Origin of the sequence: uncultured Chloroflexus sp., from assembly GCF_938091255.1 — a bacterium.
Lineage (GTDB): Bacteria > Chloroflexota > Chloroflexia > Chloroflexales > Chloroflexaceae > Chloroflexus.
The window spans coordinates 57,672-114,477 of the sequence record NZ_CALLJH010000035.1; the positions used below are offsets into that span (position 1 = coordinate 57,672).

At 58.5% G+C, this 56,806-nt stretch carries 43 protein-coding genes (1 of these 43 running past the window's edge); 26 read left to right on the forward strand and 17 right to left on the reverse strand.

Translation table 11 applies throughout. The annotated features are described in order from the left end of the window. On the reverse strand, nt 1–1,411 hold the 5' portion of the coding sequence (gene clpB, locus Q1A00_RS12590; RefSeq protein ID WP_298403071.1) for an ATP-dependent chaperone ClpB. Its footprint begins 1,175 nt before the window's first position; the window shows 1,411 of its 2,586 coding nt (coding positions 1–1,411); its start codon is at nt 1,409–1,411; its stop codon lies off the left edge, out of view. Nucleotides 1,412–1,580: 169 nt separating this feature from the next. Between clpB and Q1A00_RS12595 the strand changes: the two genes are divergently transcribed. The 12 genes from Q1A00_RS12595 to solA all read left to right on the forward strand — a co-directional run bounded on the left by Q1A00_RS12595 (nt 1,581) and on the right by solA (nt 14,871). Continuing rightward, the gene (locus Q1A00_RS12595) at nt 1,581–2,180 is read left to right on the forward strand and encodes a ComEA family DNA-binding protein (protein ID WP_299757137.1); all 600 of its coding nucleotides are present in this window, start codon (nt 1,581–1,583) and stop codon (nt 2,178–2,180) included. Nucleotides 2,181–2,485: 305 nt separating this feature from the next. Beyond that, complete coding sequence (pyk, locus tag Q1A00_RS12600; protein ID WP_298403073.1) at nt 2,486–3,910, forward strand: pyruvate kinase; 1,425 nt, start codon at nt 2,486–2,488, stop codon at nt 3,908–3,910. Nucleotides 3,911–3,979: 69 nt separating this feature from the next. Next, nucleotides 3,980–4,891 (forward strand): cobalamin-binding protein, encoded by a 912-nt coding sequence (locus Q1A00_RS12605; RefSeq protein WP_299757141.1) that lies wholly within the window; start codon nt 3,980–3,982, stop codon nt 4,889–4,891. 48 nt (nt 4,892–4,939) lie between these two features. Continuing rightward, nucleotides 4,940–6,721 (forward strand): hypothetical protein, encoded by a 1,782-nt coding sequence (locus Q1A00_RS12610; protein ID WP_298403077.1) that lies wholly within the window; start codon nt 4,940–4,942, stop codon nt 6,719–6,721. Between the two features lie 105 nt (nt 6,722–6,826). Continuing rightward, entirely contained in the window at nt 6,827–7,225 is a 399-nt protein-coding gene (locus Q1A00_RS12615) for a hypothetical protein (RefSeq protein WP_299757144.1), read from the forward strand. A 144-nt stretch (nt 7,226–7,369) separates the two neighbouring features. Further along, complete coding sequence (locus Q1A00_RS12620; protein ID WP_299757147.1) at nt 7,370–9,127, forward strand: M61 family metallopeptidase; 1,758 nt, start codon at nt 7,370–7,372, stop codon at nt 9,125–9,127. Between the two features lie 266 nt (nt 9,128–9,393). Next, nucleotides 9,394–9,684 (forward strand): hypothetical protein, encoded by a 291-nt coding sequence (locus Q1A00_RS12625; protein WP_298403083.1) that lies wholly within the window; start codon nt 9,394–9,396, stop codon nt 9,682–9,684. A gap of 500 nt (nt 9,685–10,184) precedes the next feature. Beyond that, nucleotides 10,185–10,874, forward strand: coding sequence for a ribose-5-phosphate isomerase RpiA (gene rpiA / locus Q1A00_RS12630; RefSeq protein ID WP_366144851.1), 690 nt, complete (start codon nt 10,185–10,187; stop codon nt 10,872–10,874). Between the two features lie 264 nt (nt 10,875–11,138). Next, nucleotides 11,139–11,807, forward strand: a complete 669-nt coding sequence (gene rpe / locus Q1A00_RS12635) for a ribulose-phosphate 3-epimerase (RefSeq protein WP_298403085.1) — start codon at nt 11,139–11,141, stop codon at nt 11,805–11,807. A gap of 62 nt (nt 11,808–11,869) precedes the next feature. After that, nucleotides 11,870–12,850, forward strand: coding sequence for a glucokinase (gene glk / locus Q1A00_RS12640; RefSeq protein ID WP_298403087.1), 981 nt, complete (start codon nt 11,870–11,872; stop codon nt 12,848–12,850). 60 nt (nt 12,851–12,910) lie between these two features. Continuing rightward, a complete protein-coding gene (locus tag Q1A00_RS12645; protein WP_298403088.1) occupies nt 12,911–13,630 on the forward strand; it encodes an NUDIX domain-containing protein in 720 nt (239 codons plus the stop codon). A gap of 83 nt (nt 13,631–13,713) precedes the next feature. Then, nucleotides 13,714–14,871 (forward strand): N-methyl-L-tryptophan oxidase, encoded by a 1,158-nt coding sequence (gene solA, locus Q1A00_RS12650; RefSeq protein ID WP_298403090.1) that lies wholly within the window; start codon nt 13,714–13,716, stop codon nt 14,869–14,871. Nucleotides 14,872–15,512: 641 nt separating this feature from the next. On the opposite strand, the gene Q1A00_RS12655 is transcribed toward solA, so the two are convergent. The 6 genes from Q1A00_RS12655 to Q1A00_RS12680 all read right to left on the reverse strand — a co-directional run bounded on the left by Q1A00_RS12655 (nt 15,513) and on the right by Q1A00_RS12680 (nt 23,797). After that, a complete protein-coding gene (locus Q1A00_RS12655) occupies nt 15,513–15,893 on the reverse strand; it encodes a thiol-disulfide oxidoreductase DCC family protein (protein WP_298403091.1) in 381 nt (126 codons plus the stop codon). 267 nt (nt 15,894–16,160) lie between these two features. Further along, a complete protein-coding gene (locus Q1A00_RS12660; RefSeq protein WP_298403092.1) occupies nt 16,161–17,213 on the reverse strand; it encodes a serine hydrolase in 1,053 nt (350 codons plus the stop codon). A 15-nt stretch (nt 17,214–17,228) separates the two neighbouring features. After that, entirely contained in the window at nt 17,229–19,757 is a 2,529-nt protein-coding gene (locus tag Q1A00_RS12665; RefSeq protein ID WP_298403094.1) for a VWA domain-containing protein, read from the reverse strand. After that, on the reverse strand, nt 19,754–21,601 hold the full coding sequence (locus tag Q1A00_RS12670) for a VWA domain-containing protein (RefSeq protein WP_298403095.1): 1,848 nt from the start codon (nt 21,599–21,601) through the stop codon (nt 19,754–19,756). Before Q1A00_RS12670 ends, Q1A00_RS12665 begins: the two co-directional genes overlap by 4 nt. Nucleotides 21,602–21,693: 92 nt before the next feature. Then, nucleotides 21,694–22,614: a DUF58 domain-containing protein gene (locus Q1A00_RS12675; RefSeq protein WP_298403096.1), complete on the reverse strand. Its 921-nt coding sequence runs from the start codon at nt 22,612–22,614 to the stop codon at nt 21,694–21,696. After that, a complete protein-coding gene (locus Q1A00_RS12680) occupies nt 22,586–23,797 on the reverse strand; it encodes a hypothetical protein (RefSeq protein WP_299757156.1) in 1,212 nt (403 codons plus the stop codon). Before Q1A00_RS12680 ends, Q1A00_RS12675 begins: the two co-directional genes overlap by 29 nt. Before the next feature lie 148 nt (nt 23,798–23,945). Between Q1A00_RS12680 and Q1A00_RS12685 the strand changes: the two genes are divergently transcribed. Beyond that, entirely contained in the window at nt 23,946–25,301 is a 1,356-nt protein-coding gene (locus Q1A00_RS12685) for an SAF domain-containing protein (protein WP_298403098.1), read from the forward strand. Beyond that, nucleotides 25,298–26,149, forward strand: coding sequence for an NAD(P)-dependent oxidoreductase (locus Q1A00_RS12690; RefSeq protein WP_298403099.1), 852 nt, complete (start codon nt 25,298–25,300; stop codon nt 26,147–26,149). Before Q1A00_RS12685 ends, Q1A00_RS12690 begins: the two co-directional genes overlap by 4 nt. Nucleotides 26,150–26,293: 144 nt before the next feature. Here Q1A00_RS12690 and Q1A00_RS12695 read toward each other — a convergent pair whose 3' ends face one another. From Q1A00_RS12695 to Q1A00_RS12710, 4 genes are all read right to left on the reverse strand, one after another. Beyond that, nucleotides 26,294–26,650: a hypothetical protein gene (locus Q1A00_RS12695; RefSeq protein ID WP_298490308.1), complete on the reverse strand. Its 357-nt coding sequence runs from the start codon at nt 26,648–26,650 to the stop codon at nt 26,294–26,296. A 185-nt stretch (nt 26,651–26,835) separates the two neighbouring features. Continuing rightward, a complete protein-coding gene (locus Q1A00_RS12700; protein WP_298403101.1) occupies nt 26,836–27,015 on the reverse strand; it encodes a hypothetical protein in 180 nt (59 codons plus the stop codon). Nucleotides 27,016–27,355: 340 nt separating this feature from the next. Further along, nucleotides 27,356–28,060 carry a response regulator transcription factor gene (locus Q1A00_RS12705; protein ID WP_298403102.1) on the reverse strand — a complete coding sequence of 235 codons (705 nt, stop codon included), beginning with the start codon at nt 28,058–28,060 and terminating at the stop codon, nt 27,356–27,358. Next, on the reverse strand, nt 28,057–30,477 hold the full coding sequence (locus Q1A00_RS12710) for an ATP-binding protein (RefSeq protein WP_298403104.1): 2,421 nt from the start codon (nt 30,475–30,477) through the stop codon (nt 28,057–28,059). The genes Q1A00_RS12705 and Q1A00_RS12710 overlap by 4 nt, the downstream gene beginning before the upstream one ends. 214 nt (nt 30,478–30,691) lie before the next feature. On the opposite strand from Q1A00_RS12710, the gene Q1A00_RS12715 reads away from it, so the two are divergent. From Q1A00_RS12715 to Q1A00_RS12725, 3 genes are read left to right on the forward strand one after another with little or no spacing between them, the layout of a single operon-like run. Next, a complete protein-coding gene (locus tag Q1A00_RS12715; RefSeq protein WP_298403106.1) occupies nt 30,692–31,738 on the forward strand; it encodes an amidohydrolase family protein in 1,047 nt (348 codons plus the stop codon). Between the two features lie 12 nt (nt 31,739–31,750). After that, complete coding sequence (locus Q1A00_RS12720; RefSeq protein WP_298403107.1) at nt 31,751–32,524, forward strand: iron-sulfur cluster assembly protein; 774 nt, start codon at nt 31,751–31,753, stop codon at nt 32,522–32,524. A gap of 13 nt (nt 32,525–32,537) precedes the next feature. After that, on the forward strand, nt 32,538–33,581 hold the full coding sequence (locus tag Q1A00_RS12725) for an NAD(P)-dependent alcohol dehydrogenase (protein ID WP_298403108.1): 1,044 nt from the start codon (nt 32,538–32,540) through the stop codon (nt 33,579–33,581). A gap of 103 nt (nt 33,582–33,684) precedes the next feature. Here the strand turns inward: Q1A00_RS12725 and Q1A00_RS12730 are convergent, their stop codons facing one another. The 6 genes from Q1A00_RS12730 to rlmN all read right to left on the reverse strand — a co-directional run bounded on the left by Q1A00_RS12730 (nt 33,685) and on the right by rlmN (nt 46,518). Further along, nucleotides 33,685–34,515, reverse strand: a complete 831-nt coding sequence (locus Q1A00_RS12730) for a hypothetical protein (protein WP_298403110.1) — start codon at nt 34,513–34,515, stop codon at nt 33,685–33,687. 344 nt (nt 34,516–34,859) lie between these two features. Further along, nucleotides 34,860–41,198: an SdrD B-like domain-containing protein gene (locus tag Q1A00_RS12735; protein WP_299757165.1), complete on the reverse strand. Its 6,339-nt coding sequence runs from the start codon at nt 41,196–41,198 to the stop codon at nt 34,860–34,862. 138 nt (nt 41,199–41,336) lie between these two features. After that, nucleotides 41,337–42,395 (reverse strand): cobalamin-dependent protein, encoded by a 1,059-nt coding sequence (locus Q1A00_RS12740; RefSeq protein WP_298482459.1) that lies wholly within the window; start codon nt 42,393–42,395, stop codon nt 41,337–41,339. Between the two features lie 308 nt (nt 42,396–42,703). Beyond that, nucleotides 42,704–43,990 (reverse strand): DUF58 domain-containing protein, encoded by a 1,287-nt coding sequence (locus Q1A00_RS12745; protein ID WP_298408103.1) that lies wholly within the window; start codon nt 43,988–43,990, stop codon nt 42,704–42,706. 37 nt (nt 43,991–44,027) lie between these two features. After that, complete coding sequence (hisS, locus tag Q1A00_RS12750) at nt 44,028–45,344, reverse strand: histidine--tRNA ligase (protein ID WP_298408105.1); 1,317 nt, start codon at nt 45,342–45,344, stop codon at nt 44,028–44,030. Nucleotides 45,345–45,420: 76 nt separating this feature from the next. Then, entirely contained in the window at nt 45,421–46,518 is a 1,098-nt protein-coding gene (gene rlmN, locus Q1A00_RS12755; RefSeq protein ID WP_298408108.1) for a 23S rRNA (adenine(2503)-C(2))-methyltransferase RlmN, read from the reverse strand. A gap of 248 nt (nt 46,519–46,766) precedes the next feature. Here rlmN and Q1A00_RS12760 point away from each other — a divergent pair, with 248 nt between their 5' ends. The 9 genes from Q1A00_RS12760 (at nt 46,767) to cas4 (ending at nt 56,116) form a co-directional block, all read left to right on the forward strand. Further along, complete coding sequence (locus tag Q1A00_RS12760) at nt 46,767–46,940, forward strand: HTH domain-containing protein (protein ID WP_299757170.1); 174 nt, start codon at nt 46,767–46,769, stop codon at nt 46,938–46,940. Between the two features lie 116 nt (nt 46,941–47,056). After that, nucleotides 47,057–48,553, forward strand: coding sequence for a type I-B CRISPR-associated protein Cas8b1/Cst1 (cas8a1, locus tag Q1A00_RS12765; RefSeq protein WP_298408121.1), 1,497 nt, complete (start codon nt 47,057–47,059; stop codon nt 48,551–48,553). Between the two features lie 163 nt (nt 48,554–48,716). Further along, nucleotides 48,717–49,808, forward strand: coding sequence for a type I-B CRISPR-associated protein Cas7/Cst2/DevR (gene cas7i / locus Q1A00_RS12770; RefSeq protein ID WP_298483308.1), 1,092 nt, complete (start codon nt 48,717–48,719; stop codon nt 49,806–49,808). A gap of 193 nt (nt 49,809–50,001) precedes the next feature. Next, on the forward strand, nt 50,002–50,739 hold the full coding sequence (cas5, locus tag Q1A00_RS12775) for a CRISPR-associated protein Cas5 (RefSeq protein WP_299757175.1): 738 nt from the start codon (nt 50,002–50,004) through the stop codon (nt 50,737–50,739). Then, nucleotides 50,717–53,065: a CRISPR-associated helicase Cas3' gene (cas3, locus tag Q1A00_RS12780; protein WP_298483307.1), complete on the forward strand. Its 2,349-nt coding sequence runs from the start codon at nt 50,717–50,719 to the stop codon at nt 53,063–53,065. The genes cas5 and cas3 overlap by 23 nt, the downstream gene beginning before the upstream one ends. 2 nt (nt 53,066–53,067) lie before the next feature. Further along, entirely contained in the window at nt 53,068–54,045 is a 978-nt protein-coding gene (gene cas6, locus Q1A00_RS12785) for a CRISPR system precrRNA processing endoribonuclease RAMP protein Cas6 (protein WP_298402769.1), read from the forward strand. A 192-nt stretch (nt 54,046–54,237) separates the two neighbouring features. Then, complete coding sequence (gene cas1, locus Q1A00_RS12790) at nt 54,238–55,251, forward strand: CRISPR-associated endonuclease Cas1 (protein WP_298402771.1); 1,014 nt, start codon at nt 54,238–54,240, stop codon at nt 55,249–55,251. A 12-nt stretch (nt 55,252–55,263) separates the two neighbouring features. Continuing rightward, on the forward strand, nt 55,264–55,521 hold the full coding sequence (gene cas2, locus Q1A00_RS12795) for a CRISPR-associated endonuclease Cas2 (RefSeq protein WP_298402772.1): 258 nt from the start codon (nt 55,264–55,266) through the stop codon (nt 55,519–55,521). Then, entirely contained in the window at nt 55,508–56,116 is a 609-nt protein-coding gene (gene cas4, locus Q1A00_RS12800; RefSeq protein WP_298402773.1) for a CRISPR-associated protein Cas4, read from the forward strand. Before cas2 ends, cas4 begins: the two co-directional genes overlap by 14 nt. The last annotated feature ends 690 nt before the right edge of the window (nt 56,117–56,806 follow it).

Below are 56,806 nucleotides of genomic sequence, written 5' to 3' on the forward strand. Positions count from 1 at the left end.
GCTCTTGCCGTTCGCGTTGGATTTGCGCTTCCAGCGCTGCCCGCTGCTCGCGCAGGTTGGCCAACTCTTGCTCGAGCTTCTCAAGCCGCTCTTTGCTGGCTTGATCCTTCTCTTTGCGCAACGCCTCGCGCTCGATCTCCAACTGCATCATCCGCCGCTTCAGATCGTCAAGCTCTTGCGGGTCGGAGGTAATCTCCATGCGCAAGCGCGCCGCCGCCTCGTCGATCAGGTCGATCGCCTTGTCGGGCAGGAAGCGGTCAGAGATGTAGCGATCCGAGAGCATTGCCGCCGCGATAATCGCGCCGTCAGTGATGCGCACACCGTGGTGAGTCTCGTAGCGCTCTTTGAGACCGCGCAAGATCGAGATCGTATCTTCAACCGACGGCGGATCAACCATCACCGGTTGGAAGCGCCGCTCAAGCGCGGCGTCCTTCTCGATATGCTTGCGGTATTCATCGAGCGTAGTCGCGCCGACCATGTGCAATTCGCCGCGAGCTAGCATCGGCTTGAGCATATTGCCGGCATCCATCGCACCTTCAGCCGCGCCAGCGCCGACGACGGTGTGCAGCTCGTCAACGAACAAGATCACGTCGTCGCGCTCTTGGATCTCTTTCAGCACCGCTTTCAGCCGCTCTTCAAACTCGCCGCGATACTTGGCGCCGGCAATCAGCGCGCCAAGGTCAAGCGCAATCACCCGCTTGTTCTTTAGCGCTTCGGGCACATCGCCGCGCACAATGCGCTGGGCCAAGCCTTCGACAATCGCCGTCTTACCGACACCCGGCTCACCGATCAGCACCGGGTTATTCTTGGTGCGGCGCGACAAAATCTGGATCACGCGCCGGATCTCTTCATCACGCCCGATCACCGGGTCGAGCTTATTACGCGCGGCTAGCTCGGTCAAATCACGGCCATACTGCTCAAGCGCGGCATAGGTGCCTTCGGGATTGGGGCTCGTCACCCGCTGCGCGCCGCGCACTTCGCGCAACGCCATCAGCAGCTTATCACGGGTCAAGCCGGCTTGCTTGAGCACGCGCTCGGCCCCACCGCCGGCATGGTCAAGGATCGCCAGCAGCAGGTGTTCGGTGCTGACGTACTCGTCGCCAAACTGGGCCAATTCATCGTGGGCCTTGACCAGCACCGTGCGCAAGCGCGCACCGAGCTGCACCTGCGCGCCGCCGCCGCTCATACGCGGGAAGCGGGCTATTTCGTTATTGATCTGTTGCTTAATCGCGCCGACCGGTAGATTCAGCTTGGCCAGCACCTGTGGCACCACGCCGTCGCTCTGATCGAGCAAAGCGTAAAGCAGGTGCTCCGGCTGCACCTCAGCGTTGCCTAGCCGTTCAGCCGCTGCCTGCGCCGCCGCGATCGCTTCGTATGATTTCTGCGTAAACCGATTGGTGTTGAAGGACATACGTCCACCTCCTTGTATCTGATGCTGCTTTTACTGTAGCAGAGCGGTATCTGTGACGCGATAGCGCAGTATTAACGTTGCGTTGGAAAATTGCGCGTTACTTTTGGCCGGTTGCTGCGGTTTCTTATATAGAGAGCGGAAATGAGGCGCAGCAGCACGGAGGCAAGCGATGGATATGGAAGGACAGCCGTGGTATCGGCGACCACAGCGAGTAGCGGCGGTGATCTGTGCGCTGATTGGTGGATTGCTGATCGCGTTTGGGCCGGAGGCACGGGCAATGTGGTGGCCGGAAGAGGCAGTGAAGGCGACGGAAGGGTTTGAGGTTGAGGCATTGCCAACACCTACGGTTGCGCCGCTGGTGGTGTATGTATCGGGTGCGGTGGTTGCGCCGGATGTCTACCGGTTAACGCCGGGGGCGCGGGTGGTTGACGCATTGCAAGCGGCTGGCGGCTTGGCCGAACTGGCTGATGTGAGTGGGATCAATCTGGCGGCGCAGGTGCGAGATGGCGAGCACATTCGTGTGCCATACGCAGGGGAAGTAATGGCGCAGGCGGCAACGAGCGATCAAGCTAGGTTAATCAACCTCAACCGCGCTAGCGCGGCTGAACTGGAAGAGTTGCCGGGGATTGGAGTAGCGCTGGCAGCGCGGATTGTCGAGCGGCGTGAAACAAAGGGGCCGTACCAAAGGGTCGAAGAGCTGCGTGAAGTGACAGGGATCGGCGAGAAATTGTTTAACCAGATTGCGCCGCTTGTCACGATTGGCCCATAAGCAACCATTGCGTCAACAACCTTGCACGAATCGTTGCTCTCGCATATACTCGCGGTAGCACTCCAGTGATAAGTGGCGAGCGCCACTGTCATAGCGAGGGTGCGGCGTGCCTGAAGCAATCTCCTACTGCAGCGAATGCGATCATGGAGCGGGTTGCTCCCGTGTTCGCGGGAGATTGCTTCGCCGCTTGCGGCGGCTCGCAATGACAATAGGGGGAGCGGGGATTGCTCTGCTGCGCGGGGACAGAGTGCCGCTTTGTCCCTCCTCGCAATGGAGGATCTCGATGTAGCGCCAGAGTGGAGTTTATGCGACGCACAAAAATTGTTGCAACCCTTGGGCCGGCGACGAGTACACCTGAACGGATCGCCGGATTGATCCGGGCCGGTATGAACGTAGCTCGGCTCAACTTCTCGCATGGGACCCATGCCGATCATGCGGCGCGGATTGCGATGGTACGACGGGCAGCGGCAGAAGCAGGCCGGCACGTCGCCATCTTGCAAGATTTACAGGGGCCGAAGATTCGCACCGGGCCGCTGGCCAACGGTCAGCCGGTTGAGTTGGTGGCGGGGCAGCGGTTTATTATCACCACCGAGCCAATAATCGGTGATGCTCATCGGGTGAGCACAACCTATCGCGCCTTGCCACTCGATGTGCGGCCACGTGATCGCATCTTGTTGTCAGATGGGCTTATCGAGCTGGTGGTCACCAGCCATACTGACACCGAAGTTGAAACCGAAGTCGTGCATGGCGGTCGTTTGCGCGAACACCAAGGCATCAACCTGCCGGGAGTGCGGGTGAGTGCGCCGGCGGCGACTGAGAAAGACCTCGTTGATCTTGCCTTTGGGCTTGAACAAGGCGTCGATTACGTTGCGCTCTCGTTTGTGCGCCGGGCAAGCGATGTGCGCGAAGTGAAGGAGTTTATTCGGCGGGCAGGTAAACAGACGCCGGTGATCGCCAAAATCGAACGGCCTGAAGCGCTCGATGTATTGCCGGAAATTCTGGCTGAGGCGGACGGGATCATGGTTGCGCGCGGCGATCTAGGGGTCGAGATGCCGCCAGAGCGGGTGCCGATCGTACAGAAGCAGATTATTGCGGCGGCCAATCAGGCATTGTTGCCGGTGATTACAGCCACGCAGATGCTTGAGTCGATGATCCATAACCCTCGACCAACCCGCGCCGAAGCGAGCGATGTCGCAAACGCCATCATTGACGGCACCGATGCCGTGATGCTCAGTGGCGAGACAGCCGCCGGCGCTTACCCCATTGAGGCTGTGCAGATGATGGCGCTGATTGCCGATGCGGTTGAGACATCGTTGAGCAGCAGCCAGCACCTAGCTACGCCGCGGTGGACGATTTCGCCGGCGCAATCGACGCCGCGTGCGATTGCGGCAGCGGCTTGCACGATTGCGAATACCTTGCCGGTGCGCTTTATTGCCGTCTTGACCCAGAGCGGGTCAAGCGCACGGCTTGTCTCACATTATCGGCCAGAAATCCCGGTGATTGCCTTCTGCCCAAGCGACGAGACCGCCCGTCGCACGAGCCTGTATTGGGGAGTGACGCCGATCGTGATCGAAGCTCGCGACCGGCTTGATGAACTTGAAGAGCAGATCGTTCGTCTGATGCGCGATGTGGGCTATGTCCGGCGTGGTGATCTGATCGTGTTAAGCGGCGGCCATCCGGTCTACCGCTATGGGCCGACGAACTTCTTGAAAGTTATCACAATCGAATAGGATTCTTGACACTAGCCCCATCGGATGCTACGCTGTAGTTAAGGGTAGGCCGTGGAGAGCAGGATAACCATGCGTATTGTCTCGCTGCTGCCGGGAACAACCGAAATCGTCTGTGCGCTTGGGCTTGGCGACCATTTGGTGGCAGTGACCCACGAGTGCGACTATCCGCCGGAAGTGCGCGGGTTGCCGGTAGTGACGCGCAGTATGCTGGAGCAGGAAGAAAGCTCGTCAGCTGAGATCGATGCGGTGATTCGCGCGCGCGCGCGCAACGATCTCTCGATCTACCAGCTTGATATGGCATTGATCGAGGCGCTCCAGCCCGATGTGATCTTGACGCAGGCGCTGTGCGATGTGTGCGCCGTGCCGTTACGGCAGGTGGAAGCGGCAGTCGCTAATGGGCCGGCGCAGGTGTTGTCGTTTGAACCGACGAGCTTGGCCGGCATCTTTGGCTCGATCAAGGCGATTGGGCGAGCGCTAGGGGTTCCGGAACGGGCTGATGCGTTAGTTGACGAGTTAGCAGCGCGGGTCGAGCGGGTGCGCGCGCGGGCTGCGCAAGCGACCTATCGGCCCCGCGTTGCCTGCCTCGAATGGCTCGATCCGGTGTTTGGGCCGGGCCACTGGACGCCGGAACTTGTATCAATTGCCGGTGGCCAGCCAGTATTAGGTGTGGCAGGTGAGCGATCGCAACGCGTATCGTGGACGGATGTGATCGCCTGTGCGCCAGAGGTGATCATTGCGATGCCTTGCGGGTTTACGCTCGAACGGGCCGTGGCTGAAGCAACTGCTCTTTTGCCGCAGCGGGCCGGTTGGTATGCCTTGCCGGCGGTACGGGCGGGTAATGTCTTTGCGGTTGATGGCAATGCCTATTTCAGCCGTCCCGGCCCGCGCGTGGTTGATAGCCTAGAGTTATTAGCCGAACTGATCCATCCCGATCTGTTTGCCGGATGGGGACCACAGCAGGCAGCTATTGTGCTGCGTTGATCGCGGACGCTTTTGTTGTTCAGCTCCAATTCGAGGGAGAATGTGCAGATGTCAAAGCCAGAGCTGACGATCCCCAAAGTATTGCAGGCGCTAGCTGCCGAGCTTGATCAGCCGGTAAGCATTGCTCAACTTTGCGATCTGATGAAAGCGCGCTGGTCGGTACACTACGCGGCGTCTTCAGTACGTAGCAGCCTGCGCTGGGAAAGTATCACGCTCGGTTGGGTGAAAATTAATCGCTCGCAATATCTCCCTCTGCGGTTAGTGCTTGATGGGTTGCGGTTTCGGTGCTGGCCCCGCCCGCAAGACATTGCTGAGGGTCGGTTGCCGATTGCTCATCTGCGTCCCTTTGCTGGCCTGCGCCGGCAGCCCTTGCCAGTCATCTATGACGAACAGGGTGCGATATTGGCCGTGAAAGAACCGAGGGGAAAAGAAATCGGCTTTGCTTCTCATACTGCGGTTGACATGCGAAAGTGGTTTCAACGCCATCACTTCGCCGCTGGTGACAGCATTCTGGTCGAAATGCGCTATCGGACGAGGCCAGAGTTGTATTTCACCTATGAGCCGGCAACCGCATTTCAGGCGAGCTGGGTCGATGAACAAGATCGCGCTCTGTTGCAGGCGATTGTTAAGCAGGTAGATGTGGGTTCAAAGCCGTGTGAAGAGGTGATCCTGCCGATTTTTGCCAGTGCGCCGTGGCGGACTGCATACCCCGGACGGCCATGGCAATATCTCGTTTTGAGTGATCCGCGCTTGCATCTGATTGAAGATTCGTTGATACAGGCATCCGATCCGTATTTTGATTTAGAACGATTGTTGTTGCAGAGAACACCGCGCGATGATGTAGTGTTCCATCCGTCATTGGTAGAGCAAGCGCAAAGGGCGCGGCTTCCGGTCAAGCAGTCGGTTATTGATGAGATTACGGCATTGCAGCAAGAGATGCAACGTTCGCGTACCCAAGATCGACAGGCCGGTCTCTGGAACGGCGATCTGTCGCGTGAATCGCGAGTCGCTGATGAAGAAGTGGATCATTTCTGGGAGACGATGGATGAAATGGTGGGTGTGGCCATCGATGTGTCTGATCAGATGACGCGGGCTGTGTTGCGAATGCAAGAAGTTTTGCCGCCGGAAGTTCAGCAGCAATTGTCTGAAGCAACCCCGGAAGAAGCTGAGGTTATTCTTAGCCGCTATCTGAACTATCTGTTAGTCAAAGCGCCCGACTTGTTCCCGCGGATTGATGTGCCGCCTACGTCATCGTCGAACGATTCGTGGATCGTTAAACGCAGCGTTGATAGCGATATTGAGCCGCTTGATGAGCTTGATGCGAGCGGATGGAACAATGACGACGACTGGGATGATGATGATGAATTTGGTGATGGAGACTGGGATGATGATGAGGAATCCGCCGCACTTGCCCAGAGTATCAATCTGATTAATCAGTATAGTGATTATTTATCTGAGATGGGGAAGAAGCGTTCGACTGCGCTCGTGCAGACCCGCCTTTTGAAGCCATACGCTCAGTTTTTGGCTTCGTTTTATCAACGATCGCTTCATAACGGTGACTATGCGACGCTTGACGAGTTTCTGTTTTATTATTACCCCAATCACAACGATGTCTCAGAAAGATATATCCGTGATATGTGCAGTGCGCTCAAGCAGTTTTACGCCTTCTTGCGCGAGCGAGGCGTGATCGAAGACGATCGATTTGCACAGGCGATCTGGAAACGGCGCGATCAGGCAGCACGTTTGATGACGCTGTGCCAGAAGATAGAGCGCGATTATCCCGATCAGCCAGATTTGCTCGCAATGCTGTTTAAGCCATACATGTCGTAGCGCCAATGATGTTGCTAGCCGCTAAATGCGCCTCTCTGGGCGCATTTTTCTTTACGGTGCATGCATCACTCTCATCCTCACCAACATTATCGCCGGAGTATTGGTTTGCGCGGATTTGGTAACACGCCGGAGGGTGCGCATTTGGTAACGATCATACCTCTCCATGGCGAACATTTGTTTGGAACGGTCGTCAATGGCGTGGTTCAGGTAAGTGAAATAAGAGCCATTGCTCATCAGGATTGGCTAGATATTCCAAAGCATTTCTCCCGTGCTGTGTGCGCATGGGTGATGATGCCCAATCATGTCCTCGGTATTCTTTTTCTGACCATTGATCCATCTGTAACAAGGCCGGCGAATGCGGGCGAACGGTTGGCGTCCCTGCCGCAGTCGGCGCTACGTGGCCCCCAACTCCATGACATCGGAGCCATTGTTGGTTCGTTCAAATTGGCCGTTACCCGCCGGATCAATGCGTTGAACCCTACCCCCGGCATCACGGTTTGGTAACAGAATGATGACAGGCGTATGATCCGCTCGGAACAGTTGCTCCCCAGCATCCGTAACGAACTCCATTGTGGCAAATCCGCGCTCTTGGCCATGCGATCGCCATCGATAACGACGCAGGAATGGTTCTGTTTTTGAGGAATGACCATGATTATTTACACCATCTCTATGCCGGCTCCTCATTCCCATCTCTTTCATGTACGTATCGAGATTATGCGTAATGAAACCGGCGATGTGCTGTTGTCCTTGCCGGCGTGGACGCCCGGTTCGTATATGATTCGTGAATTTGCTCGTCACGTGCAAGAATTTCAAGCCGCCGACAATGAGGGGCGACCGTTGCCGTGGCGTAAAGTTCGTAAAGATGGTTGGCTAGTGGCAGCAGGCACGGCGACGTGCGTGGTGGTGTGGTATAAGGTGTATGCGTTCGATCTGACGGTGCGCACCAGCCATCTTGATGGCACACATGGCTATTTCAACGGTGCGAACGTCTTTATGTACGTTCACGGCCATACCCGTGAATCGCTGACGTTGCACGTCGATCCGCCGTCCGGTTGGCGCGTGACGACCGGCTTGGCGCCGCTGCCAGCTGATCCGGCATACCCGCACCGCGCTTCGTTTCAGGCCGCCGATTACGATGAACTGGTGGATTGTCCGGTTGAATGCGGTACCCATCGAGTGCTAACCTTTTCGGTTGATGGCGTACCGCACCGGATTGCAATCTGGGGCTATGGTAACGAAGATGAGGCACGCCTGCTCGCCGATACCCAGCGCATCGTCGAAGTGCAGCGCAGGCTGTTTGGCGAGTTGCCGTACCGCGATTACACCTTCATTCTCCATCTGACCGATGGGCGCGGTGGTGGGCTTGAGCATCGCAATAGTGCCACCAATATGGTTGATCGTTGGACATTTACCGACCAATACGAACGCTACCTGAGCCTCACGTCACACGAGTTGTTCCATGCGTGGAATGTGAAGCGGCTCCGTCCGGCGGCACTTGGCCCGTTTGACTACCAAGCCGAGAATTATACCCGTCTACTCTGGTTCGTGGAAGGCGCAACCAGCTATTACGATGATCTCCTGTTGGTGCGCGCCGGTCTGATGAGCGAGGAGCGGTATCTACAAAAATTAGCTGATGAGATTGTTCAATTGCAGAGCCAACCCGGTCGCCGTCTGCAAAGCCTCGAGCAGAGTAGTTTTGATGCGTGGATCAAGTTCTACCGTCCTGATGAGAACAGCATCAATGCCAGCATCTCCTACTACCTGAAAGGTTCTCTCGTCTGCTGGATCTTTGACATGGCGATCCGCGCGCGCACCAATGGCGAGCGCAGTTTCGATGACGTGATGCGTTATCTCTATCAGCGTTATCCGGTTGAAGGGCCGGGCATTCCCGAAGAAGGGGCAGTTTTGGCGGCAATCGAAGCGATCGGCGGTAGTGATGGTGGGTTGCGCGAGCTGTATGAGCAGTATGTGGTTGGGGTCGAAGAACTCGATTATGCCGCTGCACTGGCAGTGGTCGGCCTTGAACCGCATTGGCAGTATCGCCGTCCACGTCATGACAGTCAGCCGCCAGCGTGGCTAGGCATCAATTGGCGTAAGCAGGGTGAACGCACAGTCGTGGCGTCGGTGCGGAGCGATGGCCCGGCGTATGTGGCGGGGGTGTACGCCGATGACGAGCTGATCGCGATTGATGGTTGGCGGGTCAATGAAGAACGTCTCAACCACCGCCTGCTCGAACGACGCCCCGGTGATACGGTGCGCTTGACCCTCTTCCGCGGCGATGCGTTGATCGAGGTGCCGGTGATATTGGCAGTTGCGCCGTATGATATGCTGTCGCTGGCACCGGTGGCGGCGCCAACGGCGCAGCAGGTGCAGATGCGGGCCGCTTGGTTGGGGCGGATCGTGTAGCGGTTCCCATACCCTTAGCGCGGCTGTAGGTCCTGCACCTCAAGGGAGCGGGATACATCCCCTGTCTTTCACAGACACAGAGTGATCGACGTAACTCCCTGCTCACTGAGGATTTGGTCTGGTTTCACCACAGCTCATACGGAGGACGCAGCTCGACCTGAATAAGAAAGCAATGGTAGGTAGGGCTACGTGTTGGGTTGTATTCAGTGAGAAGAAGAGGTACAATATTTTTGGGAACGTCAGTAAGTCACTCGGAGAAAAACCCTATGAACGAGAGAGAGTTGTATCGGCAGAAGATGCAGGCCCAGTTGGATGAATGGAAGGCGGAAGTAGATAAGCTGAAGGCACAGGTCACCGGTGCGAGTGCCGATGCTCAACTAGAATTGAATGAGCTTATTAAGTCACTGGAGGGCAAGGTAGAGGAAGGCAAGGCCAAACTTGCCGAACTTGCAAACGCCAGTGAAGATATGTGGGAGTCAATTAAAGCCGGCGTAGAGTCCACGTGGGATGTGATAACGTCTGCTTTTAGCGACGCAGTAGCGAAGTTCAAGAAGTAGTCGTTATTTTGAGGTGTCGGCCTGTAAAGATAGTACTATTGTACTACTACGAGTCGGCACCTTGAGACAAAATTGATGGTAGTCGTTGTTCTGCAGCTCAATCCCTCTCAAAGCACGCATCAATTCAACGAATTGTAGACTAACTCACCACTTTAGCCACTATCACCCTCGCCGACGTCGTGTGCAAACCTCACGATTGGGCAGATGAGTGAACCTTACTTCTTACTAAGCCCGCCGTGCTTGCGCTATCCCCTCTACCGCACAAATAGCCCAGTCTCGTAAACACCCTGCCCCTGACTTCACCACGCATCACGTTCCTCGCAACTGATGGAAAAACTGCTTCACGGATACGTTCCAGCGTGCGTATCTCGATACTGACCAAGAATAGGTTCTGGTAAGCGGTGTGGTACCCGTCGCTGTACAGACAACAACTTGCGCATCTCGCGGTATCATTGCAGAAAAGTTTGGTAATGACTGTTATTTCAACAGTAGGGAGATCCATGCCATCTATCGAAACTCTGAAAGTAATGGCGGCGGCGGCGGCGGTCGAACTCGTGCAGCCGGGGATGGTGATCGGGTTGGGGTTCGGCAGCACGGCGGCGCATGCCACGCGCCTCATCGGTGAGCGATTGGCCAGCGGCGTCTTGCGCGATATTGTAGGCGTACCGTGTGCCGAAGGGACGGCAGTGCTCGCTCGTGACCTAGGTATTCCGCTGACAACACTCGATGAGGTGAGCGAGGTTGATCTGACGATTGACGGCGCAGATGAGGTTGATCCGCAGATGGTGCTGATCAAGGGCGGCGGCGGCGCATTGTTGCGCGAGAAGATGGTTGCCCAAGCCAGCCGGCGGGTAGCGATTATCGTTGATGAGAGCAAGCTTTCGCCGGTACTTGGCACGCGCTTCGCCTTACCGGTAGAGGTGGTAGATTTTGGTCATCGGGCGACGGCGCGCTGGCTTGAAGCGCAAGGCGGCAGTGTGCGCCTCCGTCTGCGCACCGATGGCCAACCCTTCCGTACCGACCAAGGCAACTTGATCCTCGATTGGGCATACGGCCCGATTGCCGACCCGGCTGCGCTAGCGGCGCGGCTGGCAGCGCGGGCCGGCATCGTCGAGCACGGTCTGTTTGTTGGGCTGGCAACCGATCTCTTTGTCGCCGGTGCCTCAGGCGTGCGCCATCTCACGCGCTAAGATGCGGTACAATAGCGCGGTAGTTAGGTGACATACGATCACGGCTTCGCGTGCTTGACTGGATAGAAGATGGCTCCCCTTCAGAAGGGTGATCGCGCTCGCAGCGGAGATTGTTGCACCGCTTTGCGGCGGCTCACAGTGGCATACGTCGGTCAAGAGCGCGAGAACTGCGTTGGTAGCGTACCGATCGCGTTGAAGAAGAGTATCGAGAGTAACGTACTGCTTACAAAGCCGTTGGTCTTGTGAATAAGTTGGATGTATCGTATGCGGCTGGCGCCTTCAATTCTCACGGCTGATTTTGCCCGCTTGGGTGAACAGATTGCTGCTGCCTGCGACGCAGGTATTGACTGGATCCACCTTGATGTGATGGATGGTCGGTTTGTGCCGAATATCAGCTTTGGCCCCTTGGTGGTGCGGGCATTGCGCCCGCTGGCCGATCGCTACGGGGCGATGCTCGATGCCCACCTTATGATTGTCGAGCCTGAACGTTATCTAGCCGATTTCGCCGCTGCCGGCACCGACCTGATCACCGTTCATGCCGAAGCTACGCCGCATCTGCACCGGGCTGTGCAGATGATCCACGATTTGGGCAAGAAGGCCGGTGTAGCCATCAATCCGGCTACGCCGCTCAGTATGATCGAAGAGATGATCGATCAGGTTGAGTTGATCTTGCTGATGACGGTTAATCCCGGTTTTGGTGGTCAAGCCCTGATTCCCTCGGTGTTGGGTAAGGTGCGACGATTGGCCGCACTGGTAGGCGATCGGCCAGTCGAGATTATGGTTGATGGTGGGGTGCATCCAGCAACGATCGCTGCGTGCGCCGCTGCGGGTGCGACCGTGGCCGTGGTTGGTTCGGCAGTATTTGGCCCGCAGCCAATCCCAGACGCCATTGCCGCCTTGCGCGCTGCGCTGACCGAAGTGCCGGTGCGCTAAAGATCGCTGGCTGGTTGTGGTGGTGGTTCAGCTCTTTTCGATTTGTGATACGTAGGTGACGTATGTATCTAGCCGGCGACATTGGCGGCACCAAAACCATCCTTGCTTTGTTCGATCAGGCCGGCGGGCCGCATCATCCGCTCGTCGAGCAAACCTTTCCCAGTGCTCGCTATCCGAGCCTACAGGCAATTATTGCCGAGTTTTTGGCCCAACATCCGGCGGCGATCGCCGGTGCTGCCTTCGGCGTAGCCGGCCCAGTAGTTGCTGGGCGCGCTAGCATTACCAATCTCACGTGGACGATCGATGCCGCTGAGTTGAGCAGCGCACTAAGGGGCGCGCCGGTGCGCTTGCTCAACGACCTTGAGGCTATCGCGCAGGCAGTGCCGATCCTTGAGCCTGACGATTTAGCGACCCTCACGCCCGGCGCACCGGTAGCCGGTGGTGCGATCGGCGTGATCGCGCCGGGCACCGGCTTGGGTGAGGCGTTCTTGACGTGGGATGGTACACGCTACCGCCCGCATCCCTCTGAAGGTGGGCATGCAACCTTTGCGCCTCGCAATCAGGTGGAAAAAGACCTGCTCGATTATCTCCACCAACGCTTCAATCACGTCAGCTACGAGCGCGTCTGTTCAGGGATTGGCATTCCAAACTTGTACGCCTTCGTGCGTGACCGGCTCCTCCAGCGCGAGACGCCGGCGGTTGCCGAACAATTGGCTGCGGCGGCTGATCCGACGCCGATTATTGTGCAGGCGGGGATGGCAACCGAGGGGATGTGTCTGGTGGCGCGCACGGCGCTGGAGTTATTTGTGGATATTCTCGCCGCCGAAGCCGGTAATCTGGCCCTGAAGGTGTTGGCGACTGGCGGGGTGTATATCGGCGGCGGCTTGCCGCCACGGGTGCTCTCGTTGATCAAACGCGAACGCTTCTTGCAGATCTTCCGTGATAAGGGTCGCTTTAGTGACCTGCTGGCCCACGTGCCGCTGCATGTCATCCTTGAACCAAAAGCCGGCTTGCTCGGCGCGGCAGCTGCGGCGATGACTTGACATGGAGGTTATTTTAGTGTATGAATAACACTAAAGTGCAACCGGAGGAAAGGCTCGATCATGCAGGATGAACGTCCAGCTCTCTACGATGTCAGCAAATACCAATTACCGGCGGTAACGGTTGATGTTGTCATCTTCAGCTTGATCAATCGCACCTTGCATGTGTTATTGGTGCAACGCAAGCGCTGGCCATTCCAAGGGCGCTGGGCGATTCCGGGCGGATTCATCCGGCTTGATGAGTCGTTGGAAGAGGCGGCGCGGCGTGAGCTTGAAGAAGAGACCGGGGTGCGCGATGTGTACCTCGAACAACTGTACACCTTCGGTGATGTCCAACGCGATCCGCGCCACCGTGTGATCAGTGTGGCCTACATTGCGCTGGTGCGCGCCGATGCCCAGACGATCCGCGCTAGCGATGAAAACAGCGACGTGCGCTGGTTTCCGGTCGATCATGTGCCGGCGCCACTGGCCTTCGATCATGACCAGATTCTGGCCTATGCCCTCTCGCGCTTGCGCTCGAAGCTCGAATATACGACGCTGGCATTCCAATTATTGCCCGAACTCTTCTCAATCCTTGAATTAAAGCATATTTACGAACAAATTCTGGGTGAGAAGCTCGATAAAGGCAACTTCTACCGCAAAATCAAAGAGGCCGGTATTCTCGAAGAGACTCCCTATATGCGCGAGGGACGCGGTCGCCCGACCCGCCTCTGGCGTTTCCGTCGTGATCGGCCCGGCGATAAGCAGTTTGTCTTCCGCTGGCGCGAAGATCGCCGCGAGTGAGACTGCCCGCTCTTTTCCCCCCTGTAACGCAAGGTGGTATGATTCAAATAGACAACTAGCAGCTCCGCGAAGCGAGGCGCGTTATGCGTATGCTCGAAGTGTTGATTGTAGGCGGCGGGGTGATGGGCGCGGCGACAGCGTATGCGCTTGCCCGGCGCGGACGGCGGGTGCTGCTGCTCGAACAGTTTGCTATCGGGCATGCGCGCGGAAGTTCGCATGGGTTGTCGCGTTTGATCAGCTACGCCTATCCCCAACTACACTATACGCAACTGGCCATCGCCTCCCGGCAGGCATGGTCTGATCTCGAAGCTGATGCTGGCCAACGATTGCTCATCAAAACCGGTGCGCTTGAGCTAGGAGTAGCCGATTTGCCGTCCCTCCAAGCGCGGGCCGCCAATCTCGCTGCTGCCGGAGTGACGTTTGCACAGTTATCAGCATCTGAACTGCGCACACACTTTCCCCAACTCTCGATCTCTGATCAGACTATAGGCTTGTACCAACCGGATGGCGGGGTGTTGCCGGCTTCGCGCTGTGTGGCGACATTTATAGAACAGGCGCGCCGTTATGGCGCTGCCATTGCTGTGGGGGTGCGGGTCGATCGTATTGCACCAGATGGGGCTGGTGTGCGGGTTGATGCTGCTGGCGCAACCTATCGCGCGCAGCGGGTTGTGATCGCCGCCGGCTCGTATACGCCGGTGCTGCTGCGCAGTCTTGGCGTGTCATTTCCATTGCTGGTCACCCGCGAGCAAGCTGCCTGTTTTCTGCCCCGCGACCGGGTGTTAAGCAAGGTAGGCTATCTGCCGGTGGTCATCGATCACGACAGTGGCACTGAACCACCACTCATCTGTTTCCCCGATCTCGGTGAAGGGGTGAAGGCCGGGCGCCACGGTGTTGGTCCGCTGGTGCATAACCCCTACGAACCGCCGCCACTCCCCGATCCGGCTGAGAACGAACGGATCGCGCGCCGGCTCGAACAGACGCTTCCCGGTTTTGCGACCCGGCTGATACGCGCCGAGACGTGTCGCTATACCCATACGCCTGATGGCGATTTCCTCATTGATCGCCATCCTGAATATAGCCAAATTATTATTGCTGTTCCCTGCGCCGGCCATGGCTTTAAGTTTGCCCCATTAATCGGCGAGATCGTGGCCGATCTGGTTGGGCAAGGCTCAATGCAGTACGATCTTACCCCGTTTCGGTTCGATCGGCTACGCAAGCGGCATACGTTGGAATTGGCGTAAGTGGCCATCGGTCATTGTGAGAGCGTAACCCTGTTGTCATTGCGAGGGGCATAGCCTCCGAAGCAATCTCCCACTCAGGCGGGTAGCATGCCTCTAGGTATCTGTCCCGCGGTCGTGGGGATTGCTTCACCGCGCTTTGCCCGGCGTAATGTCACGGGGGAATTGCCCTTAACCTAGCTCACCCCCTCGAGGGGCGGAAGGTGCTTGCCCTCCCCTCGCAGAGACGGGGATGGGGGTGGGGTCTCGAACAGCCCCAAAAACCCACCACTTTTTCGTGTGTGTCTCTTTGTGGCTATGCTTTGCCCCGGCCCTTCAGGTCTGGGCTGCGGGTACGCAGCCTGCTGCGCGGGTTGATGGCTCGCCCCCCGGTTCCCGTTCCTACCTTGCGGGAGGGGGCATTGTTTACCGCAGAGGGCGCTGAGAGCGCAGCGGGGAAAGGCGACGCGGTGAACCTAACCCCTGTTGCACGTGCGTCTTTGTGTGCTGTGCGGCGTCGCTGGGTGGGCGGCAACGAGATTGCTCGAGCGGAACGTAGCAGCGCCCCTCGCCCGCTCCAGCGGACGAGGGGACGGGGGTGAGGGGAAACCAACGCCTTCCACGGCCATCTACTGTATTCGTGTTTCTAAGTGCTGTCTGCCCATCTACGCTCGCCGGCACGATCCGTCGTCGCAGACAGGATTGCCCCCGAAGAGGTAGCGGTTGCGGGCAATAAAGTTGTAGATCGGCCCAGCCACTGTCAGCGCGCCGGGCAGACTCATCAGTTCGCCTAACCCGCGTAAGGCTGGCAGCCGCAACAAGAGTTCGCGAACCGCTTCAGCTCCGCGATAGATTGTCCCGTCTGGCCCGACGACGTGCAGTTGCCCCATCGCTTCCTCGTGGCTAATCTGCGGAAACCGCTCGCGGGCAGCCGTACTGTTAGCGTCAAGCAATTCGATTTGGCGCTGCTCGTCGTACATCGCGACCCACTTAGCTTGTTGGCGGCACATCCGGCAGTTGCCATCGTAGAGCATGGTATAGGGCATGTGGTACATCCTTTCTGCTTAATATGGCATCATGGCCGTCACCACCAGCGCCAGCACGAGGATGCCGATGATTACTGCGCTTAAGATGCGAAACCATTGTTGGTAGCGTTTGCGGCTCATCTTGATGCCTCCCTACATATGTTGCAAGGCTCTGCTTGTATTATATCAATTCGCTTCGATCTGATATACGTGCGGCAGGAAAACTGCTGCACTCCATACGATAGCAGACTGCATGACTGCCGCTAAGCGTGGGCAGAGGGTATCATGCTAGGGCCAGCCGGTGATGGTTTGCCAGACCGCTTGCGTAATTGCCGCTACCACTGCGTGATGCCGGTATGGCGGCGGGGTGCGGTGCGGGTAAGTACGGTTACACAGCACAATGATGGCAAGCCGTTCTTGAGGAATCCCAACCATGATCGGGCCGGTAAACCCGCTGTGGCCGAATCCGGTCGTGATGGCTGGTCCCAGATATGGCCGTCGGAGCATCCAGCCCAATCCACTGACCGGTTGCCCGGTGCGCTCGGTTTGTGGTGTCAGCGCGGCGTGTGTCGTTTCTGAGCGCAAGAGCTGCTGGCCTTCCCATGCCCCGTCGCGCAAGAAGAGTTGCACAAGGCGCAGCGTTTCGCTTGCAATGCCAAATAGGCCGGCATGGCCGGCGATGCCGCCCAGCGCATAGGCACTCTCGTCGTGGGTGACACCATGGACGAGACCGCCGCGCCATGCCTCATCCCATTCGGTAGGGGCAATCCGTGGCTGCCATTCCACTGGCGGGCGGAAACGGGTCTCTTCTATGCCGAGCGGTGCGCAGACCAGCTCGCTGATCGCTTGGTCGAGCGGGCCGCCGTAAATCACTGCCACCAGCTCGCCGAGCAGAAAGGTGTTGAGGTTGGCGTATTCGGTCACGCTGCCGGGTGGGTGCTTAGGTGTCGCCGTATACACCGTTTGCCGGATCGTATGGGCGCCGGCGCGGGCCAGCGGTGCCATTTGCACAGCCAACCCGCTTTGATGGCTGAGCAAGTGGCGCACCGTGATGCCGCTAGCCTGTAGCGCCGGCAGCCAGTGCTGCACTGGCCGGTCGAGCGGCAGCATTCCGGCGTCATGTAAGCGCAGCGCCGCAGTTGCGGTAAAGACTTTAGTCAGCGAGGCGAGATCGTAGATGGTATCGAGCGTCACCGGTCTGGTGCCGGGATCATCGTACATAGTCGTGCCGTAAGCGGCGGCGTGGATCAGGCGATCATCCTGTGTGACCAAAACGACCGCGCCGGGGAAGATGCGTTCGTGAATAGCGGTGGTGATGATGGTGTCGATAGCTGGAATCATAGCAAAGCTTACGTTTCATAACGCGAACCGATTCCGCCGCAGCGCAATTTCCGCTAGCCAGAGCGCCAAGGCTAGCCCCGCTAGCAGCGGCCAGAGATATGTAACGGTGGATGATATAGGCGGCACGGTTGTTGCTGTCAGCGTCGGTTCCAGACTCCCGCCAGTGATGGTGGCGATCTGTTGCAAGAGGGCTTCCCCCTGCGCTGGATCGGTAAGCGCATACTCAGCCGGGGGCGGTAATACGTAGCCGATGCTGCGCTGGAGAGTTTGCCCGCCGGCGAACAAGGCAACGGTGATCTGGTACGGCCCGGTTGTGGCCAAGGCCAGCTCACGCGCATACGTACCCGGCGCTATCTGTGCCAAACTGACACTCTGCTCGCTCCCGTCGGGGAGGGTGACGCGCGCGCTGGCCTGCGCCAAATCGATCGGCACTCCTCCTGCCGTCTGCGCTGCAACCACTAGCCGCGCCCCGGCAGCCGTCGGTTCAACCCGCACCTGCAACGGCCCGCTATCGGGCGTAGGCAGCGTATAGCGCACAATCTGGCTCCAGAACCGATCGTATTCGGGCCATCCCGGCCACTTCGTCGCCCACGGCGCAGCGGCGCTCGCCGTCCACGCCACGCTGCGACCCAAGCCGTATTGCCAGACCGCTAGCAATGGATCGTCCGCTGAGCTTTCGAGCACGATAGTAGCTTCAGGGCGTGGTTGCAGCGCGATATAGCCATCAAGGATCGGCAGTGCGCGCGGATCAAGGTTGCGCACCAACGGATGCGGTTGCTTGAGCAGGGCCGATACCGGTTGTTCGACCGTGAGTTCAGCGCCAGCAATTTCGCTTTCTTGCAGCGTGATGCGCGGTAAGTCAGCGGCGTCAGCCACAAAATAATAGCGTCCATTGCCCCATTGCGCCAATTGTTCGAGCAGCTCGGTGTCGGCATCTAGCCCAATCGCGATGGTGGAAAGGGTGATCTGCTCGGCGCGGGCAGTCTCGATCAATTGCTGATAGCGCGAGTAGTTATTAAAGTAACTGCGTCCGTCGGTTAACAAGACAGCGTGGCGCGCGCTGTGCGGCTCAGCGGCCAGCGCCGGCAGCCCAACTGCCAGTGACCGTTCGATGTTGGTGCCGCCTCCGAGCGGCATAGTCGCGATCTGCGTTTGTAAAGCGGCAACGTTAGCACCTTCACCCACCGCTTGGAATGGCACCGTCCACAAGGTATCGGTATCGAACGCCAACACACCGATTCGGTCGCTCGGTTGCAGGGCGGTGAGGGCGAGGATAGCCGCTTCTTTGGCCATGTCAAATTTGCTCACGCCAAATGTGGCGCTCATACTGGCCGAGCGGTCGATGATCAGCAAGAGCGATACCGGTGTGCGTTGCGGGCGTGGCGGCGGCGTCATCACTAGCGGCAGCGCCTCGGCCAGTGGTGTCTCAGCGTAGCCGCCGAGGGTGAACGACTGCTTGCCGCCGAGCACCGTCAGCCCCTTGCCTTCGCTGCGCACAATTTCGCGCAGGGCAGCCATCTGCTCGAATGACAACTGGTTGGCTGGCACATCCACCAGCACAATGCCGTCATAGGCGGTAAGCTGGTCGAGATTGGCTGGTAACGACGCCGCCGGCAGGCGTTCCACGAGCATGCCGGACTGGCGCAGCGTTGCGGCGAGCATGGTGCCGCCATCGCGATAACCTTCAAGCAGGAGAATTGTTGGCGGCGGTATCACCAGTGCCGTCGCTGCCGCCGTGTTGTTGGCGTGAAATGTGTCATTGCCGACGGGGATCACTTCGGCGCGCAGGCGCAAGATTCCCGGTTCGCCGGCGGTATGGGTGATGGTGAACTGGTGCTGATCGGGTGGAATAAAGATCGGTTCTTCGCCGAGCAGTTGCTCATCGGCCCATACCCGCAGTCGGGCAGCCAGCGGTTCGGCGCTGTGCAGAGCGCGGTAGACGGTTGTGATAGTGAGGTCAAATACCTCGCCGCTACGGAGCAAGGCCGGCAGGTCGAGTCGGGTGATGGCAACTTCTGCAATAGTTGGCGGGGCGACGTAACGCACATCGATCTGGATGCCAGCCTGCGCAGCGCGATGCGCTTCGGCCAAAACATTGCCGCCGGTATGCTGGCCGTCACTAATCACAATCACTCTGCCGCCAGCGGGCAACAGTTGGCGGGCCATTCGTAACGCGGCGGCGAGGTCGCTGCCGGCGCTATCGGGCAACCGATCACCGCCAGCCACCACATTGGCACCAAACGCCAGCAGGCGCGTGGTCGGGCCGCTGGCATCGGCGATAGCTTGGGCCTCGGCGCGGATTGCTGCCTGCCCATCCGCAGTGAGACTAGCCGATTGATCGTACAGCACAAGGAGTGGGCCGGTTGCTGGCGCTCCCGGTTGTTGCCAGATCGGATCTGCCAGTGCGGTGATCAGGAAGGCGACAATGAGCATTCTCATCCCAACCACCGGCCACGGCAAGCGCTGGCCAGCTCGCCGCCAGATTAGCACTAATGCCGGCAACGCCAACAACAGCCAGAATAGATGAGGAGATTGCCAGATCATCGCGCCTCCACTTGGGGCCGGCGTTGGATGTACAACCATTCGCCAATCAAGACGATGATCGCAGCAATGATCAGCCACGACCACAGCGGTTGCGGCGCCGCGGCGCGGGTTACCGGCGTTTGCACCGGCGCTGCGCCGATGGCGGCGCTGGCAAAGCGCGGCGTCGGATCCGCTTCGCCGATGGCACCGGCGTTCACTGGGAACTGCGTTTCGCGCAGGAGTTGGTCACCCGCCCACTCTTGCACGCGGTAGACTCCGACTTGCCTTGGCTCGATGGTGGCCGGAATGGCCGGCTGCACGGCGATCGTCGTTCTGTTTCCGTTGGGGTCAATCACAGTCAGTTGCGTTGCCCGAATATCGGCTTGGTAAACCAGCGGCGCGCCGAGGATCAACGCAACCGGCGCGGGCGGCGGGGTCAGATCGCGCACGGTGCGGGCGACGAGCAGCGGAAAGGCTAACCGTGTGGTAAGCGCTTCGTTCGCTACATCGAAATTCCAGACCGCCACCTCGCTGTGCTCGAATCTTCCGCGCAGGATTAGCGGAATGCCATCGCTGAGCGCGAGCGGGGTCAGCCACGCTGGCGGTTCGATTGCGGCAATTCGACCCCACGCGATCCCGCCCAGATTGACATCGCGCAACAATGCTTCACCGGCAGGGGTAAAGGTGAGCGTCGTTCCGGCGGGAGTTGGGCCGTTACTGGGGAGTAACTCACCAGCCGGAGGATTGATGATCAGCATGGCACCCGCTAGCCAGCGTCGAGGTTGCGTGTTCACAAAGATCGTGAGATCGGCAGCGGCGTCGGGGACAAACGCCGCTGGATCGACGGTGGTCAGCCGCACTTCCGGCATCGCTTGCAAGGCCCGCGCCAGTGCTGGTGCGTCGTTAGCAACTAACACAACATTGATCGGGCGCTGGCCGCTGACATTCACCACCGCCGCATCGTCGAGTGGCAAGCCGTCGTTGCCGTTCAATTCCAACCGGATCTGTTGCGCTGGGCCGGGTAATGTCCATGCCAATTCCAAAGCGGTGTCGGGACGCATGTTCACCGCTTCATTGCGGCTGATCCGTTCATCAACCAGCAGCCGCACGGTGCCGCGGAACGGTTGATTGCCATGGTTCGCTAGCCGGGCGTAGACATGCACTGCGCCGGCGTTGCCTGATCGCGCGGCGAGCGTGACGACGGCGCGGTTCGGTTGATCCGTGCCAAGCACTTCGATCTGGAGCGGCAGCCGTAAAACGGTGAGATCAGGCAGAGGTAAGGCGCCATCGGTCAACCAGACCACCCGTGCGCCGGGTTGGTCGAGCAGAAAAGTTTCGGCGATGGTCAGCGCACCGTTCACATCACTACCCGCACCTTCGACTGTCACCTGTTCGAGTGCCGCTAGCAGGCGTGCCGCATCGGCGCTGCTACCGCGGTCAATCAGGCGTGCCTGCGGCCCGGCGCTGATCAGCACGACCTGATCGGCGCCGCGCATCTGCCTAATGAAGGTAGCGGCCTGTTGGCGCGCGCGTTCGAGCCGGGCGTTGCCGCCTTCGCGCAGTGCCATACTGGTAGAGGTATCGATCAGGATCGCGGTCGCTCGCACTGAACCCAGCCACGGCAAGGGGAGTTGGGGTTGGGCTAACGCGAACCCGATAAGGAATGCTCCTAACAAATGCAGGAACAGTAGCAAGCTCCAGCGTAATCGCCGGCGGCGATGGGCGGTTGGCCGTGGCACGAGCTGTTGCCAGAGCAGGAGTGAAGGTACCACAGTACGTCGCCGGCGTGCTTGCCTCAGATGCAAGATGACAATTACCGGCAAGGTCAAGAGTGCAAGTAAACCAAGCGGAGCAAGCAAGGTCATGGCATTCCCACGTCATAAACTCACAGTGTGCTTCCTTCACGTCCTTGGTGCTCTTGGCACCTTTGCGTTTCCAGCCCTTCGCACCCTTACCATTACCCTAAAAACCGTCGCACACGCAAAAACGGGATGATCTGGCGTTCGAGCGGCCAATTCACCATCACTGGCGCATACGCCATCCCGCGCGCAGTGCAGCGCTGAGCAATCGCTGAACGCCATGCATGCGCCGCCGCACGATAGGCAGCCAGCGTCTCGTCATCAAGGTCGATCACCAACTGCTCACCCGTTTCACTATCAACTAACTCGAGCGAGCCATACAGGGTTGGTTCCAACTCGGCTTGGCTCAGCAAATGCAACACCAGCACTTGCCAACGTGGAGCCGGTAAGTATTGAGCAATCGTTTCAATTGGCATCGGCGTCAGCAGGTCGGAAATCACGAGCACCAATCCGCCCTGTGGTCGCCGCTGCACGACTTGCTGCGTCGCTTGCGCCAGATCGGTCTGATGGCCCGGCGCCAGCGCGCGCAGGTGACGAAAAAGGCTGACGGCCAGTGCTTTGCCACGCACCGGCCCGAACACTGGCCCCGTTTGCCCGCTAGCCAACACCGTAACCTGATCGCCATGGGCTAACGCAAGATAACCAATCGCGCCAGCCAATTGGAGCGCCAATCGTAGTCGTGCTGGTTCACCGGTTGCCATACTGCGCGAGGTGTCAACGATCATACTCACCGCCACCTCTTGCTCGATCTCACCTAGGCGCACCAGCAAGTGTTCTTGGCGCGCGTAGGCATGCCAGTCGAGATAGCGCGGATCATCGCCATGCACGTAAGGACGATGGTCATTAAAAATGGTCGCCGGCATCTGCTGGCGGCTGGGGTGTTGGCCTACAGTTGGCGTGCCGCGTAGGGTGCGTTGCGCCTGCAGGCTGAGCCGTTCAAGCCGGCGCAAGAAGGCTTCATCAAACAGAGGCGGTTCAACGACAGCCGGTTTACGGCGAAAAATAGTTGCGAACCACATCGCGTACATCCGAAGGAATATGCAGCGGATCGTCGGCAGCTTGCACGGGGCCGCCGGCGCTGTTGCTGCTCGACCGGATCGATAATCCACCCGGCTGGTCGCTGCCAGCTTGCCCCGTGTTTGCACCAGCAGCCGGTATTTGACCGGTGCCGCTGCTTTCGAGCTCGAACGGCCTGCCATCGGCACCCAGCGGGCTAAACGTTTGCTCACGGCGTTGACTGCCGGGAGCGTTGCCGGCCCCACCGCCGCCGCCATCGGCTACCGGCACGGCTGGTTGGCGCTCGAGCGCATCGGCCAGCGCCTCAACTCCGGTGGCGCCGGCCAGCGCATCGCCGAATTGCAGTGCGTCAGCCGTAGCTCGCATCTGATCGGCCAGATCGGGCCGCACTTGCGCAATGTCACGCGCCGCTTCCCGCAACGCTTGGGCTATGGCTTCTCGCGCTGCCGGCGAAATCTCGCCCATCTGATCGGCCAGTTCACGCAATGCATCAGCCGCGCCGGCAATGTCACCCCGATCCAACGCCTCAGCCGCCGGGCGGGTAATGCTCTGATCACGCAACGCATCGGCGAGCGCCGACAATACGCCCGGATCAGTCCCACCTAGAGCGGTTGGCTCCCCGGTGAGCGGTGGCGGCTCCGGCGCGGGTGCGTCGACCACTGGATCGGGCCGGTTTAAAGGAGGTAACGGCTCAGCGCTGCCAACCGGCGGGATCGGTCGCTCCACCAGTGCCAGCAATCCAGCCAAGACTAGCAGGAGCGCGCTTAACATCAACGCTTCCGGCCAGAGCGGCTGTCGTGTTCGATTGACATAATATTGAATGCGTTTGACACTCTCTTGGGCTTGCTGCGCTAGCTGGGCCGCGACCCCGCTTGGCTCGCCGTTCAATTCCAACGCGGTACTCAATTGCTCCTGCAACCGAAACCGGCGATCGAGCCGCCGGGCCGCGATTTGGGGTGTTAAGCGGAAGGCTAGCGTTTGCATACCACCAAGAATGGCGCTGCCGGCAATGATCCACCCCAGCAGCGGGCGGGCTAATGGCGCGATCCCTAATATTGGCAAGATGGTGCCAATGCAGGCAATGATGAAGCCAATGCTGACGGTGCGCACCAGTGTTTCGATCGCGTGCTGGCGCCAGCGTTGGGCGCTGAGTTGGCGGAGGTGTTGCGCGAGTTGGTGTTGCATACTAGCAGTGTACCACAATCGGATCGGGTACAATATGACACGCCGATGAGTTTTTGGGAGTGGGGAACAGGGAGTAGGGATGAGGGAGGCGGGCCAATATCCCCTGTCTCTTTTTTCTATGGTGGGTGCATACATAAGGAGAAGGGATATGAATGATCTGCTCGCGCTGCTGGCTCGCCGGGTGGCCGAGGGGCGCCCGTTGCGGGTAGGCTTGATCGGGGCCGGGAAGTTTGGCACAATGTTTTTGGCGCAGGCTCGCCGGGTGGCCGGTTTGCACGTGCTTGGCGTCGCCGATCTGGCGCCCGATCGGGCGCGGGCGGCGCTGGCGCGGGCCGGCTGGCCTGTCGAACAATATGCTGCGGGATCGCTAGCCGATGCGCTCAAGACCGGTGCTACGTATGTAGGTGACGATGCCGCAGCGTTAATTGCCGCCGATGGCCTTGATGTGATCGTCGAAGCAACCGGCGTGCCGGCGGCGGGGGTGGCGCACTGTCTGCTCGCGATCGAGCACCGTCGCCACATTGTGATGGTGAATGTCGAGGCTGATGCGCTGGTTGGCCCGTTGCTCGCTCGCCGCGCCGCCGAAGCTGGCGTTGTTTACTCGCTGGCTTATGGCGATCAGCCGGCCCTGATTGCCGAGCAGGTGGAGTGGGCGCGGGCTTGTGGCTTTGAGGTGATTTGCGCCGGTAAAGGCACGCGCTATCTGCCCCATTACCACCAAAGCACGCCAGAAACTGTCTGGCAGTATTACGGTCTCAGCGCCGAGCAGGCTGCCGCTGGCGGAATGAACCCGCAGATGTTCAATTCCTTTCTCGACGGTACCAAGTCGGCGATCGAGATGGCGGCGGTGGCGAATGCATGCCATTTGCACCCGCAACCCCATGGCCTTACCTTCCCGCCGTGCGGGGTCGATGATTTAGCTCACGTCTTGCGCCCGCAGACGGCTGGCGGTCAACTGGCCCACGCCGGCACCGTTGAGGTGGTCTCGTCGCTCGAACGCGATGGCCGCCCAGTCTTCCGCGATCTGCGCTGGGGAGTCTACGTGGTCTTTGCCGCGCCCGACGACTACGTGCGGCGTTGTTTTGCCGAATATGGTCTTGTCACCGATTCAAGCGGCGTCTACAGCGCGCTCTACCGTCCTTACCACTTGATCGGCCTTGAGTTGCCGATCTCGGTGTTGCGGGTGGGTTTGCGCCACGAGGCGACCGGTTGTCCGCAAGCGTTTCTGGGTGATGTGGTGGCGGTGGCTAAGCGTGATCTCGCCGAGGGTGAGGCGCTCGATGGCGAGGGTGGCTACACGGTGTACGGTAAGCTGATGCCGGCTGCCGATTCGGTGGCTGCCGGCGCGTTGCCGATCGGTCTTGCTCACGGTATCCGTACCCTGCGACCGATTCCAGCCGGGGCTGTGGTGCGTTGGGATGATGTCGCCTACGAAACGAACCATTCCACCGTGCGCTTGCGCCGGTTGATGGAGCGCACAATGGCGCCGGGGGTGGCCCAATGACGGTGGCGTTGCTTGGTCTTGGCTTGATGGGCCGGCCGATGGCCCGCACCTTGTTGGCTGCCGGTTGGTCGTTGGTGGGTTGGAATCGCTCGCCGCTCGATCCCGAACTTACCGCCGGGATTCCGCTGGCGACCACGCTCGCGGAAGCGGCGCACGCGGATGTGCTGATTCTGATGCTGAGCGACTCGGCGGCAGTTGATGATCTGCTCTCACGGCTTGATCCGCTGTTACAACCCGGCCAATTGGTGATCGATATGGGTAGTTCCGACCCGCTGCGTTCACAGGCACACGCGACGACACTGGCCGCGCGCGGGATTGGGTGGGTTGATGCGCCGGTGTCGGGTGGCCCAGAAGGGGCGGCAGCAGGTACGCTGGCGATTATGGTGGGAGGCGCGGATGCTGATGTGGGGCGGGCGTGGCCAATACTCAGCGCATTGGGCCGACCGACTCACGTTGGCCCGGCTGGGGCTGGCCATACTGCTAAAGTCATCAACCAACTGATTGTCGGTTTGACCATACAGGCTGTCGCCGAAGCAACCGTCTTAGCCGAGGCGTATGGCCTTGATCCGGCACTGCTCCGCGCCGCGCTGGCCGGTGGCTTTGCCGACTCGAAAGTGTTGCAGATCCACGGCGCGCGCATGGCAGCGCGACGCTACATCCCCGGTGGCAAAGTAACGACGCAGCTCAAGGATTTGCGCATGGCGGCGGCGATGGCGGCAGCAGCAGGGATCGAGCTGCCTCACTTGCGCGATACCATCACCCGCTACGAGACGTTGGTTGCGCGTGGGCACGGCGATCTTGACCATTCGGCATTACATATGTTGTTAGCGCAAAAGGTGACCTCGTAGGGACATTGCGCCTTCATAGCCTTACACCGCTACGGTGTTGCCGGCAGACGCGGTACGTGGCGCGCGGCATGCCGGGGTGATGGACAACAATCGGGCCGGGAGCAGCACGCTCCCGGCCCGTGAATTCGCCGTTCCGACCGGTGTTTACCGCTGTACCAGCGGCACGTAAATCCGCGCAGGGATAAGGTAGCTCTCGCCCGTCGTGAAGGGGAGGTTGTTCACACTCAACCCGGCTAAGTCAGCAATCGTAGCGCTAGCCGGTATGTCGAGGCGCAGCGTGCCAGCACCAACGGCGACAATGACTGTGTACGTCGCGCCGCTGCCATTCGTAATGCTCGCACCGCTGAGCGTGCCAGTGGCGGTCAGGGCGAAGTCAGCGGTGTCCACCTCCGCTACCGGTTCATCGAAGGTGACTTGGAACTGCACGCTGGTATTGTTGATGGGGTTTGGCTTGATGCGGGTGATGGCTTGTACCGATGGTAGTACGAGGTAAGCGATCACGTAATCGGCTTGAGGAATACCGGCGGCGTCGAAGAAGTCGCCGCCACGTACAGGTTGCTACCGCTCACCACGAGGGCGGAGACCCAGCGGTTCAGCGTGTTGGGATTAGCGCTGAGGTTCGTCCGTTGCGCAGCGCCGCTGGCAAGGGACTGGAAAACGGCTCCTCGCTGCGGGTCGAGGGCGACCTACCAGCCGCTCACGTCAAGCGTGCCGCTGGAGGCACTGTCAATTCGCAGGGTGCCGTCGGGGTTAAGCAGGCGTTCCGCGGGGATAGCGGAGAGCGACGCATAAATAGCGGCGCGCATGCCACTGAGGAAGAGACTGAGCGTAACGATAACGGCGATGATTGCAGTTCGGATGCGCATAAGTCAGCTTCCTTTCACAAAACGATACAGTGGTTCCTGAAGATACGATTGTCGTTGCATTGCCTAACCTGCATGCGTGGCTCTGTCGCTTGGTGCGCTTTCGAACAAAACGGCCTCCTTCGCTATTATAAAGACGACGTATTGACTCGAACGAACGATACTATTGGAACGTATCGTGATGTCAATGGCGTGAGCTGATTGCGGTGCATGCTGAGCTACCCGTCTGTTGCCATAAGTACAGCGGGCGTTAAACCGTGGGGGGCATTCGGATTGCGATTCTGTGAGGGAGGGACATTGCGCTACAATGTTCTTACTTTCAGGACATTGCGCCGCACTATTCCTACGGCGATGACGGCGACGATACCGTACCGGAGGCGTCGTTGAACCGGTAGCCGACGTGCGGTTCTGTGATGATGTAACGCGGGTGGGCGGGATCGGGTTCGAGTTTGACTCGCAGCCGCCGGATGACACCTTTGACGTAATCGGTCGCGTCGGCATACTGCGGACCCCATACCCGCTGCACGATTTGGCGCGCCGTGACCACGCCGTTGCGGTGCGCCACCAGTTCGGCCAGCACGGCGTACTCGATCGGGGTTAAGCTCACTGGTTGACCTTGCCGCAAGACGATCCGCCGGGTGGTGTCGATCACCAAATCGGCGCATTGGATCAGCGGCTGTGGGGCACGGCTTCGCCGCAACACGGCCCGAATCCGGGCCAGCAATTCGCTCAGCCTGAAGGGTTTGACCAGATAATCATCGGCCCCATTGTCGAGCGCGGTGACAATATCAGCTTCCGCGCCTTTGACGCTCACGACGATGATCGGTGTTGCGCTTTGCTGGCGAATCTGCTGGCAAACGCCAATACCGCCCAGTTTCGGCATCACCAGATCAAGCAGCACCAAATGCGGCCCCACCTGCCGGAACGCTGCCAGCGCCGTTTCGCCGTCATGGGCAGCGGACACCTCGTAACCTTGCGCCCGCAGCGCCGGCGTGATCGCGGCGACAATCCCCGGATCGTCATCGACAATTAGAATGCGCTGTTTCATGCTGACTTGTCATCACCCAGCCACACTGGCGGTTCGTCGCTCACCAGTGGTAACACGATCCGAAACACGTTCCCACCCCCCGGACGATCATCAACCCAGATCTTGCCGCCGTGGGCGGTGACAATACCGTGACAGATGGCTAGCCCCAGCCCGCTACCGCTGCGATGACTGCGCCGGTCGCGTTCGAGCCGGTAGAACCGTTCAAAGATGCGCTGCCGTTCGGCGGGCGGAATCCCCGGTCCGCGATCGCCGACGCTGATCACCAACTGGGTGCTGGTGCAGAAGGCTTCCACTGTGACCGGCCCCGTTGGTGGGCCATATTTGTGCGCATTTTCGATCAGATTCCACAACACCTGCGCCAGCAAGATCGGATCAATGTAGAGTAGCGGCAAGGTTGGCGAGATGAAGGTTTCGATGCGGCATCCTGGATCGTGCTGGCCAAAACTCGTTACTACATCCTTCACCAGCATTGCCAGCTCAACCCACTCGCGGTCGATCGGCAAGGTTCCGGCTTCGATACGCGATAGATCGAGCAGTTGATCGACAAACCGGCTGAGGCGGGTGGTTTCGCGGGCGATATTGCACAGCAAGGCCCGATTTTCAGTCACCGAAACGGCATGCTGTCGGTCGAGGAGATCCTCAACTGAGGCGCGGATGGCGGTTAGCGGCGAGCGTAGATCGTGCGAGACGCTGGCTAGAAAGGCGCTCTTAAGCTGATTGGCTTGCCGTAATGCCTCGTTCTCGCTCGCTATTTGCCGCAGGCGCGCATTGCTCAGCGCCAACCCCAATTGCTGCGCAATGGTGAGCAACAAACTCAAATCTTCGCCGCTGATATGGCGGTGAGCGTGGCTACCGATCACGAGCACGCCAGCGCCAGTGGCATTCACCATTAGCGGCAGCACCACCAGATCGCAAAAATCGGCTAACGGCCACGGCAGTGGTTCAGTCGCGGCATGGCGCCGGCAGAGCCACGCTGGTTGGCCGGTGGCAAAGACGGTCTCGATCAGGGCTGCTATCTGCGCTTGATCGATGGCGCTCTGCAGTGTGCCGGCAATGGTGAGGCGCTGATCTTCTTTCAGTGCGATCAACCCAGCGTCGAGCCGGGTGATGGCGAGGATGCGTTGCACGACTATATCAAGCTGGCGCACCGGATCGAGCAAGGTGCTGAGAAAAAAGACCAGTGAGTTAATGACCTCGGTTTGGGCGGCATAGGCCTGCAAGTCGTTGTACAGCCGGGCGTAGCGCAGCATCGCCGCGCCATGAGTCGCCAATATCGCGCCGCATTGTTGCTCAGTCGCCATCCATAATTGGGCCGGGCGCGTCACCAGTATGACACCGCCAATATCAGGAAGCGGAAATCCGGCTAGTTTTGGCAACAGGTGCGGCATGTAAACAAATGGTTCAGGGATGGATCGCCATGCCAGTGCAACCGGATCGCGCACCACCGCTTGTAAGATCGCCAGCGCCTGCTCCCCTGATTCTCCCGGCGCAGTCCAGAAATAGGCGTGCGAGCGATCAATCGATGCGCCTTCAACTAGAGCCACCCCAGTGGCATCTAGCAGGCGGCCCATCTGTTCGATGATGACCGCTGGAGTGTACTGTGGATCAAAGGCGTTGCTGATAGCGCGCATTGCTGTGGCGAGCTGGGCGGTGCGATCGGGCCGGGAAGTCGCCGTCTGCGCTGGAATCTCGCTCGCTATGGGCGGCGTCCAACCGGAGAAGGTGCGCGGGCGAACCGGTTGTCTGGCCCATTCCAAGCGGTAGCGGCGCTGCACTTCGGCAGCAGCAGCCGCAAGGACGCCGGTGAGGAACGGGCGTGCTAACCGGTAGTCGCCAGTGATGTCGAGCACGCCGATCAGCTGTCCATCATCAGGATGAATAACCGGCGCGGCGGTACAAGTGACATCTTGCCAGCCGCTACAGTAGTGCTCGGCCCCCACCAATTGCACCACGCGCCCGGTTGTCAGCGCGACCCCGATCGCATTGGTGCCGGCCACCGCTTCGCTCCAATTGCTGCCGGGCAGTAACCCTTTGCGCGCCAGCCGCCGGCGGCAGTGCGGATCACCGTCCACGTCCAGCAGCGTGCCTTCAGCGTCGCTGAGCGCAATCACATACCCGGCATCGCCGAGTGTAGCCCGCAGACGGGCAAGGATTGGGCTCGCCGCGCGTAACAAGGTTGTGTGCCGTTCACGGAGCTCGGCCAATTGCCGATCGCTGGTTGTGGCAAAACGGGCAAGCTGCACCTCGGCATTGACCGCCAGCGTCCGGCAGCGTTGCCATGAATCGCGGATCACCGCGCGCATTGGCGAGAGGTCAACCTCGCCGCTGGCGATGAATTGCTCGCGTAACGTAGCTATCCGCCAAACTAGCGTCTCAAGGTCTCCCGGAGCGGCAATGTGCAGCGGTGCTTCGCTCATAACGCCTCCCTGCGCGAGCAAGCTTTGGAATTGGGTGTGGATACTCTGGTTATACCATGCCTCCCCGCACTCGTCTACTCATGCCGCCGGTTTTTTCACTGCTTTTTCACCGCGCCCCCTCCCTTTTCCTGTTACGATGCTCTCAACCCCACATGCAGCTAATCGACCGTCACAATGGTGGTGACCGGCATGTCATCGGAGACAGGAGGAGTGTATGTACCGCACTGCTGATGGCCGCGAGATCTTCGTCATCGATGCCCATACCCATCTGTGGGATGCTAGCCCAGAGAATCAGCGCGGCAAGTTGGGCAAGGGTTGGATTGATTGCTTCTATGCTTACCACAAGAATCTCTCGCCGCCCGATAAGGTGTGGACGCTCGAACACTACGAGCGCTATTCGGTCGAAGATATGGCCCGCGACCTCTTTGTCGAGGGCTATGTCGATATGTGCATCTTGCAGTCAACCAACCTGTTCGAGTTTTACCACACCGGTTTCAACCCAATCGAGCGCAACGCCCAGCTCAAAGAGGCCTTCCCGGAGCGCGTGATTCTCAACGGTTCGTTTGACCCGCGTCATGGCGAAGACGGCCCGCTCGGCCTGAATGCGTTGCGCCAAGCTAAGCAACAGTACGGTATTCAAGGCGTCAAGCTGTATACTGCCGAGTGGCACAACGGCTCGCGGGGGTGGAAGTTGAATACCCCAGAAGCCTATCGCTTCTTTGAAGAGTGCGAAAAGCTCGGGATCACGAACATTCACATTCACAAAGGTCCGACCATCTGGCCGCTCGATCGCGACTCGTTCGATGTGGCCGACGTTGACTATGTAGCCACTGATTTTCCCGGTCTTACCTTTATCGTCGAGCATTGCGGCCTGCCGCGCCTCGAAGACTTCTGCTGGATTGCGACCCAAGAGACGAATGTCTGGGGCGGCCTCGCTGTGGCTATGCCCTTCATCCATTCCCGCCCGCGCTACTTCGCCGAAGTGATGGCGAACCTGCTTTACTGGCTCGGCCCCGACAAGTTGACCTTTGCTAGCGACTATGCGCTGTGGACACCGGGTTGGCTGGTTGAGAAGTTTATGGCCTTTGAGCTGCCCGAAGACCTTGAGGCTGAGTTTGGCGTCAAGCTGACGATGGAAGCTAAAGAGAAGATTCTTGGCCTGAATGCAGCCCGGCTCTACGGGATCGACTCGGAAGCGAAGAAGGAGCAATTGCGGAATATGCCGGTTGTGCTCGACGGTGCCGCGCCGGCCACCGTCTGAAAGGAACTGCCGATGCCCACGCTTGCCGAGATCAATCGCGCGCTGGCCGAGGTCTACGATCCCGAACTCGACACGCCGATCACTGAGTTGGGTTTCGTCAACGAGGTGCAGATCGCTGATGGGCACGTTACCGTTACTTACACTGTCCCCACCTTTTGGTGCGCGCCTAACTTCGTCTTTATGATGTCGCAAGACATTCGCGATGAAGTCGGGCGGGTGCCGGGAGTCATACAGGTAACGGTGCTCGTCCGCAACAACTGCCTCGAAGACGAGATCAACCGTGGCGTTAATGCCGGGCGCAGCTTTGCCGAGACCTTCCCCGCCGATGTGGATCAGAACGCTGATCTGGAGGTATTGCGCCACACCTTCAACGTCAAAGGCTTTCTGGCCCGGCAGGATGTATTAATCCGCCGGATGCGACAGGCTGGACTTGCCGATAACGCGATTCTGACATTACGCCTCGGTGACGTTAAGGTGCAGGGGGAAGACCTGATCCTCTCGCCACCGCCACACCGAGTGCCACTGGCAGCAGCCGATCTTCTTCGCTATCTGCACAAGCGTCGGCGTTTACAGCTCTCAGTTGCAGCGGAAGCGCTACTCTTCACTACGGTTGCAGGCCAATCAATCGCTGAAACTGAATTGGCTACGTATTTACGCTACTCGCGCTCGGCCCGGCTGAATATCGCGTTCAACACAAGCCTATGCGAAGGCTTGCTGCGCACTCAGTTCTTCCCCGAACGGCAACACGACCATTCTAGCGTCGGCGATCGCTTGATGATTGGATAGAGAGGATAAACCTATGCGCGCTGCTCGTCTGCACGAGTACGATGAACATCTCAACGTCCAGCTCCAACTCGAGGATGTGCCGCTGCCCAAGATTACCAAACCCGGCGAAGTGATTGTGCGGATTGGCGCGGCAGGGTTGTGCCGCACTGATCTGCACATTATTGAAGGAGTATGGAAGGATATTCAAGACCCGCAACGCACCTTGCTGCCCTACATCCTTGGGCACGAGAATGCAGGTTGGGTGGAAGAGGTTGGCCCCGGCGTAACCTCGGTCAAAGTCGGCGATCCGGTAATCTGCCACCCGTTACGTTCGTGCGGGGTTTGTCTCGGCTGCCGGCGCGGCGAGGACATGTACTGCGAGCACGGCAGCTTCCCCGGCCTCAACTGTGATGGCGGCTTTGCCGAGTATCTGTTGACTAACGAACGGGCACTGATCAAGCTCAACCCCAACGTGGCGCCGGTCGATGTCGCGCCGCTGGCCGATGCCGGCATTACCGCTTACCGGGTCGCCAAGAAAGCGGCCCGCAAGCTGACCCCCGGCCAGTATTGCGTCATTCTTGGCGTCGGCGGCCTTGGCCATATCGCGCTGCAATCGGTGCGCGAGCTATGCGGAGCGCGGATCATCGCGGTTGACCGTTCGGAAGCGGCGCGCAAGCTAGCGCGCGATCTCGGCGCGCACTATGTGCTCGATGGCGGCGACACGATTGTGCAAGAGGTGAAGGAACTGACGCATGGCGGCGCACATGCCGTGATCGACTTCGTAGGTGAATTGGGCGCCGAGCAGGTCTCGTGGCAGATGCTGCGCCAAGGCGGCACCCATTATGTGGTCGGCTACGGTGGCGCCGTGCATGTGCCCACCGTTCACATGATCATCACCGAAATCGCAATCGAGGGCAGCCTCGTCGGCAACTACGTCGAGCTAGTTGAATTGATGGAGCTGAATGCCGAGGGGCGGGTCAAGCTGCATGGCCAGCAATACCGGTTGGATCAGATCAATCAAGCGATCAACGACTTCAAGAATCGGCAGATTGCTGGGCGGGCGGTGATTGTGCCGTAAGCGTGATAAATAGAGGCATGCGGTAGCATCGCCGCCGCATGCCTCGCTCCGTAAAGTACGGGCAGATTTCAAACCTGCCCGTACACATTGTCCGACATCATCATTACTTTTCAGCGGCGCTTTGCTTTGTGAACAACTCGCGTAGCAACTCCTCATCGGTCGGTTGCACCGGCGTACTGAGCAACTTGGCAAGGAATTGTTCATCTGTCGGCGCAAGAGCTGCTGGCCGCCGGCTTGGCCAGAACTGAAGCCCAAGCCCGCCCGCTAGCAAGAGAAACCCAACCACAAACCAGAACTGGGCATTGAATGGGATTGTCGTCGCTGTGCGCGGCAAGTGGGCGGGTTGCTGGCTGGTGGCGGCAGTGGGCGTATCTGCGATACCGGTGTACGGCAGCTTGGGCGGAATCACTGCCGGCAGTTCAGGCATCACCGCTACCGGCGCTGCGGTCGGCACTTCGGTTGGCGCTTCGATGGTGAAGGCTGGTGCTGCTGGTTCAGCTAGGCTAGGACTGGTAAAGAAGAGGTGAGCCACGACCGTATCGCCGGGGCCGACTGCAATTGTCAACGGTGCCTGCGCTGGCGATCCTTGCTCGTCGGTTAGGTGCAGTGCAAGGGTATAGAAGCCAGACTCAACCCAACGATCGTAATTGCCATTCTGATCACTGTACACGACCGCATCACCGATCTTGACCGCAATCTGCGCCGCTGGCGCATGGGTGCGTAGATCGATAATCGTGCCGGTAACGCGCCCCATTGGCATTGGGGTTGGTGAGCTTGCGGGCAACACGGTCACCGGTGGAATCGTTGGGCGCGGCGACGGTTGCAGCGCTGGCGCGGCGGTTGATGGTTTCGGCAGCGGCAAGAGAGCAAACCCAATAACCATCGCAAGCACACCGCAAATCATCATACTATAGCTCAGCATTCGACGTTGCATACGCAGCTCCTTGCGTGTTTTGCGCAATTTTTCCTCCAGCAAACGTACTCAACCATCGCCGTGATCATCATAGCAAAAATATATCCGCTTTACACGATCATAGCATGTTGCGATACGCAAATTATCAATCGTGCGAGTGGCACCTTGGTTTTGTCGCTCTCATCACGTGCAACGCAACGTGCGCTTGAGCGCGATCAAACCAAGTATGCTACAGTGTAAAACCTGCCGCCCTTGTCTTGGCGTGCGGCATACCATTCCGCACTCCATCCGAGATGATAATGGCGAAGGTGACACCAGCACGGTTAAGCATTGTTCCATGCCGGTGTCACTTAGCCGATCGCCCATCAATCACCGATCAAGACCGTGACTTGAGCCCGGTTGTTGGTCTCATTCACCTCTTCCACTGCGCCGAAGGGGCTGCGTTCACCGCCATCAGGGCTCCGGTTCCAGCTATCCACGTAGGCGTAGATTGTATTGAGACCGCGTGGCAGTCGTCCATTCCATGTCGGTGAACTTGCTGCGGGATCGTAACCAAAGGGATTGGTTGAACTACGCGGGAAACTGATGAATGTCACACTCTCACCGGGTTGCAGGGTGCCGTCAAAGTACCATGCCAACCCTTGCCGTGACAGCTCATTCCACGGCTCATTTACTTCTGGTGGGCGTGATGGGTTAACGTACAGATCGACCCAGAAGTTGCTCGCCGGTTCCCGGCCAATGTTGGTCACCGTCACCCGATAGGTTACCGGTGTGTCGGCATTCGGGTTCGTGGGTGTGGCTTGGATGCTGGCGATAAGGTCTGGTGGAATTTGGACGATGGTCATTGGCAGATAGACTTGCACCCGCCGGTAGTACCCCATATCAATGACCACTTGCTGATCAGCAGCGAGAGTGAACGTCGCGATTGGGCCATCGCTATCGGTAGCGTCATCGCCAACATTCGGTTGTGCCGGCAGATGGCCAAGCAGGTTTCTGAAGACAACCGTTACTTCGCTTGGTGGCAAGCCGGTAACACTGTACGAACCGTCGCCTACAGTCTGGAGTTGGATCGTTTGTGGCTGAGCCGGCAGTAATGTCGGCGTGTACGTCACCGTGACTTGAACGCCTGCTAACCGTTCGGTTTCATTTGGATCGCGCTGATTGTTCTCGTTGGTGTCAAACCAAACGATCCCGCTCACTCCGCCGGTGCCGCGCAGACCAGCATCAATCCCGGCCAAAGCTTGGCCGCTAAGAATGGTGAAATTGGTTGTCGTACCATCACTACGGAAATCGTTGTCATCATCGACGTTGATCGAACCACTGCCGTTGTTCGTTGTCGTATAACCACTTGGCAAGGTGATCCGAAGCGAATACGTGCCCGGCGTTACCTCGTTAAATGCGTAGCTGCCGTTTGCCAACGTCTGAGTTGTGGTGATGGTATTCCCGCTGCTATCACGCAAGGCGATGGTCAGTCCCGGTATACCCGGTTCACCCGCATCACGCAGACCGTTGCCGTTGACATCGAACCAGACCGTATCACCAATCGCGGTGGTGCGGTAGAGGCCGAAGTCGATCGTCGTGTCGGTGGCATTCAGCGTGAAGCTTTCACCAACGGCGTTGCTATCCGTGGCCGGGTTGCCACCCTGATTGGCGAGTGTAAGCAGATACCCAAACCGACTGACCGACTGGATCGTTACTGTGCTGCCCGGCGGGATGTTGTCGATAGAATAGTTGGCGTTCAAGCCACTGGCTGCCGTTGAGACAGTGCTATAGGTGAATGATGGATTGGTAGAGTTGATAACTCCACCATTGGTCTGCACCGTCACGGTGACCGTCACCCCATCGAGTGCTTGTTCGCCACTGTCCTGAATACCATTGGCGTTGGTATCTTCCCACACGAGATCGCCAATCGACAACGCACCGCGCAGGCCGGCGTCGATATAGGTAATGTTGGAACCCGAAGCCACTGTGAAGCTAGTTGTGCAGCCACTGGTCTGATCGGCATCACTGTTGTTATCGTCAGTCAACGTTGATCCGCGCGTTGTAAACGTGAAGCCGGTTGGTGCCGTGACACAGAGCTGATACGTCGCGTTGGTCAGGCCGGTCGGTTCGATAGTGGTGATCGAGAATGCGCCGTTAGCATCGGTTGTGACCGGCGTGCTCGGCCCGCTGCTGCTACCAACCAGCCGCACCCTGATATTCTCCATCCCCGGCTCGCCGCTGTCGAACAGACCGTTGCGGTTGGTGTCGAACCAGACAGTACCGCTGATCTGGGCCGGACGGTAATATCCGAACGGTACCGGGTCAGATGTTGTACCGCTCAGTACTACCCCTGTGCTCGCCGTGCCGGTATTGCCCGGTGAACGAATATATCCACTTGGATCAGTCGGGACCGTGAAGGTGTATGTCCCGGGAGGGCCGCTGAATGTGACGATGCCGCTCAGATCGGTGGCTTGACTGCTAGTAATCGGCCCACTGACATTGATGGTCACTGCGCGTAAACCGGCTTCACCGCTTTCAAAACTATTATTGATGGTCACCGTCTCGTTAAAGACGCGCGCGCGCACAGTAACGTTCTGATAGTAGCCTTGATCGCGGCTAGCGGTTGCCCCGATACTAAGCGGTTGATTCGTTAGCTCAGCGACGCTGTCGCTGTCAGTTGCGTCACTACCTTGATCGTCCAGCGTCACCTGATACGGTGGCGTGGCGGCGGGCGGTGTAAAAGTCAGCGTAAAGCTAGCTTCACTTGCCGATGTGCCGCCGGGGAGGCCGGTAAAGCTGTACTCGCCATTGCTATCGGTAGTCGCCGTGCGGGTGATGGTCGTGGTAAGATTGGCAAGGGTGATGGTCGCGCTCAGATTAACCGTCACGTTAGCCAATCTTGGCTCGCTAGCGGCGCGCTGGCCGTCGTAGTTGCTGTCGATGAAGGCAATACCATTTACCGTGCTGTTACCAATCAACGCCGCTCGCCGAGTCGTCGTCTGACCGTCAATGACAGTAAAGAGATCGGTGCGTCCGTTATTGCTGACAATCGTTGCCACACTGTTATCGCCGGTATTGGCAGCGACGAAGCTGAAGTTGGTCGGTGCCGGATTAACGAACTCTAGTCGGTAACTGCCACCCTCGACATTAGCGATCGTGAAGTTACCGCTACTATCAGTGGTTGCACTGCCAACAACAGTATTCGACGTATTCAGCAGGCGTACCGTCACTCCGCTCACTCCCGGCTCGCCGGCGGCGAGATTATCAGCCGGCCCATTTGTGCCATCGAAGAAGACCTGCCCGCTGACCCGGCCAAAGGTGTAGAAGCCGAAGACGTTGGTCGTGCCGGGAGGACTGGTTTCGGTCAGCGAGCTGCCGCCGCTTGTCAATGGCGATCCCGCAACCGTCACTGCTGCGGTTGAGCCTGATGATGGCAACAAACCGCTCAGCGCCGCCGAGCTTTCATCAACATTGAGCCGATAATCGCCGGGACGAACGGTAAAGGTCACAAGGCCGCCGGTGGTCGTTGTCCCGGTCAGCACGCGGGTGCTGTCGGGCCGTTCGAGCCAGACGCGCACGCCGGTGATGCCCGTCTCGCTGGTATCCCATTGATTATTACGCCCGGCTGACGGTTCACGGAAGACACGCGCGCGAATGGTGACATTGCGGAAATAGCCTTGATCGAAGTCAAGCGTACCGCCGGGAGCCGGCCCAGTTACGGTGACAGTGGGGCCATCGCTATCGATGGTATCATCACTACCCACATTCGGATCGCTAGGAATATAGCTGCTAGATGGTGGGGCAAACGTAATGGTATAGGTGATTGTCCCAGCGCTGCCGCCCGGCAAACCGGTGAACTGATAGTTTGGCGGCGCTGTCGCGAGTGTTGCCGGATACGTCGCTACAAGGTTCGGCAGGTTAGCCGTGACCGTCAACGTCACCGTTGCACCGGCCAGATCGGTATCGCCGGCATCTTGCAGATTGTCAGCGTTGTTGTCCTCAAAAATCCGCCCCGTAACTGTTGTTTGACCACGGAAACCAGCATCAATATTGGTGAATGTGCCGTCATACGGTACGGTGATGATATTGGTGCTGCTATTGGCAACGTTTCCCGCCGTTGTTACATCGCTGTCACCGCCGGTAATGAAGGCATAATTGGCCGTATCGGGATTCGTGAAGCGAACGGTGTAGGTACCGGGGAGGATGTTGGTGAAACTGTATGCGCCAAGAGATGTAGTTGTGGTAGTAGAAATTACACTGCTTGATGAATCAATCAGCTCGACCGTCACATTCCGCATACGCGGCTCGCCACTGTTGGCTAACCCATCGTCGTTTGCATCAAAAAAGGTCACGCCGCTGATCCGGCCCGGCCGATAGTAGCCGAAATAAGCATCACGTGTATCGCCGCTAACCAGACCGGTGAAGGTCAGGCTACCGGTATTGCCGGTTGAGGCGAGATAACCGGAAGGCGTTGTCACCGTCACGGTATATGAACCGGGGCGCAAGTTGAAGATTGCTTCACCGGCCAGATTCGTTGTGAGTGTAGCTGTCTCGGTTCCAGTCACATTGATGGTCACGCCACTAATGCCGGGTTCGCCAGAATCGAGCGAATTGTTAATCGTCACTGTCTCGCCAAAAACGCGCACAACAATTCGCACTGGTCGGTAGAAACCAGCATCAACACCATTGTTATTGGTGCCTTGCGCCGGCGTAAAGGTTTCAGTGCGCCAAATATCACTGGTGCCGATCCGCGAATCAAGATCGCTGTAGTCGGTATAGGTTACCTCGGTAGGATCAACCGGCGTGCCAGTTGGGCGCAAGCTGCCGACAAAGCCAATATACCCAGCGCCGGCGGTTGAGATATCGAAGGTGACATAGATCGGTTCGGCGGGTAAGCCGGGAATCGAATACACACCGCTACTATCGCTTACTCCTGTCCCGAGCAGCACGTTATCGCTCGCGCGGTAGGCGCTCACGGTCACGCCGGGGATAGCCGGTTCGCCGCTATCAAAAATACCGTTTCCGTTGCGATCCTCAAACACCCGATTGCCAATGCGAGCGCGGGTCATACCAAAATCAACATTCGTATCATCGGGCGTTCCCGCGCTGAGCGCAATCGAGTCGCGATAGACGTAGCGATTGCCATTGCCATTGGTGGCTTCCGTGCCAGTTGATGTTCCCAACCCGACCAGCGCGCCACCGGGCAGGAAATTGGCTTCATCAAGCACGATCCGGTACGTCGTAGGCGTTGTGCTTAGCGGCAGATCGTCGAACAGATAGTAGCCGGGTTGACCGGTCGTGGGATTATTGGTCGTGACGGTGAAAATTTCGTTGCCGTCGCGGATGCCATTGTTGGCCGTGCCGCCGCCACGCCCGTCGTCAACAAAGACGATCACGCCGTTGACGCCAATTTCGCCGGAGTCTTGCACCGTATCGCCATCATCATCCAGCCAGACGTAATCACCGATCAAGCCTTTGTAAAAGCCGAATAGTTGATTATTGCGGGTGTTGCTGGTGGTACTGAGAGAGAATATGGGGCCGGTCACATCACCTGTGGGCACGCCATCGGGTGACCCAACATCGCCACCGGTAGCATCGGGCGAATTGGCGGCGCCGAAGAGAACAGCTCCGCTCGCAAATTGGCTGGATGGAATAACCACTCGGTAGTTCGCGCCAAGCGGCACGCTGGTGAAGACGAAAAATCCGCCGTCAGCCGGCTCGCTCGAACCAATGCGCTGACGGGTGGTGACGGTCGCAACGGTTGTGTTAGTGCCGGTATTGACCAGTTGCACCTCCACGCCGTTCAGGCGCGGCTCGCCAACCTCCCACAAGCCGTTGCGATTGGTATCGCGCCACACGAAGCCGCTCACAGCGCCTCGGGCAAAACCAATATCTACGTTGTCAATATTGACGCCACGACCGGTATTGGGCAGCGAAGCCTCGGCATTGCCGCTCACGAGTACCGCATCAGAATCGCGAATGCTGGGGTTAGGCGCGCCATCGTTGACAAACGCTTGGGTCAAGATGTAGCCGCTAGGGAAATCAGTGGCCAGAATCCGCACCCGGTAGCCGGCGCCGGTTGGAGCCACGTTAAAGATCGCGCGACCTTGGCTGTCGGTATTGACCGGCCCGGCTACGGTGTTGCCAAGGCTATCAATCAGATACGTAGGCAAATTGGTCAGCGGCGGCTCGCCGGCATCTTGAATACCGTCAGCATCAAGATCATCCCACACCCGCGCCGCAATACTGCGGGTACCAACTGGCGCACCGGTATCGATCACGCCATCGAGGTTACGAAGTCCAACTCGCTGCGTCACCGCACTGCCAGAAATGGTTACAAACGAGAGCAACCCGGCATTGCCCGTTCCCGGTACCGAAACCACCCGCGCGCCGAGATTGCTGACCTCGATCCGGTAATCGCCGTCAGGCAAAGCGGGAAACACCACCTCTCCGTCACTATTGGTCGTATTGAGACCAACGAGGACGCTATCGGCAGTGTAAACCGAGACCAACACGCCGGCGACGCCATTGCCCGGTCCGTCATTATCGAGACCGTCGCGGTTGGTGTCGAGGTAGACGCGCACAGTCAGTGTTCCGGCGGCAAAGGCTGTGAGCGTCGCGCCGAACAGTGCGCTGAAGATAAGGAGAGCGATCAGAATGAGGGGAAAGAGGTGTTTTCTGCTGTGGCCGATTCGCTGTGTGCCAGAGGCGTAGTGAGCCATACGATGCTCTCTTGTCAAAACTATTGCAAATCCTTTACGATACGTAGTATAACAATCGTATCATACCTTTTTCAGATGAGTTCAGCAATAGGCAATTGATCCCGCTATCACTTAGTACTGCTTTACTTTAAATGTTGATTATTCTTGCCCGACTAACGAGCGTTGCAGCGCAATCATTCTATCGGTGTATGCTCGCGCAATAGCGGCAATCTCCGCCGGCAAGAACTGCTGAAGAACGGCGTCATAGATCTCAAATCGGTGCAGCATGTGTTCAGGCAACACGCCGTCGTGCGGCTGGCGTTCGTTGCCCCACAAGATTTGCTCATCGAGTAATTCGGGCCTTCCGGCGGCGAGAGCTGCTTCGAGCATGCGCGTAACAAACTCATACCCGGCGCGAATTACCTCTGGTGCGCGTTCGCCCAAGGTGAGGGTATCGGCGGGGTTTTGGAGCGCCAATTCGGTCGCGCGTTCGATGATCTGGTGGCGGCGGGCGCGGAGAGCGGGTATTGCTTCGGCACCGCGGCTGAGGTGAGGCGAGCGAGCTGGTGGCGGAAAAGCGTTATTTGCTGCCACGACGGCAGCGGCGGCATTTGGCGCGCTGAGTTGAATGTTTAAGGCTTGGTACAGGCCGGGTTGGCGGGTAAACGGCAATCCTCCCACCATTAAGGGAATGCCGTCGAGATCGGCGGCTGCCAGCGAGCGCACCAGATTGGTGAGATGGGGCACATTGAAGATCATCGCGGTGGAGATGCCAACCAGATCGGGTTGAGCGGTCTTGATGGCATCGATCAAAGCCGGAATGGGCACCGCTGCGCCAAGGTAGATGACCTCCCACCCTTCGGCTTCAAAAAAGTCGGCGACCATGCGCACGCCAACCCGATGCCACTCTTCCGGCGCGCAACCGAGCACGATCCGCCGGTTGCGGCGCGTTTTGGGCCGGAAGTAGGGATGCAATTCACCCATCTGTCGCTCGATGATCGCGGTGGCCAGATGCTCTTGGGCAACGCCAATGCGGTTTGCTTGCCACAGTCGCCCGATTTCGTAAGCGGTCGGCTGGAAGATATCGAGATAGATGCGTGGCGCATGAATGCCTTGCGCTAGCGCCTGCTCAACGACGCGATCAGCCGCTCGCCCGCTGCCTTGCAGCATTGCTTCAAGGTATCGATGCTGCAAATCGGAGGGGATCGGAGGAGTCATTACAGTTGTCCTCTGCGCCATAAGAGCGGCAAAACCTGTAGCAGCGAACTTCTGTTGTAGTGTAAAGCGAAATGTGCGCGATAACAAGAGAAGAAATGATTACTGTGAGGCAAGGTTGATGAAGGGGGATTGTGCCAATGAGCGGGTTTGGCGGACAGAATACTTGAGCGCAGACGCGGTGTATGGCCTTTGGGTGCGCCTTGTTGTCCCCACCCCTAATTCCTCCCCCAGCGAGGGCGGGGGCGCGACTCTTTACCCCCGGAGGGGCCGGGGGAGCGAGGGGCCATCAGCCCGCTGCGCGGGCTTCTTTATGCCGCCAGCACCAGCGGTTGGCGCAAGGCATCGGCGAGCGCATCACCACGCTGTAGCCGATATACGTCGATCTTCAGGCTAGCGAGATGGTTAAGCAGTGGTTCTGGATCGTGCCAGCCACCGTAGCTGAGCGGGTCAATGAACATTACGGCGGCCCGGATGCCCCGGTAGAGATAGTGTTGCAGCGCTGTCACCCAGCGCGGGTCAAGATCAGCCGTGATGATGATCAGCGTGGTGTCGCGGCTAAATCGTTGCCCCTCGGCCACCAGCAGCTCGGCGAGCGAGTGTTGACCGTTGGCATGTACGACCGCCAACAGCTCAAGCATCTTCCACAATTGGCGCTCTTCGCGTTCGGCAGGGATAACTTCGAGCTGTTCGCTCCACGTTAACAGGCCAACGATCCGGTTTTGGGCCAGTAGGGTGCGGGCCAGCGAGGCAGTAACGTTAACCGCGTGCTCTTCGGTTGACTCAGGGGGCTGCCGATAGCGAAGCGATGGCTGGCGTTGCCGCGCTCGTGTAGACAGTCGCTCATCAGTCGTTGCTGGTTCACGAGGGAGGGAGACCACCGTTCGTTCGTTGAGATCGAGTACGAGATAAATATCGGCAGCCGGGTCAAGCTCGAACTCTTTCACCATCAACCGTCCATGGCGGGCTGTGCTCCGCCAGTGTATACGATTGAGACTATCGCCGGGCTGGTAATCGCGAATCGTGGCTACATTGGGAGTAACACTGTGAGCGCGAATCAGACACGTTGAGCCGCCCGACAATTCTGCACCGGGGAGGCGAAACGTGGCAATCTCTTCGGTCGGCGGATACACAATGATCTCGCCACTACCGGGAATCAAGCGAGAAAAGCGAAACAGGCCAAACGGATCACTGCTGATGATGCGCGTTGGCCCTAACCGAAAACGACCGCGATGGGTACAGCGTGTGCGAGTTGTCCAGCGAGTTGCCTCGTAGCTACCCAAATAGGCGACAAATCCAGCTTCATGGTTTGGCAGGTCTGACTCATCTTGCAGCTCGATCCATAATTTTGGGAGCCACCAGCGATTGTGAACAACGATCCGTTCCCGGGTGTACTCACCGACGTGTGCGCGCAGGCTGGTATGTTCGCGGTCAATCTGTAGACCATACAAATTGAGCCACGTCCATACCAATGCCACCAACGGCAGCCCGGCAAGAATGTAGCTCAGGTGGAAAAAGAGACGCTGACCGGTGGTTTGGGCGGCGATGAAGCTGACGCCGGCGAGCAGCAAGACGAGCAGCGGGCGGGTAAGGTTCATATCACCCCTGTAGCGGCGACGTTGCAGTGGACTGTCGCTATTTGCCTTCATTCAACACTTCGGCGAGCAGACCAACAACAGCGGTACGTGGCAACGAACGCTGTTCACCGCGTTGCAAATCCTTGATCACAACCTCACTGCGGGCCACTTCGTCGGGGCCGAGCACCAATGCAAAGCGCACGCCGCGCCGGTCGGCTTCTTTGAATTGCTTGCCGAGATTACCCGGTTCAAGAGCGATCAAGGTGTTGATCCCGGCGGCGCGCAATTCGGCGGCCAACGCCAGACTTTCGGCGACCTGTTCGGGGCCGAAGAGGGTGACAAAGGCGACGGCGGTGGTGCGCGGACGTGGGCCGAGGTTGAGTTCGAGCATCACATCGTGCAAGCGGTCGATGCCGAAAGCGAGGCCAACCGTCGGAATGTTGCGTCCGGCGAAGAGGCCGATCAGGTTGTCGTAGCGCCCGCCGCCGAGTAGCGAACCCTCTGGCCAATGGGGGGTGATCGCCTCGAAGACGACGCCGGTGTAGTACGACAGGCCACGGGCCAAGCGCGGCGCAACCCGGTACTGCTCGGCAGGCACTCCCATTGCAGTGAGACCGGCGATCACAGCGCGCAGATTTGCGATTGCGGTCTGCGCGCGTTCATCACCAGCAAGGGCTTGTTCCAACGCTGCCAGTACCTCTGCGGGTGCGCCTTCAATCTGCACCAGTTCAAGAATGTGGTTTGCCGCGGCTTCAGCCACCCCCGATTTGAGCAACTCGGTGCGTACCCCATCGGCCCCGATCTTGTCGAACTTATCGATGGCGCGGTAGACACCGCTGGCGGCTTCTTCCGACAAGCCGCTGACGCGAGCAATACCACCGATGATCTGGCGATGGTTGAGCAGGGTGATAAAGCCGGGGAAGCCGAGGGCAGCTAGTGCCTCACATAGGATCGCGATAATCTCGGCATCGGCCAGCGGCGAGGCGCTGCCGACAATATCGAGATCGAATTGGTAGAACTCACGGTAGCGGCCACGGGCGGGCCGTTCGCCGCGGTAGCTCGGCCCGTAGGCGTAGCGCCGCCACGGCAGGGCCAGTTGGCTGGCATACTGGGCCGTGACGCGGGCTAACGGTACGGTTTGGTCATAACGCAACGCTAACCGGCGCCCGCCGTGATCTTCAAAACGGTAGATCAGCTTCTCATCATCACCCAGCTTGCCTTCTAAGGTCTCGGCGTACTCGATCACCGGCGTTTGCAGCGGCTCGAAGCCGTGTGCTTCGCTGATCCGCGTCAGCGTGTTGACAATATACTGCCGTAGCATCATATCAGCCGGCAGATGGTCGCGCATTCCTTTGACATTTTGAATAGCGGGCATAGGTGTTCTCAATTGCGCTGTCGAAAACGTTATTCTTTGAAGGGTGCGGCAGTTCCACTGCCGCACTCCATCGGCGTCAGCTTGGCTGTACTACTACCCCTTGTTGCCCGGCCAACTGGCCGCAGGCAGCGGCAATCTCAACCCCACGTTCAACGCGCACAGTGCATGGAATCCTGTAGTCGGTCAAAATCTGCTGGAAGGCAGTGACCCGTTGCCATTCAGAGCGGCTGAGCGGTGTGCCGGGCACTGGGTTCCATGGAATGAGATTGACATGGAATAACATTGGGCCGCGCGGCGCTTCACGCCGAAGGAGGCGGGCAAGGGCGATGGCTTGATGTGGATGATCGTTCTTGCCTTGCAAGAGGACATATTCAAACGACACCCGCCGCCGTGTCTGCTCAACATACCTGCGTGTGGCGGCCATTAGCTCGGCAATCGGGTAACGACGATTTACCGGCATCAACTCACTGCGCAGGGTATCGTCGGGTGCGTGGAGCGAGATAGCGAGGTTGATCGGCAGCTTCTCGGCAGCCAGCCGTTCAATGCCTTTGACCAACCCAACGGTTGAGACGGTCATACTGCGCGCGCCGAGATGAAAGCCTTGCGGATCGTGCAGTCGCTCAACCGCCTGCCACCAGCGGTCGTAATTGGCGAACGGTTCGCCCATCCCCATAAAAACTAGATTACTCACCCGGCCAGCCGGGCCAGCGGCACCCATCGCGCGCAGCTCTTGAGAAGCCCAGATCGCTTGGGCAACGATCTCACCGCTGCTCAGGTTGCGCAGCAAACCAAGCTGACCGGTGGCGCAGAAGACGCAACCCATGCCGCAACCGGCTTGAGTCGAGACACACACCGTCGAGCGGTCGGGGTAGACCATCAGCACCGTTTCGACCACGGCGCCATCGGGCAAACGGAACAGCGCCTTACGGGTCAGACCCTCGTCGCCAATCTGCACCCGTTCGAGGCGCAACGTCGAGAGCGGCATTTCAGCCAGCCGCGCGCGCAGCGCTGCCGGTAGGTCGGTCATTTGTTCGGTGCTGGCAGTGAGATTAACGTAGAGCTGGCGGTATAGTTGGCGAGCACGAAAAGCCGGCTCGCCCCATCCGCGTAGCAACTCAGTAAGTTCAAGCAGGTTGTAGTCATACAAGCAGCGTTGTTCCATAGCACGTAGCATTGTACCACGTTGCGCGTAAGAAGATAACGCTCACCAGCAGAAATGGAGGGGCCGCATCCTCCTAGGCAAAAAAGTCCAAAATTGGTTTTCTATGCTCACATTTGTGAACGAATTGTTTGCTATGATGATAGTGGCCGTGTTGCAGTACTGGCAACACAGTCGTGGAAGACTCCGGTTGTCGTTGCATAGACATTCTCTTACCCGGAGGGATGGCGATGTTTGGCAGCAAGCATGAGAAACGAAAGCGCTTGCAACAGTACGCTACATTATTGTCTGACCAACCACTCACTGCGGCCGAACTGGCGAGTCGACTTGGCGTGCCGCGTTCGACCGTCATACGCGACTTGCCGTTGCTTGAAGAGCACGGGATTCTGTTGTTTGAGGATATGAAGGGTCGGTTGTACCTCTTTCAACGTTCGTGATGAATATGGGCGGAGTTGTTGCCATTTTTGGCAAGGTGGGATGGTATAACTTATACAGAGGTTACGGGCGCTGAAGTGAAACCTGTGGACGTGTACGTTACGGATGAGGAGAAACGATGTCAGTCCAGATCACGTATACCGGACACCCGTTTGTCGATGTTGGTTTTGCGACGATAGCCGCGTTCACCGGTAGACGGCGGTTTGCCGATCTCGATGAGAGCGATTTGCAGCAGATTGCCGACTATATTGAGGCAAACTACGTGCGGCAACCGTTGCGTCGCTTTTTGACGATGGCATTTACCAGCAATGCGTGGTTTGCCCAGTCGGCATTCGATCCTAATCGGTTTGATCAGCCTGACAAAAAAGCAGAGGCGCAGCAAAAACGGAAGTATTGGGCTGATCGGCACTTGCGTCAGTGGATGCAAAGCGCAAGCGTGATGGAAACCTGCCTCTTCACTGGTTTACCGGCTGCAGCGCAAGCGTTATCGGGCAAGCTACAGCCGGGTCGGGTTGGGCGGGCGCAGGTACCGTTGTTGCAAGGCGATGATTCGATTAACTTCTTTATCAATGGTGATCCCGGCTTACCGATGGCCCCAGAAGCAATTCTAGCCGTGCAGGCAATGCCGTTGGGGTGCGCTAAGGTTGGTGGTGGCTTGCTGGCTGTGCATAGTGACGATGAGCAGTTGACGATCAATTTCGCCAAGCGCTTCTTGGAGCGCAATCTGAACGATATCGCTAAGGCACAGGCAGCCAACGAGGAGAAGTTGCCCGGTTCGCCACGCAGCCTAAAGACGTTGTTGATCGAGACGTTGGCCGAGATTATCCGTCGCCAAATGCAGGAAGAAGTGCGGCGCGAACGGCGGCCAACGGTGACGGCCTACTCTTTCAACAATGGCCAGTCGCCATCGCTCGAAATCTACCACTTGCCATTGCAGATTACCAGCTTCTTGCTAGCGGTTCACACGCCGGCCTACCGCGCGATCTGGAACGAGTTGGTAGACCGGAGCTGGCAGCGTCCGGCGACGTCGGGCAAGCGCGGCAAAGCCGCCGGATCCAGCGAGCCGCGTATCAACTATCTGTACGAAGACCTCTTCACCCTGCCGGCGCAGGCCGCGCGCTTTGTGCGCATCTACTTTCTGCGTATCCCCGAACTGCGCCAGTCCGACGACGATCCGCGCCGCGATTACTCGCCGCGCCGCGAAGCTGATCTTGTTTCATGGCCGCTGGTTGAACTCTTTGTTCAGGAGGTATTACTTATGACCGATGATCGGGTGGCGAAGTTGAAGGAATTGGGCGATAAGTTGGCGGATTATACTCGCAATCAGGGTGGCAAACGCTTTTTCCGCCAATTCTTTACCGTGCAGCGGAGTGATCACTTTTTGACGCTGCTGAACAAGACGAATATCGACTACACCCGTTATAAGCGCGGGGCCGAGACGCTGTTCGATCTGGATAGTTTTCTGGCGCTGTTTATGGAAGGTGAGGAGGTGTTACGCAACGATTGGCGGCTCATGCGTGATTTGGTGTTGATCCGTATGATCGAGCAGTTGCGCTATTGGATCGCCGATAACGCCGATGCCATTCCGAGCGAAGAGGAAGTGGCTGAGGGGTAAAGGCGCAGAGGAGGCAAAAGCGCGGAGGCTTCAATCGCAACGATCGCCAAGCACGCAAAGGTTTTTGATAGGGGTTGTGGCCCCCACCCTAACCCTCCTCTAGAGGGGCACAACCGGCAGGGGATGTTCGAGCACACACTGATAGCAATAAGGAGGACACCCAATGGCGTTCGTAACCGGTCTCTTCTTGATTGATGCGCCAGCGTCGGCGCTCAACAATCTGGGCGCGATCCCCGGCGAGCGTGAGGATAACACTGTCGGGGTAAAGATGATCTCGACCAAAGCCGGTAACTTCCCGTATGTTTCGGCGCAGGCGTTTCGCTACTGGCTGCGCACAACGCTTGAAGAGCGGGTGCCGGAATGGAAAGCGTCGCCGATCTTCCGCGAAGAGAAGATCGCCTACACCGCTGCGAACCCAATCCGGTATTGGGATGACGACCTATTCGGATATATGCGCGCGCCGGGCAAGTCGGATACGGCTAAAAAGAGCCGTGAGCAAATGACAATGCTGGAAGATGCGACGCCGGTGACGGACACGATCACGCGGGCGTCGCCGTTGCGGGTGAGCACGCTGGTCTCGATTGCCCCGGTCAACCCGACCAACGATTTTGGCGTGATGTCGCGCCACGAAGGCAACCCGGTGCCACACGAGCATCAGTTCTACCGCGCGACGCTTAAGGGCCTCTTCTCGCTCGATTTGTGGTCGTGCGGCACCTTCTCGTACCGCAACCGCACCGGGTTCCGCAACCTTGACGATAAGCAAGTGAAGCTTGCAACCGATTACCCCGGTGTCGAGCATTTGGCGGCGGAAAAGTCGTACCGCTTGCCCAAAGCGGAGCGGTTAGCGCGGGTCAAAGCACTCTTCACCGGGATGGCGCAGCTCGAAGGCGGAGCAAAACAGACGCTGCACTATACCGATGTCAGTCCGGCGTTAGCAATCTTTGCCGTGACCAAAGGCGGGAATCACATCTTCCACCATACGGTGGGGGCCAATCGCGCTGGCCAACCTGAGATCAAGATCGACGCGCTGCGCGAGGCATTGCGCGTGTTCGCCGATGGCATCCTGTCGCCAGTGTATGTCGGCTGGGTGAAGGGTTATCTCGACGAGGCGCGCACTGCGTTTGAGCAGTTTGTGGCCGAACATAATGCCAGTGTTGCCGAGCAGCGTTTGCCGCGTATCGAGCTAAGCCACCCGCGGGAGGCGTTTTTGAACTTTGTCGCAGCCTGCGATCAGCATCCAGATTGGTTAGATTGATAAGGCGCCGTAACGCCGGACGGCTATCCGGCTCCGCGAAAGACGCAAAGATTTTGAAACGCAAAGGTGCGAAGAGCGCGAAGCACGCAAAGGGATGCGCGTTGGTGTCTCACCGTGTTCACACCCCGTCTCAGAAAACCTTTGCGCCCTTTGCATACGCTGCGCCTTTGCGTTCAAACAATGGGAGCAAGTAATGCAAGCGCTTAAGATTGTGCTGGAAGGGATGACAACATCCTTCCGCTACCCGCACTTTATGCTCGGCGTGCAACCGAGCTTCCCGCTGCCGCCGCCGGCTACGGTCTACGGCCATGTGTGCAGCGCACTTGGCGAGTGGGTTGATCCGGAGGGGTTGGTGTTCGCGTACCATTTCACCGTCGCCGGCGAGGGCCATGATCTCGAACACACTCACGTGCTGTCGGCTGCGTCGGGCAAGCTGCCGGGAGGCGAACGCAAGGTGTTGGAGGGGAACGTCAACCCGTTCAAACGCCACATCTTGCTCTTTCCACGGTTAACGCTCTACCTCAATCGGCCCGACTGGATCGACGCCTTTCGCTATCCGCGCTATCCGGTCGTGTTAGGCCGTTCGCAAGATTTAGCTGCTTACACCCAGATCGAGATTATCGAACTACAACAGACAGAGCAGGTCTACTTCGAGTATACGCTCTTGCCGTTCGCAATGGCGGCGCATGTGCCGGCTGGCGTAGTGACGCTGATGCCACGCTGGATCAATTACCGCGACCGGCGACGGCCGACCTTTGCCCGCTATTTGATGCTGCGCGAGCGGGTGACGAGCGTGCAGATGCTACGGTACGGCGACCAGCAGCCGGTCTATTGGAGTGACCCGACCGCACCGCGGGTTGATGGGTTGCCGTTGGGCTTATGGTTTCATAGCTTTGTGGGAGCCGCCGATGAAGCCATCACCATGGCCTAACGCGATCGATCATCTGCTGGCGAAGAGTGTGCAACACGGTGGCGAGACGTTGGCCGCGCATACGTGGGAGGTGCTCTGCCGCCTAGCCGATCTCTACCGGTTGCGTCCGCAGCTTGCCGGCCCCGCCCGGTTGTGGCACTGCCTCTATTGGGCGGCGTTTCTGCACGACTTCGGCAAGGCAGCGCGCGGCTTTCAATACCGGCTGCGCGGCGGGCCGGTGTGGCCGCATCGCCACGAAGTGCTCTCGCTGGCCTTCGTGGATGCGATTGCGCATGGGTTCAGCGACGATGAGCAGCGTTGGCTCGTTGCCGCAATTGTCTCCCACCACCGCGATGAAGCGGAGATCGCGAAGTCCTATCCGTTAGGCATGCGTAATGATCCACTGGTCGAGCTGTGCAACGAAGTGGACGCCAGCACCATCGGGTTGCTGGCCGATTGGCTGGCGACATGCGCCAATCCGTGGCGCAACGCCTTGGGGTTAGCCGTGGTGGTGGATAAAATTGAACCGCGACCAGTGATAATCGACGCCAAGCGGGTGCGCTACTGGTTACAGCTCTATCACGACTGGGTGGCCGAGCTAGAGCATGACTACGCCGCACGTCTACCCGGCATCCTGCTCCGTGGCCTCATCACCACTGCTGATCACATCGCGTCGGCGCATCTGCCCCAATTACCGGAGCCGATTACCGAGTCGTGGCAAGCGTTAGCGAGCCGACTGCTCCCGGCTGGGCAGCAGGTCTACGATCACCAGCGGCAAAGTGCTGGGGCTAGTGGTCAATCGGCGTTACTGATGGCTCCAACCGGCAGCGGCAAGACCGAAGCGGCGCTCTACTGGGCGTTCGGTGATGGCAGTCACCCACCGGCGCGCATCTTCTACACCTTACCGTATCAGGCGAGTATGAACGCAATGTACGACCGGCTACGACACTCTTTTGGCGAAGATGCGGTTGGATTACAACACGGTCGGGCCGCCCAAGCGCTCTACGCTCGGTTCCGTGACGGAGATGAGTGGTCAGCAACCGCAGCGCGGCAGGTGCAATGGGAAAAGAACCTCAACACCTTGCATGCTCGTCCGCTTAAAGTGCTCAGCCCATATCAGTTGCTTAAAGCCCTCTTCCAATTGCGTGGTTTTGAAGCAATGCTTACCGACTATACCCACGCTGCGTTTGTTTTCGATGAGATTCACGCCTACGAACCAGAGCGGTTAGCGCTCATTATCGGTTTGATGCGTTACCTACGCCAACAATTCGCGGCCCGCTTCTTCGTTATGTCGGCCACCTTTCCAAAAATTATTCGCAACCATCTGCAAACTGCGCTAGGCAATGCCCCGATGATCAGCGCAACACCAGAGATCTTTGAGCGTTTTCGTCGTCATCGTCTTCATCTACGTGATGGTGAAATAACCGACCAGACAACGGTTGAGGAGATCGTGGCTGCGGTGCGTAACGGGAAGCAGGTTCTGGTCTGCGCCAACACTGTTGCCCGCGCACAAGAGATGCGCGATAAGCTGGCGCAGGCTGGTCTGCACGACGAGCAACTCATCTTGATCCACAGCCGCTTTACCTACGGCGACCGCAATCGACTCGAACAGACCATTCGTAAGTATTGTGCCGGCGGTGCAGTCAATCGGCCGCCGCTTGCCCTCATTGCCACGCAAGTGGTTGAAGTTAGTCTTGATATCGATCTTGATGTAGCCTACACCGATCCAGCGCCACTCGAAGCGCTCTTGCAACGGTTTGGCCGGGTGAACCGGCGTGGCACAAAAGGCATCTGCCCGGTCTACGTCTTCCGCCAGCCAACTGATGGGCAAGGCGTGTACGGTCGTGACCGCGATCCGAATCGGTCTGGTCACATCGTGCGGGTAACCCTAGCCGAACTCGAACAGCACGACGGCGAGATTATTGACGAAGCGGTGACCAACGAGTGGCTCGACCGCATCTACGCCGATCCTGTGCTCAGCCAGCAATGGAGCGACGCCTACCAGCGGATGGCGCAGCAGGTCGAGCGGATCATCAGCGGGTTACGACCATTTCAGAGCGACGAACAGCGCGAAGACGACTTCGAGCGCATGTTTGACGGCGTTGATGTGCTACCGCAATGCTTCGAGCGCGACTACATTAATTTAATTGTGGCAGAAAAGTTTATTGAAGCGAACGACTATCTCATCAGCATCAGCAAACAGCGGTTCGCCATCTTACGCAATCAGGGCAAGCTCCTGCCGGCAGAGGAGACCGGTCGGCGGCGGGTGTGGGTGGCACAGCTTCCTTACGACTCGCGCAACGGTCTCTCGTTTCGTGACATCGTGATTGATCCTGATTGGAGCTAAGGATGAGTCTTACCGTTCATCATCTCGTGTTCACTGCCACGGCTACCACACCGGTGGTACTCGCCGATCAAAGCGGGCCGGCCGTACGCGGCGCGATTTCCAACGCGCTCTGGAACCGGTTCTGCGCCAACAAGAGTGCCACCACCTGCGCCGGCTGCCCACTATTCAATCATTGCCCAGTAGCCGCGCTCGTTGCACCGATGCGAAGTGAAGACGAAAAAGGCAGCGACCAGCGCCCCCGCCCGTATGTGGTGCGCCCGCCCCGCGACAGTGGAAGGCGCTACCAAGCTGGCGAGACCATCCGGTTTGGCCTTGCTCTCTTCGGCCAAGCCGAGGTCTTCTTCCCCTTCATTGTCATGGCGGTGCGTGAACTCGAACGGGATGGGATCGGCATCCCGCTTGCTGAGCTAGGCCGCCGGCGCGGCACGATCAAGCTCAACGCGATTGAAGCATACAACCCGCTGAGCGGCGAGCGGCAGATGCTCTACCCGCTACCGGGCGGCCATGCCACCTTTCCCAGTCTGCCGATTGATGAAGCGGCGGTACGTGATTACGCGGCGCGGTTGCCGACCGATCAGATCATGCTCGTCTTTCATACGCCGCTCCGGCTCATCGACCAAGATCGATTAGTCAAGCGGTTGACGCTGCGGCCGCTCATCCAACGCCTGATGCGTCGGCTCGACGATCTCAGCCGTGCGTATGGCGGTGGCCCCCTCGAACTCGATTTTCGTGGGTTACTCGCCATGGCCGAGCAAGTGACAACCACCGCCGATCACACCCGCTGGATAGATGTCGTGAGTTTCTCGGCTCGCCAGCAACGGCGCACGCCGGTAGGCGGACTGATCGGCAGTGCTACATTCAGCGGATCGCTCGAACCACTGCGTGAACTGATCGTTTGGGGCAGTCTGATCCACGTTGGACGCAACGCGGTCAAAGGTGACGGCTGGTATACGCCGGAGGGTATGGCAGTATTGCCCTAACGTGTCAGATGTTGCACCATTGCTGTATCTTGACAAAACCGGTCCTTTCAGAGTATGCATGGATGCACGAGCAGCGCGCAACCAACGAACACTCATCTCAGCCCTGTGCGCTCTGTGTAATAGTTTTGGCACCTTAACAATTTATTATCTATCGGGCGACGCCGGTAGACGACAAGAAAGGATGACTACGCGATGGAACTAATCGTTGACGAACGCGGTAGCTTCATTGGCAAACACCAAGGCCGGCTGCGAGTCACCAACGACAATGGCCAAAAACGCGAGGTGCCAATTATGCACCTGCGGCAGGTCATCATCTGCGGCGGCGGGGTTGCGATCAGCAGCGACGCCGTGCGAGCATGCAGTGAGGAAGGGATTCCGATCCACTTCATCAGCATCAACGGCACCCCCCAAGCTAGCCTCTACAGCGCCGGCCTCACCGGCACCGTCCTCACCCGGCGCGCACAACTGCGCGCTTACGACGGGCCGACCGGCGTCGCCCTTGCTCGTGCCTTCACGCTTGGCAAACTCGGCAATCAAGCCAATCTGCTACGCTATGCCGCAAAAAATCGGAGAGAGACCGCGCCAGCAGTCTACGAACAGCTCATGGCGGTCGCAGGCGAAGTGGTTGACTACCAAATTGCGGTTGAGCGGCTGCGGGGCGAGACGGTTGACGAGTTGCGTGAAGAGCTGATGGGGATTGAAGGCCGCTATGCGGCGCGCTACTGGCAAGCCATTAGTCTACTGGTACCGGCCGAACTCAACTGGCCGGGGCGCGAAACTCGCGGCGCGAGCGATCCGTTCAACCAAGCACTCAACTACGGCTACGGCGTTTTATACGGCCAAGTCGAACATGCCATCGTCCTAGCCGGCCTCGACCCGTATGCCGGCCTCTTGCATGCCGACCGGCCGGGCAAACCGAGTCTTGTACTCGATCTAATCGAAGAATTCCGGCAGGCAGTCGTCGATCGTCCACTTCTCGGCCAAATCACGCGTGGTTGGCAGATCGGACGAGAAGAAGATGGGCGGCTCGATCAACCAACTCGCGAACGGATCATCAGCAAAGTGCTCGAGCGGCTCGAATCTACCGAGCCATACGAAGGCAAGCGACAGCCATTGCGGCACATTCTTCAGTGTCAAGCACGTCACATCGCCACCTTTGTACGTGGTGAACGTCCAAGCTACACACCGTTTGTAATGGGTTGGTAAGCGAGGGCGGCTATGCAATGCCTTGTCATCTACGACATCCCTAACGACCGAGCACGACAGCGCGTCGCCGACGCCTGTCTCGACTACGGCCTACAACGGATCCAATACAGCGCCTTCGCCGGCAACCTCAGTCGCGCCCATCAACGCGCGCTCTTCGGTGAAATCGTGCGCCGGGTCAAGGGCTGCACCGCGAACGTTCAACTCTTCGCCTTCGACGCCAAAACGTGGAGCGAACGGCGAACCTTGGAGCAACGATATGACGATACCTGATCTCAGCACTATCGAAGTCAGCGACATTAAGCAATGGCGCTACTGCCAGCGGGTAGTCTGGTACACGTACTGCTTACCGGCTATCCGACCCAAAACCGATCTGATGCGGCAGGGTGCGGCTAGTCATCGAGCGGAAGAAGATCGCGAAGAGCGGCGGTCGCTCCGCACGTATGGTCTTAAAACTGGTGAACGATTCTTTAACGTCTACTTACGTTCAGAACCGCTCGGCGTCAGAGGCATTCTTGATCTAGCGATTGCCATTCCAAATCGGAACGATCCGGCAGCGAAAGTTGTTGTTGTCGACTACAAAGACAGCGAGCAAGCGGCGGGGCCACACTTTAAACTACAAGTTGGCGCATATGCACTTCTGATTGAAGAAGTGTGGGGATTACCGGTAGAAACAGGATGGATATATCACATCCCCTTACGCAGAGCGGAAAAAGTCGTGATCAGTCCGCAACTACGCCAAAATGTGCGTGAAGCAATCACTGCCATCCAGCGTGCTATTCTCACCGAGACACTTCCACCGCCACCTAGTAGTCGAGCGCTCTGTGTCAACTGCGAATTTCGCCGCTTTTGTAACGACGTCGTATGAGCATAGCGCTAAAACCGGCTCTATAAACGTCTCACTCGCAACTCCTTACGTCGGGGCGGAGACTAACCGAATCTTTCTTGCATAGAAAGGAGCATCCACTCACGCTCTTGGGTTAGAACGATTGCAAACTCATCTCCGAAGCATAGCGACTTTCAATGATTTTAGCTCACGGTAAAGCGCTAAAACGCACGTAGCCGCTGAAGGTGCAATCGTCAATGAGCGCCTTCAGAAAGTGATCAAAGCCGTTCGCAACTCGATAGTCTTTTCCTACAAGGTGCAAGTTGCGGTACTACAGGCAAACGTAGCTTGCAAGGGGGCAAAGAGCGGTGTATACTAGCTGCACAGAAACGTTTCTGAAGCGTTGATTAAAAGTCGCGAGGGTGATCACAGCGGTAGGTCAGAGAAAGAGAGGTTCGATTTCAATAATTTCGGCTCACGGTAGAGCACTGAAACGCGGTAGAGTACAACGTCATGAAGGTCTGGTCACTCTACATTTCAATAATTTCGGCTCACGGTAGAGCACTGAAACCTCGGGCAACGGCGCCGGCACCGTCACCGCATCGACATTTCAATAATTTCGGCTCACGGTAGAGCACTGAAACCCGGAAGGATGGGGTTAAATATATCTCAGCCATCGCCATTTCAATAATTTCGGCTCACGGTAGAGCACTGAAACACGCGGACGGTGGT

Bases quoted from the DNA above. Each gene is read 5' to 3' on its own strand.
- Q1A00_RS12595 (WP_299757137.1), top strand. From the start codon at position 1,581: ATGGATATGGAAGGACAGCCGTGGTATCGGCGACCACAGCGAGTAGCG.
- pyk (WP_298403073.1), top strand. From the start codon at position 2,486: ATGCGACGCACAAAAATTGTTGCAACCCTTGGGCCGGCGACGAGTACA.
- Q1A00_RS12605 (WP_299757141.1), top strand. From the start codon at position 3,980: ATGCGTATTGTCTCGCTGCTGCCGGGAACAACCGAAATCGTCTGTGCG.
- Q1A00_RS12610 (WP_298403077.1), top strand. From the start codon at position 4,940: ATGTCAAAGCCAGAGCTGACGATCCCCAAAGTATTGCAGGCGCTAGCT.
- Q1A00_RS12620 (WP_299757147.1), top strand. From the start codon at position 7,370: ATGATTATTTACACCATCTCTATGCCGGCTCCTCATTCCCATCTCTTT.
- Q1A00_RS12625 (WP_298403083.1), top strand. From the start codon at position 9,394: ATGAACGAGAGAGAGTTGTATCGGCAGAAGATGCAGGCCCAGTTGGAT.
- rpiA (WP_366144851.1), top strand. From the start codon at position 10,185: ATGCCATCTATCGAAACTCTGAAAGTAATGGCGGCGGCGGCGGCGGTC.
- rpe (WP_298403085.1), top strand. From the start codon at position 11,139: ATGCGGCTGGCGCCTTCAATTCTCACGGCTGATTTTGCCCGCTTGGGT.
- glk (WP_298403087.1), top strand. From the start codon at position 11,870: ATGTATCTAGCCGGCGACATTGGCGGCACCAAAACCATCCTTGCTTTG.
- Q1A00_RS12645 (WP_298403088.1), top strand. From the start codon at position 12,911: ATGCAGGATGAACGTCCAGCTCTCTACGATGTCAGCAAATACCAATTA.
- solA (WP_298403090.1), top strand. From the start codon at position 13,714: ATGCGTATGCTCGAAGTGTTGATTGTAGGCGGCGGGGTGATGGGCGCG.
- Q1A00_RS12655 (WP_298403091.1), bottom strand. From the start codon at position 15,893: ATGCCCTATACCATGCTCTACGATGGCAACTGCCGGATGTGCCGCCAA.
- Q1A00_RS12660 (WP_298403092.1), bottom strand. From the start codon at position 17,213: ATGATTCCAGCTATCGACACCATCATCACCACCGCTATTCACGAACGC.
- Q1A00_RS12665 (WP_298403094.1), bottom strand. From the start codon at position 19,757: ATGATCTGGCAATCTCCTCATCTATTCTGGCTGTTGTTGGCGTTGCCG.
- Q1A00_RS12670 (WP_298403095.1), bottom strand. From the start codon at position 21,601: ATGACCTTGCTTGCTCCGCTTGGTTTACTTGCACTCTTGACCTTGCCG.
- Q1A00_RS12675 (WP_298403096.1), bottom strand. From the start codon at position 22,614: ATGTGGTTCGCAACTATTTTTCGCCGTAAACCGGCTGTCGTTGAACCG.
- Q1A00_RS12680 (WP_299757156.1), bottom strand. From the start codon at position 23,797: ATGCAACACCAACTCGCGCAACACCTCCGCCAACTCAGCGCCCAACGC.
- Q1A00_RS12685 (WP_298403098.1), top strand. From the start codon at position 23,946: ATGAATGATCTGCTCGCGCTGCTGGCTCGCCGGGTGGCCGAGGGGCGC.
- Q1A00_RS12690 (WP_298403099.1), top strand. From the start codon at position 25,298: ATGACGGTGGCGTTGCTTGGTCTTGGCTTGATGGGCCGGCCGATGGCC.
- Q1A00_RS12700 (WP_298403101.1), bottom strand. From the start codon at position 27,015: ATGCGCATCCGAACTGCAATCATCGCCGTTATCGTTACGCTCAGTCTC.
- Q1A00_RS12705 (WP_298403102.1), bottom strand. From the start codon at position 28,060: ATGAAACAGCGCATTCTAATTGTCGATGACGATCCGGGGATTGTCGCC.
- Q1A00_RS12710 (WP_298403104.1), bottom strand. From the start codon at position 30,477: ATGAGCGAAGCACCGCTGCACATTGCCGCTCCGGGAGACCTTGAGACG.
- Q1A00_RS12715 (WP_298403106.1), top strand. From the start codon at position 30,692: ATGTACCGCACTGCTGATGGCCGCGAGATCTTCGTCATCGATGCCCAT.
- Q1A00_RS12720 (WP_298403107.1), top strand. From the start codon at position 31,751: ATGCCCACGCTTGCCGAGATCAATCGCGCGCTGGCCGAGGTCTACGAT.
- Q1A00_RS12725 (WP_298403108.1), top strand. From the start codon at position 32,538: ATGCGCGCTGCTCGTCTGCACGAGTACGATGAACATCTCAACGTCCAG.
- Q1A00_RS12730 (WP_298403110.1), bottom strand. From the start codon at position 34,515: ATGCAACGTCGAATGCTGAGCTATAGTATGATGATTTGCGGTGTGCTT.
- Q1A00_RS12735 (WP_299757165.1), bottom strand. From the start codon at position 41,198: ATGGCTCACTACGCCTCTGGCACACAGCGAATCGGCCACAGCAGAAAA.
- Q1A00_RS12740 (WP_298482459.1), bottom strand. From the start codon at position 42,395: ATGACTCCTCCGATCCCCTCCGATTTGCAGCATCGATACCTTGAAGCA.
- Q1A00_RS12745 (WP_298408103.1), bottom strand. From the start codon at position 43,990: ATGAACCTTACCCGCCCGCTGCTCGTCTTGCTGCTCGCCGGCGTCAGC.
- hisS (WP_298408105.1), bottom strand. From the start codon at position 45,344: ATGCCCGCTATTCAAAATGTCAAAGGAATGCGCGACCATCTGCCGGCT.
- rlmN (WP_298408108.1), bottom strand. From the start codon at position 46,518: ATGCTACGTGCTATGGAACAACGCTGCTTGTATGACTACAACCTGCTT.
- cas8a1 (WP_298408121.1), top strand. From the start codon at position 47,057: ATGTCAGTCCAGATCACGTATACCGGACACCCGTTTGTCGATGTTGGT.
- cas7i (WP_298483308.1), top strand. From the start codon at position 48,717: ATGGCGTTCGTAACCGGTCTCTTCTTGATTGATGCGCCAGCGTCGGCG.
- cas5 (WP_299757175.1), top strand. From the start codon at position 50,002: ATGCAAGCGCTTAAGATTGTGCTGGAAGGGATGACAACATCCTTCCGC.
- cas3 (WP_298483307.1), top strand. From the start codon at position 50,717: ATGAAGCCATCACCATGGCCTAACGCGATCGATCATCTGCTGGCGAAG.
- cas6 (WP_298402769.1), top strand. From the start codon at position 53,068: ATGAGTCTTACCGTTCATCATCTCGTGTTCACTGCCACGGCTACCACA.
- cas1 (WP_298402771.1), top strand. From the start codon at position 54,238: ATGGAACTAATCGTTGACGAACGCGGTAGCTTCATTGGCAAACACCAA.
- cas2 (WP_298402772.1), top strand. From the start codon at position 55,264: ATGCAATGCCTTGTCATCTACGACATCCCTAACGACCGAGCACGACAG.
- cas4 (WP_298402773.1), top strand. From the start codon at position 55,508: ATGACGATACCTGATCTCAGCACTATCGAAGTCAGCGACATTAAGCAA.